Annotated in this window: 40 protein-coding genes and 1 other RNA gene (2 of these 41 only partly in view); 18 read left to right on the top strand and 23 right to left on the bottom strand. The window is 63.6% G+C overall.

The features are described from left to right. The 3 genes from ACK4FZ_RS00755 to ACK4FZ_RS00745 all read right to left on the bottom strand — a co-directional run. Positions 1–9,079: the 5' portion of a hemagglutinin repeat-containing protein gene (locus tag ACK4FZ_RS00755; RefSeq protein WP_409817853.1), read on the bottom strand. Its footprint begins 266 nt before the window's first position; only the first 9,079 of its 9,345 coding nucleotides appear in the window; its start codon is at positions 9,077–9,079; its stop codon lies off the left edge, out of view. A 14-nt stretch (positions 9,080–9,093) separates the two neighbouring features. Continuing rightward, the gene (locus ACK4FZ_RS00750; RefSeq protein ID WP_409817852.1) at positions 9,094–10,761 is read right to left on the bottom strand and encodes a ShlB/FhaC/HecB family hemolysin secretion/activation protein; all 1,668 of its coding nucleotides are present in this window, start codon (positions 10,759–10,761) and stop codon (positions 9,094–9,096) included. A gap of 332 nt (positions 10,762–11,093) precedes the next feature. Next, complete coding sequence (locus ACK4FZ_RS00745; protein ID WP_409817851.1) at positions 11,094–12,551, bottom strand: aminoacyl-histidine dipeptidase; 1,458 nt, start codon at positions 12,549–12,551, stop codon at positions 11,094–11,096. A 270-nt stretch (positions 12,552–12,821) separates the two neighbouring features. Here ACK4FZ_RS00745 and ACK4FZ_RS00740 point away from each other — a divergent pair, with 270 nt between their 5' ends. The 3 genes from ACK4FZ_RS00740 to ACK4FZ_RS00730 all read left to right on the top strand — a co-directional run bounded on the left by ACK4FZ_RS00740 (position 12,822) and on the right by ACK4FZ_RS00730 (position 15,950). Then, entirely contained in the window at positions 12,822–13,250 is a 429-nt protein-coding gene (locus ACK4FZ_RS00740) for a LexA family protein (RefSeq protein ID WP_144372131.1), read from the top strand. Further along, positions 13,247–14,512, top strand: coding sequence for a Y-family DNA polymerase (locus ACK4FZ_RS00735; RefSeq protein WP_409817850.1), 1,266 nt, complete (start codon positions 13,247–13,249; stop codon positions 14,510–14,512). The genes ACK4FZ_RS00740 and ACK4FZ_RS00735 overlap by 4 nt, the downstream gene beginning before the upstream one ends. Before the next feature lie 130 nt (positions 14,513–14,642). Further along, positions 14,643–15,950, top strand: a complete 1,308-nt coding sequence (locus ACK4FZ_RS00730) for an NAD(P)/FAD-dependent oxidoreductase (RefSeq protein WP_409817849.1) — start codon at positions 14,643–14,645, stop codon at positions 15,948–15,950. Between the two features lie 165 nt (positions 15,951–16,115). On the opposite strand, the gene ACK4FZ_RS00725 is transcribed toward ACK4FZ_RS00730, so the two are convergent. From ACK4FZ_RS00725 to ACK4FZ_RS00700, 6 genes are all read right to left on the bottom strand, one after another. Then, positions 16,116–16,577 carry a hypothetical protein gene (locus ACK4FZ_RS00725; RefSeq protein ID WP_409817848.1) on the bottom strand — a complete coding sequence of 154 codons (462 nt, stop codon included), beginning with the start codon at positions 16,575–16,577 and terminating at the stop codon, positions 16,116–16,118. After that, entirely contained in the window at positions 16,574–25,768 is a 9,195-nt protein-coding gene (locus tag ACK4FZ_RS00720; protein WP_409817847.1) for a hemagglutinin repeat-containing protein, read from the bottom strand. The genes ACK4FZ_RS00725 and ACK4FZ_RS00720 overlap by 4 nt, the downstream gene beginning before the upstream one ends. Positions 25,769–26,216: 448 nt before the next feature. Beyond that, positions 26,217–27,188 carry a lipoyl synthase gene (gene lipA, locus ACK4FZ_RS00715; protein ID WP_409817846.1) on the bottom strand — a complete coding sequence of 324 codons (972 nt, stop codon included), beginning with the start codon at positions 27,186–27,188 and terminating at the stop codon, positions 26,217–26,219. Next, positions 27,185–27,808, bottom strand: a complete 624-nt coding sequence (gene lipB / locus ACK4FZ_RS00710) for a lipoyl(octanoyl) transferase LipB (RefSeq protein WP_144374016.1) — start codon at positions 27,806–27,808, stop codon at positions 27,185–27,187. The genes lipA and lipB overlap by 4 nt, the downstream gene beginning before the upstream one ends. 3 nt (positions 27,809–27,811) lie before the next feature. Continuing rightward, the gene (locus tag ACK4FZ_RS00705; protein ID WP_144374015.1) at positions 27,812–28,090 is read right to left on the bottom strand and encodes a YbeD family protein; all 279 of its coding nucleotides are present in this window, start codon (positions 28,088–28,090) and stop codon (positions 27,812–27,814) included. 56 nt (positions 28,091–28,146) lie between these two features. Then, positions 28,147–29,289 (bottom strand): D-alanyl-D-alanine carboxypeptidase family protein, encoded by a 1,143-nt coding sequence (locus ACK4FZ_RS00700; protein ID WP_409817845.1) that lies wholly within the window; start codon positions 29,287–29,289, stop codon positions 28,147–28,149. A 194-nt stretch (positions 29,290–29,483) separates the two neighbouring features. Here ACK4FZ_RS00700 and ilvA point away from each other — a divergent pair, with 194 nt between their 5' ends. The 4 genes from ilvA to ACK4FZ_RS00680 all read left to right on the top strand — a co-directional run bounded on the left by ilvA (position 29,484) and on the right by ACK4FZ_RS00680 (position 34,969). Beyond that, entirely contained in the window at positions 29,484–31,013 is a 1,530-nt protein-coding gene (gene ilvA / locus ACK4FZ_RS00695) for a threonine ammonia-lyase, biosynthetic (protein ID WP_409817844.1), read from the top strand. 67 nt (positions 31,014–31,080) lie between these two features. Then, positions 31,081–31,728, top strand: a complete 648-nt coding sequence (locus ACK4FZ_RS00690; RefSeq protein WP_409817843.1) for an HAD family hydrolase — start codon at positions 31,081–31,083, stop codon at positions 31,726–31,728. A gap of 107 nt (positions 31,729–31,835) precedes the next feature. After that, positions 31,836–33,365: a FecR domain-containing protein gene (locus ACK4FZ_RS00685; RefSeq protein ID WP_409817842.1), complete on the top strand. Its 1,530-nt coding sequence runs from the start codon at positions 31,836–31,838 to the stop codon at positions 33,363–33,365. A 2-nt stretch (positions 33,366–33,367) separates the two neighbouring features. Then, positions 33,368–34,969, top strand: coding sequence for a diguanylate cyclase domain-containing protein (locus ACK4FZ_RS00680; protein ID WP_409817841.1), 1,602 nt, complete (start codon positions 33,368–33,370; stop codon positions 34,967–34,969). Positions 34,970–35,150: 181 nt separating this feature from the next. Here ACK4FZ_RS00680 and typA read toward each other — a convergent pair whose 3' ends face one another. Then, on the bottom strand, positions 35,151–36,965 hold the full coding sequence (gene typA, locus ACK4FZ_RS00675; RefSeq protein WP_144374009.1) for a translational GTPase TypA: 1,815 nt from the start codon (positions 36,963–36,965) through the stop codon (positions 35,151–35,153). Between the two features lie 151 nt (positions 36,966–37,116). Between typA and ACK4FZ_RS00670 the strand changes: the two genes are divergently transcribed. The 3 genes from ACK4FZ_RS00670 (at position 37,117) to ACK4FZ_RS00660 (ending at position 39,650) form a co-directional block, all read left to right on the top strand. Further along, positions 37,117–37,974, top strand: coding sequence for a hypothetical protein (locus ACK4FZ_RS00670; RefSeq protein WP_409817840.1), 858 nt, complete (start codon positions 37,117–37,119; stop codon positions 37,972–37,974). Between the two features lie 53 nt (positions 37,975–38,027). Beyond that, positions 38,028–38,389: a transfer-messenger RNA gene (ssrA, locus tag ACK4FZ_RS00665) on the top strand. 328 nt (positions 38,390–38,717) lie between these two features. Beyond that, on the top strand, positions 38,718–39,650 hold the full coding sequence (locus ACK4FZ_RS00660; RefSeq protein WP_409817839.1) for an IS5 family transposase: 933 nt from the start codon (positions 38,718–38,720) through the stop codon (positions 39,648–39,650). Positions 39,651–39,791: 141 nt separating this feature from the next. On the opposite strand, the gene ACK4FZ_RS00655 is transcribed toward ACK4FZ_RS00660, so the two are convergent. Further along, complete coding sequence (locus tag ACK4FZ_RS00655) at positions 39,792–40,934, bottom strand: glycerate kinase (RefSeq protein WP_409817838.1); 1,143 nt, start codon at positions 40,932–40,934, stop codon at positions 39,792–39,794. A 178-nt stretch (positions 40,935–41,112) separates the two neighbouring features. After that, positions 41,113–42,024 carry a LysR family transcriptional regulator gene (locus tag ACK4FZ_RS00650; RefSeq protein WP_409817837.1) on the bottom strand — a complete coding sequence of 304 codons (912 nt, stop codon included), beginning with the start codon at positions 42,022–42,024 and terminating at the stop codon, positions 41,113–41,115. Positions 42,025–42,143: 119 nt separating this feature from the next. Here ACK4FZ_RS00650 and lysA point away from each other — a divergent pair, with 119 nt between their 5' ends. Together lysA and ACK4FZ_RS00640 are read left to right on the top strand one after the other, a co-directional pair. Then, positions 42,144–43,382: a diaminopimelate decarboxylase gene (gene lysA, locus ACK4FZ_RS00645; RefSeq protein WP_409817836.1), complete on the top strand. Its 1,239-nt coding sequence runs from the start codon at positions 42,144–42,146 to the stop codon at positions 43,380–43,382. Between the two features lie 185 nt (positions 43,383–43,567). Continuing rightward, the gene (locus ACK4FZ_RS00640; RefSeq protein ID WP_409817835.1) at positions 43,568–44,329 is read left to right on the top strand and encodes a substrate-binding periplasmic protein; all 762 of its coding nucleotides are present in this window, start codon (positions 43,568–43,570) and stop codon (positions 44,327–44,329) included. Between the two features lie 59 nt (positions 44,330–44,388). Here the strand turns inward: ACK4FZ_RS00640 and ACK4FZ_RS00635 are convergent, their stop codons facing one another. After that, positions 44,389–44,703 (bottom strand): hypothetical protein, encoded by a 315-nt coding sequence (locus ACK4FZ_RS00635; protein ID WP_409817834.1) that lies wholly within the window; start codon positions 44,701–44,703, stop codon positions 44,389–44,391. A 177-nt stretch (positions 44,704–44,880) separates the two neighbouring features. Here ACK4FZ_RS00635 and ACK4FZ_RS00630 point away from each other — a divergent pair, with 177 nt between their 5' ends. After that, positions 44,881–45,462, top strand: coding sequence for an MliC family protein (locus ACK4FZ_RS00630; protein WP_409817833.1), 582 nt, complete (start codon positions 44,881–44,883; stop codon positions 45,460–45,462). Positions 45,463–45,493: 31 nt separating this feature from the next. Here the strand turns inward: ACK4FZ_RS00630 and ACK4FZ_RS00625 are convergent, their stop codons facing one another. Then, positions 45,494–46,435: a helix-turn-helix domain-containing protein gene (locus ACK4FZ_RS00625; RefSeq protein ID WP_409817832.1), complete on the bottom strand. Its 942-nt coding sequence runs from the start codon at positions 46,433–46,435 to the stop codon at positions 45,494–45,496. A gap of 120 nt (positions 46,436–46,555) precedes the next feature. Between ACK4FZ_RS00625 and ACK4FZ_RS00620 the strand changes: the two genes are divergently transcribed. The 4 genes from ACK4FZ_RS00620 (at position 46,556) to ACK4FZ_RS00605 (ending at position 49,144) form a co-directional block, all read left to right on the top strand. After that, positions 46,556–47,182, top strand: coding sequence for a cysteine hydrolase family protein (locus ACK4FZ_RS00620; protein ID WP_409817831.1), 627 nt, complete (start codon positions 46,556–46,558; stop codon positions 47,180–47,182). A gap of 239 nt (positions 47,183–47,421) precedes the next feature. Beyond that, complete coding sequence (locus ACK4FZ_RS00615; RefSeq protein ID WP_409817830.1) at positions 47,422–48,096, top strand: CsgG/HfaB family protein; 675 nt, start codon at positions 47,422–47,424, stop codon at positions 48,094–48,096. 10 nt (positions 48,097–48,106) lie between these two features. Beyond that, positions 48,107–48,463, top strand: a complete 357-nt coding sequence (locus tag ACK4FZ_RS00610) for a DUF4810 domain-containing protein (RefSeq protein WP_409817829.1) — start codon at positions 48,107–48,109, stop codon at positions 48,461–48,463. A gap of 9 nt (positions 48,464–48,472) precedes the next feature. Beyond that, positions 48,473–49,144 (top strand): DUF799 domain-containing protein, encoded by a 672-nt coding sequence (locus ACK4FZ_RS00605; RefSeq protein ID WP_409817828.1) that lies wholly within the window; start codon positions 48,473–48,475, stop codon positions 49,142–49,144. A gap of 75 nt (positions 49,145–49,219) precedes the next feature. Here ACK4FZ_RS00605 and ACK4FZ_RS00600 read toward each other — a convergent pair whose 3' ends face one another. Together ACK4FZ_RS00600 and ACK4FZ_RS00595 are read right to left on the bottom strand one after the other, a co-directional pair. Then, positions 49,220–49,915, bottom strand: coding sequence for a DsbA family protein (locus tag ACK4FZ_RS00600; protein WP_409817827.1), 696 nt, complete (start codon positions 49,913–49,915; stop codon positions 49,220–49,222). Next, positions 49,909–50,772 carry an MBL fold metallo-hydrolase gene (locus ACK4FZ_RS00595; RefSeq protein ID WP_409817826.1) on the bottom strand — a complete coding sequence of 288 codons (864 nt, stop codon included), beginning with the start codon at positions 50,770–50,772 and terminating at the stop codon, positions 49,909–49,911. The genes ACK4FZ_RS00600 and ACK4FZ_RS00595 overlap by 7 nt, the downstream gene beginning before the upstream one ends. A gap of 130 nt (positions 50,773–50,902) precedes the next feature. Here ACK4FZ_RS00595 and ACK4FZ_RS00590 point away from each other — a divergent pair, with 130 nt between their 5' ends. After that, the gene (locus ACK4FZ_RS00590) at positions 50,903–51,805 is read left to right on the top strand and encodes a LysR family transcriptional regulator (protein ID WP_409817825.1); all 903 of its coding nucleotides are present in this window, start codon (positions 50,903–50,905) and stop codon (positions 51,803–51,805) included. Here ACK4FZ_RS00590 and ACK4FZ_RS00585 read toward each other — a convergent pair. The 7 genes from ACK4FZ_RS00585 to zigA all read right to left on the bottom strand — a co-directional run. Beyond that, a complete protein-coding gene (locus ACK4FZ_RS00585) occupies positions 51,793–52,533 on the bottom strand; it encodes a substrate-binding periplasmic protein (RefSeq protein ID WP_409817824.1) in 741 nt (246 codons plus the stop codon). The two genes, ACK4FZ_RS00590 and ACK4FZ_RS00585, sit on opposite strands and share 13 nt — an antisense overlap. A gap of 539 nt (positions 52,534–53,072) precedes the next feature. Next, positions 53,073–53,240 carry a hypothetical protein gene (locus ACK4FZ_RS00580; protein WP_409817823.1) on the bottom strand — a complete coding sequence of 56 codons (168 nt, stop codon included), beginning with the start codon at positions 53,238–53,240 and terminating at the stop codon, positions 53,073–53,075. Positions 53,241–53,255: 15 nt separating this feature from the next. Then, a complete protein-coding gene (locus ACK4FZ_RS00575; protein WP_409817822.1) occupies positions 53,256–55,100 on the bottom strand; it encodes a ferrous iron transporter B in 1,845 nt (614 codons plus the stop codon). Positions 55,101–55,107: 7 nt separating this feature from the next. Continuing rightward, positions 55,108–55,377 carry a ferrous iron transport protein A gene (locus ACK4FZ_RS00570; protein WP_409817821.1) on the bottom strand — a complete coding sequence of 90 codons (270 nt, stop codon included), beginning with the start codon at positions 55,375–55,377 and terminating at the stop codon, positions 55,108–55,110. 163 nt (positions 55,378–55,540) lie between these two features. Beyond that, the gene (locus ACK4FZ_RS00565) at positions 55,541–56,176 is read right to left on the bottom strand and encodes a DUF1826 domain-containing protein (RefSeq protein WP_409817820.1); all 636 of its coding nucleotides are present in this window, start codon (positions 56,174–56,176) and stop codon (positions 55,541–55,543) included. Further along, positions 56,173–57,513, bottom strand: coding sequence for a dihydroorotase (locus ACK4FZ_RS00560; protein ID WP_409817819.1), 1,341 nt, complete (start codon positions 57,511–57,513; stop codon positions 56,173–56,175). The genes ACK4FZ_RS00565 and ACK4FZ_RS00560 overlap by 4 nt, the downstream gene beginning before the upstream one ends. Continuing rightward, positions 57,510–57,671: the 3' portion of a zinc metallochaperone GTPase ZigA gene (zigA, locus tag ACK4FZ_RS00555; RefSeq protein WP_409817818.1), read on the bottom strand. The gene runs 1,077 nt beyond the window's last position; only the last 162 of its 1,239 coding nucleotides appear in the window; its start codon lies beyond the right edge, outside the window; its stop codon occupies positions 57,510–57,512. The genes ACK4FZ_RS00560 and zigA overlap by 4 nt, the downstream gene beginning before the upstream one ends.

Genomic DNA, 57,671 nt, shown 5'->3' with positions numbered 1-57,671 from the left:
TAATGGTATCGCCGTGAATCGCCACGGCGCAGCCATCACAACCGTGGCCACTGGCGTTTTGCAAAGGCTGAAACTTCAGCGTGGTTTTTTCGTTTAGCAGCTGCAACGCCAAGGTTTCACCCAAATCCCCATCCTGCCTGCCGGCAGTGTGCGACAAGGGAATACTGGCAAAAGTCTGACCAAACAGCGCTTCTACCTTGTCCACTTTGCCAGATGTGTTTGATGCAGGCTTTGTGCCGGCAATCTGCTCCGCTGCCGGCATAACAGGTGCTGATTGCTCTGCTCTATCAGCTATCGGCTTCTGCCCCTCCGGCGCAACCACCTGCCCCTTGGCAGGCGGCACGCCCTGCGGTTTGGCATTCACCCCCTGGCTGGGTACCAGCATACCCGCTGCCATCGCCCTTTGCATGGCACTGGCTTCGCTTTCGCTGATGGCGCCACTGCGTACCGCCGCGTACTCGGCGGTAGCTAGCAGTTTGTTCAGCACCTCCAGTCTTGCGGCCAACTGCAATGCCTGACCACCAGCACTTTGCCCTGCCTGTTCTTGCGCCAACTGCTGCTTGAGCGTGGTTTGGTATTCACTTTGCAACTGCTGAACGACTTCGCGTTGCTCGGTAGGCGGGATACGCGTGAAATCGCCAGATAGCAGCCCGGCGTAGCGGGCGAATTGTGCTTGGCTCATGCTGCCATTCAGCGGCGGTAGCTGCTGATAAGCTTGGGTGAGCTGCGGCAGGTATTGCAGGTTCAGCGCGTCGTTCCGATAGGCCGCCGTGGCACGGTAGTCCATCTGCACGCCGCTTTGATTTTGCAGCGTGGTCAGGATGGCTTCGGCTTGCGGGTCGTTGCCATAACGGACATACATCTCGCTGTTCTGATACGCCAGCTGGGTAAGCAGGCGCTTTTCCCATTCGGCTGCCGTCAGGCCTTGCTGGCCGGCCAGTTTTTTGGCTTGTGCCTGAACCAGACGGACCTGATCCGGATGCAACTGCCGGTTGTTGACATCCACATTCAGCCCCATCGCCGCGCTGGCAGCACCGCCGCTGACCGCCCCCAGCGTGGCGCTGGCCACCATGCCAATGGCTTGCTTGACGGCGGCGGGCAGGTCGCTGCTGTCCAGTTGCTCGCCCAGCTTGGGCATCAGGCTGGCACTGCTGGCGGCACCGGCTGCCCCGGCCACCCCGCCAGACAGCCCACCCAGCACAGTATGGCCGGCAACGCGGTAGGCGCCGCCCTCGGCCCATTTGGCGGCTTCCTCGGCGTTGCCGCTGGCTTGCGCTGCCTGGTACTGCGCCTGGGCAAAGTCGGCCCAGGCACGCGGGGCCTGGCGGCCGAATTCTGCGGTGATGGCGACCTGGGCCCCCACGTTGGCCGCCACGCGCTGGGCGTCGAACGGGTTGGCGATGCCGGTTTCGGCGTCGCCGCTGCGCACGCTGCTGTTGCCGGCGATACCGCTGATACCGGCGCGGGTGTCGGAGGCAGCGCTGCCGCTGTCTTGCCCGATGCCGGCGCTGCCGCTGGGTTTACCGCTGCTGACGCCGACGTTGACGCTGTAACCGCTAGCCTTGTAGCTGGCCTGGTTGTGCAGGTCGCTGAGGTGGGTGGCCGTGGTGTCCAGCCGGTTGACGCCGGCTTGCACGGCGGCATTACTGCTGGCGATGACGCCGCCGCTGAGGGTGGTGTCGCCTTTTACCGTGAGCTGGAAGCCGCCGTCGCCGGCTTTCAGGCCGCTTTGTTCGGCCACGTTCAGGTAGTCGCTATCGATGCGGGTGTTGCCGGCACTGATGCTACCGCTGGCGCTCCCCGTCCCGGCGGCGACGCTAAAGCCGGCGTTCTGCTGGCGGCTGTCGTAGCGGCTACTGTCTTGCAGGCTATCGATGCGCAGTTGGCCGCCGATGTCGCCAGTGACACGTTGCCCGCTGGCGACGGCGCCTTGCAGCGTGGTATCGCCACCGCTGCTCAGCGTGAGTTGCTGGCCGGCGTTGACGTGGGTGTTGCTGTAGGTGACGTCGCTGCCATCGGCGTGGCCTCGGCCCTGGCTGGCGCTGAGGGTGGCTTGCGGGCCTGCCGCCGTGTTCCAGCTAACACCAATGCTGCCGCTGCTACTGCTATTGCGGCTGTGCTGCTCGGCGGTATTGCGGGCGGCTTGTAGCGTGATCTGGTCATCGGCTTGCAATAGCGCGTTGCCGCCAGCTTGCAGCTGGCTGCCTTGTACGGTGAGGTCGCTGGCTTGCCCTGCCCCCGTGGCGCGCAGGCTGAGGTTGCCGCCGGCGGCCAGGGTGGATGCCACCGCCTGGTCGCTGCTTTGCGTGCTTTGGCTGCTGCTACGGCTGCTGCCGATACTTGCGCTAACGGTGACGCCGCCCAGCTGCCCAGGCTGGGCGGCCACGTCTTGCGCGGCGCGGTAGGTGGCTAGCCCGGCACTGGCGGCGGCCAACGCTTGCATGCGGGCGTCGCCGGTCTGGCTGGCGGCTTGCTGCATGCTCTGCACGGTTTGCACAGCGCTGACAACCGGGTTGCTGATGGCCACGGTGAGCCCGCTTTGCTTGCTGTAGCTGCTGCTGTCCACCCGCGTTTGCTGGCGCGCCTCCTCGATGGTGATGCTTTGCGCCTGCACATCGATATCACCCTGTGGCGTCAGTACGCTGGAACCGGTCTGGCGGTAGGCCTGGCCGGCTTGTATCGACACATCGCCCTGCACGCTGCCGATAGTGCTGCCCACTGCTTGGGTGGTGGTGACGCTGTTGGCGTTACCTTGCGCAGCTTTGCCGATGGTAAAGCCCAGCCCGCCGCTGCTCATCAGGCCGGATTTTTTCTCGTCGCGGCTGTGGCTTTCGCTGCTGCTGTTCTGTGCGGCGGCGAGGGTGACGTTACTACCGGCGCTGAGGGTGGTGGCCAGGTCGCTGGCGATGCTGCTGCCGGTGACGGTTAGGTCTTTGCCGGCGCTGACGCTGACGGTTTGGCCGGATAGCTGGCTGCCGATGGCCTGGGTTTGGTCCAAGGTGTCGCGGGTGGTGGTGCTGCGACTGCTGAGCAGGCCCTTCTGGCTGTTGTGGTGGGTTTCGTCCAGCTGCATCCGGCTTTGCCCGGTGGTGATATCGACACTACCGCCGGCCTGCAGGCCCAGATGGCCTTGCGCACTGCTGAGGTTGGCCGCCGTGGCGTGCACATCGCCACCGGCTTGCAGGTACAGGCTGCCCTGGCTGCTGATCTGGCTGCCATTGTCCTGTTGTTGCGATTCCTGCAGCGCGTTACCGGGTGCCCATTGCGCCTGGTGGCTGCTTTGGGTGGTGAGGGTGGCGAGCTGGAGATCTTTGCCGGCCTGTAGCAGGGTCTGGCCGGCGGCCGCCTGGTTGACGATGGTGGCACCCTGCAGTGTGAGATTGCCGCCTGCGCTGGCCAGTAGCTGACCGTTGCTGCCACTGAGGTACAGGCTGGCGATTCGATCCAGATAGGTGCGCTGGTCGTTGACGCCGTCGGCTTGCCGGGTGGTGCTGGCCAGGGTGAGGTCGTTGCCGGCGTGAAGTTGCAGGCTGTTGCTGGCGCTGATTTGGCCGCCCAGGTTGTGAAGGTTATGGCTGGCTTGTACCTGGATATCTACCGCACTGAGCTGGCCACCCTGCTGACTGAAGTTGGCCGCCCTGATGTCTACCAGGCGCCGCCCGGCAATGCTGCCGCTATTGTTGAGGTCTCCCGCGAGGGTAAGGTTGATACGGTCGCCGGAGAGCAAGGCGCCATCGGCTTGCAGGTCACCCGGCGTGGTCCGGACGTAAAGGCGTGGCGTCAGCACGCTTTGCTGGCTGCCATCGGGCAGGGTGAGGGTTTCGCTGACCAGCCAGACGATGTCGCTGCTGAGACGTGCCATCTGTTCGGCGCTGAGCGCCACCCCAGGGCGCAGGCCGTACTGGCGGGCAAAGGTGAGGCCGCTGTCCATCAACGCGCGATATTGTGCTTCGTCGCTGGCGTAGCCATCCAGGAAGCGGCGGCCGGTAAGCTGTGCCACTTGGTCGCGGATGAGCTTTTGCTCGTAGAAGCCGTCGCCCAGGCGCTTCTGGCTGGCGGCGGGGTCGTTGGCCAGCTGGCTCAGCATGTAATCACTACTGAGCCACTGGCCATACTGGGTGAAACGCGGGTCGGTTTGTACCAACACCTTGGCTGTACTTTCGGGTTGGTGCTGATAAAGGCTGCTAGCCGGCAACGTGAGGCTGGGGCCGCTGCTACGTACCACGCTGGGCGAGGTGGTGCTACCGGGTACCGGCGGCAGGATGATTTCGATAATGACAGGCAGATTTGACTGGCTCGACTGGGCCGGACTTGCCACAGTAGCGGCGCTGATTGTGGGCAGATTCGGGTTAGGGGCCAGTTCAGCAGGCGCTGCGTTACTGCTTTGCAGAGCCTGATTGGCAAGGGTAATGCCTTGCTGCAAGTTGACGCTGCGGCGTTCGGTATTGGTAAAAGGACTGCTATCGTTGCGGCGGATGTCACCTTTGAAGCGGCGGCTTTCGACGTAGGTATAGATATCAGTGCCTTGGATGTCGGTCAGGGCATCTGCTGGCTGCGAGATATTGTCGAGCGTGGCGCCTTGTACGACAAGGGCTTGTCCAGCAAGGATGCGGCTGTGATTGCTGCCGCTGCTGCCCAAGGTAACCACAAGGTTACCACCTGCCATGATCTCGCCGGGCTGGCTAGCGGTAATGACCGGGGTTCGGGTACTGCTAGTGCTGTCCCGATAGCGCCAGTTGTCAACCCACTGTGTACCCGCACCCAGTTGGCGGACTGGACGGCCAAACGGGATGCTCAAGGGAGCAAACTGCTGAATGGCCGTGTCCAGCTTGTCGTGCGCTACTTGGTAGTCGCTGTCATGCCATTGCTTCCAAGTGTTCCATTCGTCCAGTTCCTGCTGTGTCACAGGATGATCGAAACGAATGGTTTTAGTGCCTGAACCTTTTTCCGGTGGCGGATCCAGCGTGATGGTGTAAGTCGTCTGCCCCAGGGTAATATCCGCAGACAGTCGACCGGGGTTGTCGGCAGACAGCGCAGGCTCCTGCGAGGGTGGTTTGACATTAAAGGTAGCCCAGATGGGATCACTGCTTGGATACCAGGCGCCAGCGACTTTGGTCGTGCGACAGTTTTCATCGTGACCACAACGGGTGTAGCTATAACCTTTGCTGAAATCCGGAAAGTGCTTGTAATAAGCAGCAAATTTCTCTAGCGGGTAGTTCGGCGACAGAATCAGTAGTTTGCGGTAGTCATCATCACCCAGCCAGTCGGTTTGTTCCGGCCTGACATAGACAATGCCCCCAGTTTCATGCTTGGCCAGCACAAAACTAGCCGGATCGAGCGCTACGCCGTTGAGATAATGGGTAACACTGCGGGTGCTTTCCCCTATCTGATAGCCGTATTCCAGATGGCTATCACGATTCTGCAACGTGCCCGTACCCAGCGTGAGTTGCCCCAGCGCCTCGATACGCGCGCTGGCATTGTCCAGGCTACCCGCCAGGCCATTGGCACGGTTGGCCGCATCCAGCGTGCCACCAATCACCATATCGCCGGCACTGAAAATCAGGGCTTGCTCCAGGTTGTTGATCTGGTTGGCGGCAATATCCAGCTGCTGCCTGGCGGCGATAACGGGGGCGACGTTACCATCGCCCATATTGTTGAGTGTGCCAGCCTGGATGGCCAGATGATCGCCATACAGCCTGCCCCCTGAGAGGTTGTTGAGCACGCTGGCATCAATGCGGGTAAGTTGCCCATCAATCAAGCCTCGATTATCCAGCTGGCCGGGTGTGTGTACCTGTGTGTTGCCAGCCTGAATGCTGGCAGCGGCCTGATTATCGATGCTGGCAGCGTGGACGGCCAGCTTGCCTGCCGCCCGCAGTGCGCCCTGATTGTTCAAGGCTCCCTGAATGATCAACTGGACATCATGGCCGGCTTGCAGTTGGCCGCGATGCTGGTAGTCGCCGGTAATCTGCAATTGCAGATCACGCTGTGACAGCAACTGCCCCTGCCCTTGCAAGCTGCTGGCCTGTACTTGTAACGCTTGTCCTGCAATGAGCACACCTGCTTCATTGTGAACAGCCAATACACCGCTGCTATCCGGGCGCAAATCCAGCAGCCCCCGGGCTGACAATTCGCCGTGCGCATTCGACAGCTTACCGAGCTTGAGGCTGAGATCCTCGCCGCGGATAGTGCCTTGCTCGTTAAGCAGCTGTGCTGACTGCAACTGAATGGCGGCCGCTTCAATACCCGTATCGGCTTGCTGAGTCTGCTGATTGCTGATGCGGGTAGCCTGTGCCTGCAACTGGCCGTTGCTGCGCAAAAGCCCCCCGTCGTTCTGCAAAGTGCCTGCAACAGCCAGCGTCAGATCGTTGATGACCTGCATCTGCCCACGACGGTTATCCAGATTCTCGGCGGTAATGCCCAGCTGCCCTCCTGCCCACAACTGTCCCCCGCGGTTATCCAGTTGCCCAAGCTGCAACCGGGCAGCCTGCCGAGCCATCAGCTTACCATCGCGATTGTCCAGCGTGCCGGAGTGCAGAGTCAGGCCTGCCTGGCTTTGCATCCGGCCGCCAGCCGTGTTGTCCAGCCACTGACCATGGGTATCTATTTGCAGCGCCGCCGCACTGTCTATTACCCCGCCAACGTTGTTGAGCGCGCCGGTCAACAGCTGCCCGCCCTGGCTGCCAGACAGGATCGCGCCGCCATGGTTAGTCAGTAGCGACTGGCGACTGTCCAGCATCAGGCCGTCACCAGCCAACAAACCGCTGCTGTTGTCCAGGCCGGAAGACAGTACATGCAATGCCTGTGCCGACTGCATGCGCCCGCCTTGATTACGGACGGCGCCACTGGCCTTGACACTCAGCACCAGTCCGGCAGCCAGCTGCCCGGCCTGGTTATCCAGGCTGGCCACCTCCAGGTTTAACGCTTGCTGGCTGCTCAGCGTTCCCTGCGCGTTCTGCCAGTTACCCAGGGTTTGTGCCGTAATGCTGCCACCGCCGACGTAACCTTGCCGGTTATTGACGTCGGCAGCCCGTAACTGCAGGTTGCCCGCCGCCGTCATGCTACCTTGTGCGCTGTTATCCAATAGACCGCCAGCGTTCACCGCCAGGTCGCCACTCCCTTGCAGGCGACCACTGCGATTGTCCAGGCTACCCGCTTGTACTTGCAGTTCACCCGCACTGGCAAGCAGCCCATTGCGGTTGTCCAGCCCGCCCTGCACTTGTAGCCGACCGCTTTGCTCGCCGGTCTGCAACAGACGGCCACCCTGATGCGATAGCTGCCCGGCATGGATGTCAAGCCGACCGGCCTGAGTCATCGCGTGATCCAGTGCCAATTGCCCGGCCTGCAATTGCAGCAGGCTGGGTGTCACGATGCGACCACCCGAGCCATCGAGCACGTGGGCTTGCAATGCCAATTGCCCGGTACCGGCATGCTGGAGCAGACCCTCGCGGTTATCCAGCCGGGTGCCAGCCAATGACATCACATTCGCATTGCCGGCGATGCGCCCCTGATAGTTATCAATACTGCCAGGCAATGACCACTGCATGACACCACTGCCCAGCTGCAACCATTGCCCCTGGCGGTTGGAAAGGTTATGTGCTGTCAGCTGCAGCTGCTCGCCCTGAATGTTGGCCGCATCACTGATCACATCACCACTGGCACTAACCTGCAAACCGGCCTTTGCATCTACCTGGGCTGCAAACAGGCGTACGTCGCCCGCACTGGCCGCCAGCTGCATGTCATGTGCCGCGACCGTACTACCGGACAAATCCAGCGTTTCGGAGCTTACTGCAAGCTCACCGCTGGCAAACAATTTGCCTTCCCAGCGCGCCGCACCGGATACCGTGGCTGTCAGGGCCTGTTGACCCACCAACTCACCATCCGTCTGCAGGCCAGAGGCCAGAATGGCCGTACTGCTGGCTTGCAGGCTCCCGGCCTGCAATTGCACATCCTGAGCGCTGGCCATCAAGCCCTGGTTGGCCACTTCGCCCTGGCTGTTTAGCTGTAACAGGCCTTGTGCATACACCGTCTGCTGATTACCTATCGATGTCGCATCCAGTTGCATACTGCCCTGTGACATCACGCTACCGCTGTTCAGCAGTTGCCCATCGGCCTGCAGCCGCAAACCGCCGGCACCGGCCACCAGTTTGCCGGCGTTGCGCACCCCCAGGCCGTGTTCGGTGCCGACCAGCACGATCTTGCCGGCGTACATGCCGCCCAATGCGGCTACGTCCAGCGCAAATACCGGCGCCGGCCCGCTGGCGGCGAGCGCGCCCTGCCCGCTGCCGTCTGCCGCATACGCCTGGCTGCCGGTGCCCACCTGCAGCTGCTGCGCCCAGACGCCGGCGTTGGCCGCCACGCTGCGCGCAAGAATGGCGGTGTAGTCGCTGGCGCTGGTATCCAGGCCATTGCCACCGATGCTGACCTGCCCGCCGCTGACGCGGTAGCCCTCCAGGTTGCCGCCGTTTATCACGGGCGTGCCGCTGGTCAATACCGTCCGGCTGGCATTCAAAAAGGTGGCGCCGCTCACCTGCAGGCCAGCCGGATTGGCGATGATCACCTCGGCGCGCTGGCCGGCCACTTCCAGCGTGCCGCGCAGCAGCGACGGGTGCTGGCTGTTGACCTGGTTGACAATGACGCGGGCGCTGCCGCTGGCCAGCCACGGGTTGGCCGCCACCCAGCCGGCACTTTGCGTCTGCACATTGACGCGGCTGTTGTTGAGGATGGTGCCGGCGTCGCCGGTATCGAACTGGCGGTACTGGTTGAGCGATACGCCGGCGGCGGACGGGGTCTGGATGTTGACTTGCACCGCGCCGCTGCTGGTAGTCAGCACTGTCGGGCGCTGACTACCCGGCGCCGCCGGGTCGGCCACGATCTGCGCGGCGGCAGGCAAGGCCCACACCGCCCCCTGCGCCAACAGCAGGCAGGCTACCAGCGGCCGCAGTGCCGCAGACAGGCGGCCAACTACAGGCCGGGCACGAGTGGGTGACGCATCGGCACCCTGTTGCGGGGTGATTTCGGCCACTGCCATCAGCATGCGGCGGTGGGCGTTGAAAACAAGGCGGTAGCAGTGCTGGTTCATCGCGCGGCTCCTGGCTAAAACTGCAGATTCAGGCTGACACCGCCGGTGGTGCGGGCGGCGCGCAGGTAGTCGGGGTAGCCATGCGGCTGGCTGACAAAGGCGTCGTAGGCCAGGCGGCCCAGCCGACCGCGCACGCCCAGCGTGGTGCCGGCCAGGCGTTGGCCTAGCAACAGCGTGGCGCTGGGGCCGGCCACGCGGCCGTAGTCGTAGCCGAGGTACAGTTCCTGCCCGGCCAGCTGCCAGCCCAGTTCGTTGCGCAGCAACCAGCCGCGCTCGGCGCTGAGCTGGTTTTCACCGTTGTAACCGCGCACCGTGTAGCGGCTGCCGATGGCAAAGCGGTCTTGCGGCACCAGCGGGCCGCGGTTCCACTGCGCGCGCCAAGCCAGGCCATAGCGCAGCTTTTGCCCGCCCAGCGCAAACGGCGCGTCCAGCTGGGCATCGGCCTGGTATAGCCGTGGGCGCGAGCGGCCTTCGCCAAAGGCTTCTTCCGGCGCCGGCATCGCATTACGGGCACCGGTACCGCGGCGGTATGTGAGGTTGACGTCCAGCGTGGCGCTGCCGATGAACTCGCGCCAGTTGGCGCCGGCCTCCCAGCCGGCGGTGCGGCGGCGCTGCACCTCGATTTCGGTGTCGTCGATGAAGTTGCTGCTGCTGCGCTGCCAGCCTTTGAGTGACAAACCGAGCTTGCGCACCGCGTTGCGGTACACCAGCCGGCTGAGCTTGAGCTCGCTGGTCTCGCTTTTGCCGCTGTAGCTGTAGCTCTGGCTGGCGCCGGCTACCGCCTGGTGGTAGCGATGCTTGCTGCCGTTGTAAGCCAGCAGCCAGTAACCGAACGGAATGCTGTAGTGCCAGGCGTAGCCCTCGCTGCCGCGTTCGCCGTCGGCACCGCCACCCAAGTCGTGGTTGTGGGTGAAGTAGAACAAGTCGTTCAGGGTAAACAGGTGGTCGTAAGACAGCGTGGCGCTGCCCTGGTACAGGCCGGTGCTCTTGCTGCCGCCGTCGTCCACGCTCAGAGTAATGCGGTAAGGGTTGCCCTGCTGCCACTGGATCACCAGGTCGCTGTCGCCCGGCGCGGCGTCGCTGGCGGCGGCCGGTTCGATACGAATGTCGGCCTCGGCCGTGGGTACCCGCTTGAGGTTTTCCAGCCCTTGTTCGATGTCGCGCAGGTTCAGCAAATCGCCTGCCTGCATCGGCAAGGCGTTGGCCGCGTGCAGGCGCTCGGCAGCCGGCTGCGCGTAGCGTATGTCGCGGATGCGGCCGGGGATCAGCGTCAGCGTTAGCACACCAGTCGCCAGCTGCTGCGGCCCGGCCAGCACACGGGTGGTGATGTAGCCGCGCGCCAGGATGGCGGCCTGTACCCGGTTGATGACCAGGTTGATGCCGGCCACGTCCAGACAATGACCCGCCAGCAGGTCGTCATCGCCGTTGCTGTCGCGGTCGGCTGCCGCCAGTGCCCACTGGAAAAGGTCGGCGCTGTCGCCCTGCAGGCGCAAGTCGCTGATGACAAAGCACGGTGCCGCGCCGCGCTGGTAGCGTTGCAGTGTTACCGGCGCTGCGGGCTGTAGGCGCACATCGGGCGCGTCGGGCTGGGGCAGCTGCGTGCTGCGCTGTTGCTGCAGCTGCTGTTCGCGGGCGTCGAGCTGGGCCGGAGTGGCGATCTGGCCGGTTTGCGCCTGCGCCATGAGGGCCGGCAGGTACAGCAGCCAACAATAAAGGAATGGTCTTGAGAAGTGATAAGTGGGCATGGTTTGTAGCCGACAGACAGAGTGGCAAGCCGCTTTGCCTTTCGATAGTTTTTGTTAAAACGCCTGATGTTATTTAAATCAAATCAGCACTGTAACAAAGCCCATCGCCATGCCGCAGATATCTATAAATGACGTCGCTGCCGCTTTGTCTCCTATTGGCATCACCTCGTCATGCAATAAACCAGCCGCAAAAAAAGAAACACCCTGCCCGGGTGAGGGACAGGGTGCAAACGGGCGCGATGCCCGTGTCAGGGGAAAAGTCTGGCGACTCAGGCTTTGGCCGGTACCGCCGCCAGCACTGCTTTCAGCAGCTGCCAGGCGTGGCCGACCGAGGCCACTTCCACGCGCTCGCCCGGAGCGTGTGCACCACGGATATTGGGGCCGAACGACACCATGTCCATCTGCGGGTACTTGGCGCCGATGATGCCGCACTCCAGGCCGGCGTGGATGACCTGTACGCCCGACTCGGCGTCGAACTGCTCGCGGTACACGCGCTGGAACAGCGCCAGCAGCGGCGACGCCGGGTTCGGCGCCCAGCCCGGGTAGCCGCCTTCGGTTTCGGTGTTGAAGCCGGCCAGCTGGAACAGCGCCACGATTTCGGCGGCCAGGTTACGGAAGCCGCTATCCAGCAGCGAGCGCACCATCAGGTTGGCAAACACCTTGCCGTCGCCAATCGCAATCACGCCCAGGTTGTTGGAGGTTTCCACCACGCCGGCCACGCGCTGGCTCATGCGTTTCACACCGTGCGGGGCGGCGTGCAGCGCGGCGAGGATGGCCGCCTGATCGGCCGGCGCCATCACGCTGGCGGCAGCGGCAGGGTTGGCCGTAATGGTGACGCCTTCGTCCACGCCGGCCAGCTCGAAGCGCATCAGCGCCTGGTAGGCATCGATAGCGGCCGCCACTTGCTCGGCCTGCGCGGCCGGGTAGGCCACCACGGCAAAGGCTTCACGCGCCAGCGCGTTGCGGGCGGTACCGCCGTTGAACGACACCAGACGCAGCGGCAGCGTCGCGGCCAGCTCGTTCAGCAGGCGGATCAGCACCTTGTTGGCGTTACCGCGACCCAGATGGATGTCGGCGCCGGAGTGGCCGCCCACCAGGCCGGACACCACCAACTGCTGCACGGCGTAACCGGACGGCAGCGCTTCCTGGGCGTAACTGCGGCGTACGTTGACGTCTATACCGCCGGCGCAGCCCATGTAGAACTCGCCCCACTCTTCGGTATCGATGTTGATCATCATCTGGCCTTGCAGCAGCGACGGCGACAAGCCCAGCGCGCCGCCCATGCCGGCTTCTTCATCCAGCGTCATCAGCACTTCCACCGGTCCGTGGGCGATGTCGTCGGTCGACAGCACGGCCAGGCCCAGCGCCACGCCGATGCCGTTATCGGCGCCCAGCGTGGTGTTTTCCGCGATCAGCCAGCCGTCTTTCAGCACCGGGCGGATCGGGTCGTTGAAGAAGTCGTGCTCGGTGCCGGTATTGGCCTGGCACACCATGTCCAGATGGCCTTGCAGCACTACGCCAACGCGGTCTTCCATGCCCGGCGTGGCCGGCTTGCGTACGACCAGGTTGCCCACCTCGTCCACGGCGGTTTCCAGCCCGCGCAGCTCGGCCCAGCCCTTCAGGTAATCGCACAGCGCCTGCTCGTGCTTGGACGGGCGCGGGATGTCACACAGGGTCTGGAAGTGTTCCCAGACGGCACGGGGTTCGAGTTCGGCAATGTTTACCACGACAACAAGCTCCTTTGCGGTATTCAGGGGGCAGCTCACGGCCTTGTGCGCCATGAACAAGGGGCGGCCGCTGTGCCGCCCCGTCAACAGGTTGATCGTAATGTAACACGCTGGCCGCAGAGCGTCATTTGCACTAATCGGCCAGTTTTCAGCAGCAAACCGCAACAAAGCCGCAGTTTCGTCTATCGATCACGCAGCGTAGTGCCGGTCTGATCGCGGCAGCTTGGCAAGGCATTTGAATTTGTACATAATCAAAAAAAGGAGATTGCCATGCCTGCCACCATCCTGCCCCACCCTGCGCCATCCGCCTGCCGGCTACCGCTGTACGGCAGCCGCGTCGCCGCCGGTTTCCCCTCGCCGGCAGACGACTATCTGGAAGGCCACCTCGACCTGAACCGCTACCTGATCGACGACACCGCCGCCTGCTTCATGGTGCGCGTCAGCGGCGACAGCATGCAGGATGCCGGCATTCACGACGGCGACCTGCTGGTAGTAAACCGCAGCCTGCCGGCGCGCCACGGCCACATCGTGCTGGCGGTGCTCAGCGGCGAGTTCACCGTCAAGCGCCTGCACCAGCGCGACGGCCGCACCGCCCTGCTGCCGGAAAACCCGGCCTACCCGCCCATCGACATCGGCCCCGGCCAGGAGCTGCATATCTGGGGCGTGGTCAGCGCTTGCGTGCGGCGGCTGCTGCCATGAGCCAGTTTGCGCTGGTGGACGGCAACAGCTTCTATACCAGCTGCGAGCGCGTATTCCGCCCCGACCTAGCTGGCAAACCCATCGTCGTGCTCAGCAATAACGATGGCTGCGTGGTGGCACGCAGCGCCGAAGCCAAGGCCTTGGGCATCCCCGGCTTTGCGCCTTATCACCAGGTGGCCGAGCAGTGCCGCCGCCACGACGTGGCGGTGTTCAGCTCCAACTACGCGCTATACGGTGACATGAGCCGACGCATGATGCAGGTAATCGCGCGCTGGGGCGTGCAGCAAGAGGTGTACAGCATCGACGAATGCTTTCTGTACCTGGACGGCATTCCCGAACAGCGCCAGCACGCCGCCAGGCTGCGCGCCGACGTGCTGCAAAGCGTCGGCATCCCCTGCTGTGTCGGCATTGGCCGCAGCAAGACGCTGGCCAAGCTGGCCAACCACGTGGCCAAGACGCGGCCGCAATGCCAAGGCGTCTTCGGCTGGGACTGGCTGGCACCGCACTATCAGCAGCTGCTGATGAGCCGGTTGGCCGTGGGCGAAGTGTGGGGCATTGGCCGGCAGTTGGCCGCACGGCTGGCGGCGTGCGGCATCCGCAGCGCGCTGGACCTGCAGCAAGCCAACGTGGCCGACATCCAGCGCCGTTTCAACATTGTGGTGGCGCGCACTGTGGCCGAGCTCAACGGCGAAGCCTGCGTCGGCGCCGACGACATCCACGCCGACAAACAACAATTGATCTCCAGCCGCAGCTTTGCCCGGCAAGTCACCGATTTCGATACCCTGGCCAGCGCCATCAGCCACCACGCCGCCCGCTGCGCCGAAAAACTGCGCCGCCAGCACGGGCTGGCCAACCTGGTGGGCGTCAGCATCCGCACCAACCGCTTTCGCGAACAAGACCGCCAATACCGCGGCTGGATCGCCGTGGCACTGCCCGGCGCCAGCAGCGACAGCGCCGACCTCACCCGCGCCGCGCTGGCCGGCCTGCGCCAGATTTATCGCGACGACTGCAGCTACAAAAAAGCCGGCGTGGTGCTGATGGCGCTGGAAAGCCACCACCACAGCCAGCAAAGCTTGTTCGGCAGTGCGGCCAACCCGCGCCGGCAACAGCTGATGCAAACGCTGGACCGCATCAACCGCCAGTTTGGCCGCGGCACGCTGAGGTTGGCCGCAGAAAGCCTGCACGACGGCTGGGCCATGCGCCAGGAGCTGCGCTCGCCACGCTGGACCACGCAATGGGACGAGCTGCCCTGCGTTCGCTAGCACGGCTTCCGGTTGAGAAAATCCGGATGTTTACATAAGAAAGTGATGATTTAACTCACGCATACTCCTGACGCAAGCTAGCAGCTGGCCGGTATTCACCCCGCCACTACGCCCGCAACAAGGAGAACCCATGAACGCACGCACCCACCACGGCAGCCAGCCGCGCAGCCCTTCGTACTACAGCGCCACCATCGTGCAGGAAAGCGATTACCCGATGCTGCAAGGCAGCGTGGACGCCGACGTCGCCATCATCGGCGGCGGTTTCACCGGCGTTGCCAGCGCCGTGGAGTTGGCCGAACGCGGCCTGAGCGTGGTGCTGCTGGAGCAGAACAAGATCGGCTGGGGTGCCAGCGGCCGCAACGGTGGCCAGGTCACCGGCAGCCTGTCCGGCGACGAAGCGATGCGCAAGCAGATGCGGCAAACGCTGGGCGACGATGTAGACGACTTCATCTGGCAACTGCGCTGGCGCGGCCACGACATCATCCAGCAGCGCGTGGCGCGCTACGGCATTGCCTGCGACCTCAAGCACGGCCACCTGCACGCGGCGATGAAACCGTCGCACATGGCCGAGCTGCAAGCCAGCTACGACGAGGCGCAGCGCCGCGGCATGGGCGACGACGTCACCCTGCTGGACGCCACCGGCGTGCGCGAGCACCTGGCTACCGATATCTACTGCGGCGCCCTGAAAAACCGCCGCAACCTGCACCTGCACCCGCTCAACCTGTGCCTGGGCGAAGCCCGCGCCGCCGCCAGCCTGGGTGCCCGGCTATACGAACACACCGAGGTGCTGGACATCGTGCACGGCCCGCGCCCGGCCATCGTCACCGCCCACGGCCGCGTTAACGCCCGCCACATCCTGCTGGCCGGCGACGTGTACCACAAGCTGGCGCAAGACCAACTGGGCGGCAAGATCTTCCCGGCCATGGGCGGCATCGTCACCACCCGCCCGCTGGGCGAGTTGGCCCAAACGCTGAACCCGCACGACCTGGCAGTCTATGACTGTCGCTTCGTGCTGGATTACTACCGCATGACCGCCGACGGCCGTCTGCTGTTCGGTGGCGGCGCCAACTACAGTGGCCGCGACTCGCGCGACATTGCCGCCGAACTGCTGCCGTGCATCGAGCGCACGTTCCCGCAACTGAAGGGCGTGCAAATCGACTACCAGTGGAGCTGCGCCATGGGCATTGTGGTGAACCGCATCCCGCAGCTGGGCAAGCTGTCGGACAATGTGTGGTACTGCCAGGGCTACTCCGGCCATGGCGTGGCCAGCAGCCACATCATGGGCGAGATCATGGCCGAAGCCATTACCGGCACCCTGGCCCAGTTCGATACCTTTGCCGCCTGCAAACACATCCGCGTACCGCTGGGCAGCAAGCTGGGCAACCCGCTGCTGGCTGCCGGCATGTGGTACTACCAGTTGCTGGAAAAGCTGCGTTGAGCTTGCCGGCCAGCGAACAATCGCGGCATCCGGAAACTGAAATCTTGTAGGGTGGCAAGGATGAGGCTGGCAAGCCTTGCCTTTTTGATCATTTGGCGACCAAGGCTGCCAGCCGGCAATGCTGATACTGGTACCCGGCAACAGCAGCACTGGCAATGCCGCCTCTCACAACCACCAAAAGTATTTATCCAGCCACGCCGGCATCCAGCTTGACAAGGCGGAGCTTTCACCAGCCGCAGCCAACTCCCGGCGGCGCTGCCATTCTTTGCGAACATTTAGCCAATAAGAGTATGTGGAAGAAAGTGCACCCAACACCAGAATCGGCGTGCCATAGGTTTTACGCCACATAATCTCTGCTGGCGTCGAGTCACGATAACGACCGCAGCTATCCCAGCCCCAGTAACAGTAAATAGAATCCATCCAGCCATCTCCGTAATCAATGAACAGATAAAAGAACCACATGAACGCCCACCAGATCAACATGCGATGCAGGCGGGTTGGCTGGGTGCAATGTGAAAATATTAATCCAAGGGGGTATAAAATCACACCAAACACTAGCCACAGAGAAAAAAACCATACTTTACCAAGTACTGTTTTTTCATTTCTAATAACCTCAAATGCTTTCATTTCTGCACTTTCGCATTTTCCGGAATGTCAATAAACGACGGCATGTTCGAAATAACAGACTCTGTGGTTGGTGGCAACCAGGCCGGGGCTTGCGGCAACATCGATTGAACCAGCTTGCCACCCGCAAGACCACCAGCACTAAATCCAGCCCCCAAGACAGCCGCAACCCCAGCATTCTTGTTATCTCCCAAGAATACATTGTTGAAACTGGTATTGATGTAGGCAGTACCTGCTCCTAAAGCGGCTGCAGAAAAATAAGGGCTTGCTGGCACACCGATCTTTTGAAGTTGCATACCCAACGGCCCTACCAGTGGCGTGGCTACCATCCCCGTATTGGCCGCAAACAGCGATTGCGACCATTTGATGCCTGCCGGGTCGCAATTGCCTTGTGCCGCACAATTAAGGGTGTACTGGCCGGCGGCATCAAAGCCGCCAGCGACAGCCCCACCCGCCACCATGGTAGTAACCAGTTTGGCGCCCCCGAAGTACACCCCCCCCAAGGGCGCGGTCGCCAAGCCCACTGCGTTGAGGTAGTTGGCTTCGTTTTGCCGCTCGTAGTCGGCGTACGGCTTGCCCGGCGCAACACCCTGCACCGTCAAGGCGCTGCCCAGCCCGGTATTCCAGCCCGGCTGCCTGCCCGTGGCCAGTTCGGCCAGACGGTTGACCGAGACCAAGTAGTCTTGCTGCGCCATCGTCGCCTCATGACGGTACAGCGTGGCCCGTTGCGGATCGCTGCCGGCAAAAGCGTCGGCCATGTTCGCCAGCCATTGCTGGTTGTTTTTCAGTTGTGCAGCGAGCTGGCTGCAACTGGCCGCACTCTGGCAATGGGCGGCGGCCTGCTTCAGCACATCCGACTCGGCCCGGTATTTTGCCAATGATTGCTCCAGCTGTGCCGGTGTCCAGTTGGCCGCCTGGCGACGGAACTGCTCTACCCAGTTGGCCGCCTGTTCCTTGCTCAGCGAGTTGTTCTCCACCTCATTCTTCGCCCCCTGCCCGCCGGCCAGTGCCGAGGCGGCGTTGCCGCCGGCGATGCCACCCGCCAGGCTGCCGGCGAGTGTGGTGAGGGCGGCGACGGTGTCTTTCTGGCTTTCGGTAAGGTTGGCCGCATCGCTGCCGTACAGGTTTTGCGCCAGCGTGGCGGCGATCAGCGGGGCGCTGCCGGCGCCGGCGGCACCGGCGACGGCGTTGTCGCCCTTGGCGGCGGCCAGGGTAGCACCCAGCAGCGCGTGGGCCATGGCGTTGGCGGCGGTGTTGACCTGGCCGGTGGCGGGGTCGGTGGTGAGCTGCTTGATCTGGGTGGCCAGGTAGGGTGCGGCGGCGCCGGCAATGGCAGCGCTGGCATCGCCCCCGGCCAGGCCTTGCAGCGCGGCGGTGACGGCGGTGACGGCTTGCTGCACGCTGCCTCCTTTGCCCCAGGTGGCTTGCAGCTGCTGGTAGTCGGCGCTGTTGGCGTAGAGCGGGTCGGCTTTGGCGCGCTCGGTGGCGGCGTTCAGCTCGGCGCGTTTGTGGGTGTTGGCGATCTGCAGGGTTTGCTGGCCGATGTCGCCGATGAGCTGGATGGCTTGCAGGCGGTCGAGCTCGGCTTGTTTGTTAAAGATGGGGCTGAGGCCGTTGGCGGTGCCGCTGGCGTCGCGGCGCAGGGTAGCGGTGTCTTGCTGCTGCGCGGCGCTGTCGCGCACCGTGAGGCTGCCGGCACTGATGGCGGCCAGCGTGGTGCTGCTGGCGCTGCCCTGGGTGTGGCCGCCGTTGAGGATGGTGCCGGCGTTACCCAGCGCGTTGGCGGCGAGGTTGCCGCTGGCACTGGCGCTGCTGCTGGCGCCGATGCTCTGGCTTTCTACGCGGTATGCGGCGCGGTTTTGCAGGTCTTGCCAGCCGAGGGTGGCGGTGCTGAGCTGGTTGTTATCGGGATTAGCGGTGCTGGCGATGACGGCGCCGTTCAGCTGGGTGTGGCCGCCCACTTGCACGTTGAAGCCGCCCTGCCCGGCGTACAGCCCGCTTTGCTCGGCCACGCTCTGGTACTGGCTGTCGATGCGCTGGCGGCTGAGGCTGGCGTTGACGCCGCCGCCGCTGCCCACTACGGCCACACTACCGCCCACGCTGGCGCTGCGCTGCTGGCTGGCGTAGTGGTCCTGGTCTTGCTGGCTGCTAAGGGTGAGGTTGCGGCCAACGTGGGCCGCAATGGTGTCGCCGCTGGCCAGCGCGCCGGTGAGGGTGGTGTCGCGCCCGCTGTTCAGGGTGAGGGTTTGCCCGGCGGCGATGTTGGTTTCGGTGTAGCTGTCGGTGTCACCGTTTTCTTTGCCGCTGGCGCGGTTGGCGTTGGCAAACACGCTGATACCGGCTTTGCCGCTGCCCACGCCGACGCTAACGCCGATGGCGCCGCCGCTGCTGCTATTGCTGCCGGTGGTGTCGCTGCGGTTGTGCGCGGACTGCAGGGTGATGTCGCGGGCGGCGTCCAGGGTGACATTCTGCGCCTTGATGCTGCTGCCGGTCACTGATATGTCGCCATTCTGGGCGACGCCGTCGGCGCCTTCGCTACCGTCACCGGTGGCGATGATGTGCACGTTGCGGCCAGCGTTAAGCTCGCTGCTGCTGGCGTTGCTGCTACTGGTCTGGCTTTGGCTCTGGCTGCGCTGGCTGCCCAGCGATACCGACACACCCGCAAACGACGGGTCGGCCACCTCGCCGCTACCGCCGCCCTGCTGCGCGGTTTGCAGCGCCTGGTAGCCCGCCAGCCCGGCCTTGACGCTTTGCAGTGCGGCCAACCTGCTGTTGTTGCTGTTACCTGCGGCCTGGGCGGCGCTGACGGCGGTTTGTGCGGCGTCTACCACGCCACCGCTGAGCGCCAAGGTGACGCCGCTTTGCTTGCTGTAGCTGGATGTCTGCTGGGTTTGCGTGTGCTCGGCGTGCTCGATACGCACGTTTTGTGCGGCCAGCGTGATGTCCTGCCCGGCAATGGCGTCGCTGCCTTTGAGCTGCAAGTCTTTACCGGCTTGAATCACCACGTCCCCCTGCACGCTGCCGAGGGTGCTGCCCACTGCTTGGGTGGTGGTGACAGTGTTGGCGTTGCCTTGCGCGGCTTTGCCGATGGTAAAGCCCAAGCCGCCGCTGCTCATCAGGCCGGATTTTTTCTCGTCGCGCTGGTAGCTGTAGCTATCGCTGGCGGTGGCGCTGGTGATGGCGATATTGCCGCCAGCTTGCAGGCGGGTAGCCTGATCGCTCACCACCTGGCTGGCCTGGATGGCCATATTGCCGCCAGCCTGCAAGCTGACGCGGTTGCCGGAAACGCTGCTGCTGACGATGTCGGTTTGCTGACGCTGGTAGCTTTCGTTGGTGGTTTTACTGCTGAAAGTGCCTTTTTTGCTGCTCTGCGTTTGCCAGTCTTCATTGCGGGTGTTTTCGCCATTCACCAGGCTAAGGTCGCGCCCGGCTTGCAGTGCAACAGCGCCGTTGTCGCTGGCCAGGTTGGCCGCACGGGCGCTCAGGTCTTGCCCGGCCACAATGGCAAGGTCACCAGCGGTATGGATGCGGGTGCCGGTTTCCTGCTGCTGACTCTGATGTCGGTAATCGCTACCGTTCCAGCGCACATCACGACTTTCGCTACTGCTGACGGTGGCCAGATTGACATCGCGCCCGGCCTGCAACACGGTAGCACCGTTGCCAGCGTTGGCCAGTTGGGCGCCGGCCAGGGTAAGGTCGCGCCCGGCGCTGGCCAGTAATACGCCAGCACCGCCGTCTACGTACAGGCCCGCCACGCGCTCGATGCTGGTTTGCTGCAGGCGGTTACTGCCACTGCCGTACTGCTGGCTATGGGTGGTACTGCTGACGGTGATATCGCGCCCGGCGGCCAACTGCAGGCTGCTGCCGGCACGCACCTCGCCGCCCAGGTTGTGGATGTCGGTGCGCGCTTGTAGCGCTATGTATTGCCCTTGCAGCTTGCCGCCCAGGTTGTGCAGGTTGTCGGCGCTGATAGTGAGTAATTGGCGACCGGCAATCTGGCCCTGATTGGTCAGGTTGCCAGCCAGCTTCAGCTGCAGTTGGTCTGCGGCCAACAGCGCGCCATCGGCGCTGATGTCGCCCGGCTTGAGTTTGACGTACACCTGCGGTACCAGCGCGGTACGTTGGCTGCCGTCTGGCAGGGTGACGGTTTGCGCCACCAGCCACACGATGTCGCTGCTCAAGCGCGCCATTTGCTCGGGGCTGAGCGCCACGCCAGGGCGTAGGCCGTACTGGCGGGCAAAGGTGAGGCCGTTGTCCATCAGCGCGCGGTATTGTGCTTCGTCGCTGCTGTAGCCTTGCAGGAAGCGTCGGCCGGTAAGCTGGGCCACCTGGTCGCGGATGAGCTTTTGTTCGTAGTAGCCATCCCCCAGGCGTTGCTGGGCGGTAGCGGGGTCGATGGCCATGGCCTGCAGCATGTAGTCGCTGCCCAGCCATTGCCGGTACTGGGTAAAGGCCGGGTCGGTCTGGATAAGGTAGGGGCTGCTGGCTGCGGTAGTGTGGTACAGGCTGCTGCGCGGCAGCGTGACGTTTACACTATTGGTACTCACCTGCCCCGGCATGGCGCCGGCGGGCGGGGTCACGCGGATGATGCCGTCGCTACCGCCACGCACGTTGGCCGCCTCGGCACCGGGGGCGGCCGGGGTTTGTACATGCGGGGCGTTACGGCCTTGGTCCAGGTTGCTGACCTCGCCCCCGTTAATGACTAAAGACTGGTTGGCGGTGATGCTGGCCGCCACGCTGCCCAGGGTTTCGCGGATGTCGGGCTCAGCAGTTTGGTACCGACCACCGTTGTACATGACGTGAGTATTGTTGAACTGATGCAGCCGGTACAGCGTGGCGGCGGTGTTGACGACCTTGCTGCTACCCTGCCCTTCGCTGCTGCCATCCACCAGCAGGCTGCCACCGGCAGCGATCTGGCTGTAGCGGTTGTCCAGCAGTTGCCCGGGGTTAAGCTGCATATTGCCACCGGACCGGATAACGGCGGCGGCGCCGGCATCGACGGCCAGCACGTCGTCGATGGCGGTGTGGTGGGCGATACGGGCGGCTTCGTTGCCGCCTTCACCCACACCCTCCTGTTTGCGCCAAATGATGGTATGGCGCGGATCATCCAGTTGATAGGGCGTAACTAGCTGAACGCAGTTATTGGAACACGTGCCGTATTGGCTACTGTATTGCACACCATCGTACTGATAGGCAAACGGCGGTGCCCCACCGCCACCTCTGGGAGTGAGTTCGGCAAAGGGGTCGTCGCCCCCGGCGAGCTGATCCGGACTAGCTTGGCCATCTTGCCGCCACAGGTAGTAAATAGTGCGGGTGGTTTCAGCGGGGACACTGGTACGCCGACGCTCACCTGTTGCGCCCCATAAACGACCGTGCGCAAAGAAAAAACTGCTGGTTTGCGGCGTAAGCCTCACCACGGCACGCCCCAGCTGCTTGCCATCCGGGGTGATGAAGGTGTCGTTGCTGAGGATATCGGCTGGGTTCAGGTACAGGATCTCAAAAGCACGATAGTTAGCCGAATTCCTCAAGTCACCATGATTGGGACCATTACCCTGCCAGCTAGCCACCTGCATGTAGACGGTTTCGTCGATGCTGTTTTGCTGGGTGATGCTGGTGCGTAGCCGCTCGTTACGCAGGGTGTCGGCGCTAATGGCCACATCGCCCTGCGACTCGATGGTGGCCGACTGGTTGTGTACCAGTTGCGCGCTGCCGGCTGCCTGGTGCTGGCTATCCAGTTGGCCGCCAATGGCCAGATTGCCGTCACTGTAGATCAGGCTGTTTTCTGCGTTAATCAGTTGCCCCACGCCCAGCTGCAGGTCTTGCCGCGCCGCAATGGTGGCGGCACGGCTGGCGTCGGACTGGTTATGCAGGCTGGCCGTTGCCAGCGCAATGCGGTCGCCATACAGGCGGCCGCCTGGCTGGTTGACGATGGCTTCGGGCGCGCTGACGGTGAGCTGGCCGGCATCGATCAGGCCGGCGTTGTCCACCCGGCTGGCCACGCTGATAGCCAAGGCCTGGGCGCTGATTTCAGCCCCTGCCTGGTTCTGCAAGGCGGCAGCCTGAAGGCTGGCCTGGCCACCGGCCCGCAAGGTGCCACGATGGTCAAGGCTACCGGCAGTGGTGAGCTGCAGATCGCGCCCTGCCTGGGTAGTACCGGCCAGCACCAGGTCGCTTTGCAGCTGCAGGGCCAGGTCGCGCCCGGCGCCCAGCGTGCCGCTGCCGCTCAGACTAGCGGCCACCAGCGTCAGGTCTTGCCCGGCTTGCAGTTGGCCGCGGGTATTGTCTACACCCGCGGCGGCCAGCTGCAGGCTGCCGCCGCTGGCCACCGTGCCATCATGGTTATCCAGCTGTGCAGCAAGCTGGATAACGCTATCACCGGCGCTGCGTAGCTGGCCTTGGCTATTATCGATACCAGCTGCGGCCAACCTTAGCTGGCCGCCCTGTATACCCTGGTCTGCGTTGCCGGTCTGGCGGTTGTCGAGGCTGCCGGCCTGCAGCGTCAGCGCCTGGCTGCCCAGCAACAGGCCCTGGCGGTTGTCCAAGGCCCCCTGTGCCAGCTGAACGTCCAGTGTGGTGGCCTGCAGCTGGCCGCTACGGTTATCCAGCCCGTCTGCCTGCAATTGCAATGTACGCCCACTGGCCAGCAGGCCGGCATTGCGCACGCTGTCTGCCTGTAGCTGTAGGCTTTGCTGGCTGGCGATGGTGCTGCCGGTGCCATTCACCAGCGTGGCAGCATCCAGGCTGAGCGGGCCGGTACTGATAATGCTGGCGCCGTTGTCGTTAGTCAGCGCCTGGCCGTGGGTATCGAGGCTTAAGGCGCCGCTGGCCTGAATCTGCGCGCCCTGGTTATGCAAGGTGTGGGTTTGCAGCACCACGTCGCCACCGCTGATGACTGCCCGCTGGTTGCGTACGCCGCTACTTTCCAGCTGTAGTTTGCCCGCCGCCTGGATGCGCCCGCCCGCCAGATTGGCCAGCTCGCCCACTTGCAGCTGTAGCTGGCCGCCAGACAGGATGCCGCGCTGGCTGCCACTGTCACCATTACTTAGCGTCTGGCCCTGGGTATCGATGGCAAGTTGCTGGCTGGCCTGGATCAGCCCACCGCCGTTATCCAGCGCACCGCTGCGGCTGGACAAGGTGTCGGCGGCCAACGTACCGCCACGGTTGTCTACGCTGGCAGCCTGCAGCTGCAGCGCGCTGGCCTGGATGCTGCCCTGACGGTTGTCCAGAGCAGCGGCCGCTGTCAGCTGCAACGAGGTGGCCGCCAATAGTTGGCCGCGCTGGTTATCAACGGTGGCCAACTGCAAGCTGGCGCCGGCCTGGCGGCTGGCCAGCGTGCCGGCGTGGTTGTCCAGCGCTTCGCCCTGCACGGTCAGCGTTTGCCCGGCCACCACGCTGCCGCGCTGGTTATCCAGCTGGCCGCTGCGTAATTGCAGGCTGCCGCCGGCGCCGATCTGGCCGTCACGGTTATCGAAGACCTGGCTATGCAGTACGGCGTCGCCCTGGACTTGCAACTTGCCCTGCTGGTTACCGATGCTGAGGGTGTCAATGCTGGCCGTTTGCGCACTGAGGCTGCCCTGACTGTTGTCGAAGCGCTCGCCACCCACCTGCAGCTGCCCTAGCACCAGCGTACCGTGGTTGACCAAGCCACCCTGACTGGCCAGATCGATGCCGCCATTGGCCAAGATACGGCCACGGTTATCCAGCAACCCGCTGACCTGAATGCTGCCTGCCGGCAGCACCTCGGGCGCGGCGGCTTGCACGCTGCTGCCCGCAGCGGGGGCGACCTCGGGTAACGGCAACGGCTGCACCACCGTCGCTTCGCCGTTGCTGCTCCCCGCGCCGGCAGACGCGCCGCTGCCTGGTGCCGTCTCGGCCGGCAAGGCGCCAATGCTGCCGCTGTTCTGCAGCTGGCCGGCTTGCAGGGCCAGCGCCTGGCTGCCGCTTTGCCGTAGTTGGCCGCTGTTGTTTAGGGTGGCGGTGGTGATGGCCAGCCGTTGCGCGTCGATGGCGCCGTTGCTGGCGTTATCGATCTGCGAGGCGTTCAGCGTCAGCTGCCGTGCCGCGCTGAGGGTGCCCTGATTGCTGAGCTGCCCGCTGCTGTCCAGTTGCAGGTTGCGCCCCGACGACAGCGTGCCGTCGTTGGACACGGCGCTGGTTTGCAGCTGCACGTCGGCGGTGGCATCGGTGGCGCCCAGCGTGCCGCTGTTCAGCAGTTGCCCGTCGGCCTGCAGCCGCAAACCGCCGCCACCGGCCACCAGCTTACCGGCGTTGCGCACCCCCAGCCCGTGTTCGGTGCCGACCAGCACGATCTTGCCGGCGTACATGCCGCCCAGCGCGGCTACGTCCAGCGCAAATACCGGCGCCGGCCCGCTGGCGGCGAGCGCGCCCTGCCCGCTGCCGTCCGCCGCATATGCCTGACTGCCGGTGCCCACCTGCAGCTGTTGCGCCCAGATGCCAGCGTTGGCCGCCACGCTGCGTGCCAGGATGGTGGTGTAATCGCTGGCGCTGGTATCCAGGCCATTGCCACCGATGCTGACCTGCCCGCCGCTGACGCGGTAGCCATCCAGACTTCCGCCGTTTATCACGGGCGTGCCGCTGGTCAATACCGTCCGGCTGGCATTCAAAAAGGTGGCGCCGCTCACCTGCAGGCCCGCCGGATTGGCGATGATCACCTCGGCGCGCTGGCCGGCCACTTCCAGCGTGCCGCGCAGCAGCGACGGGTGCTGGCTGTTGACCTGGTTGACGATGACGCGGGCACTGCCGGTGGCCAGCCACGGGTTGGCCGCCACCCAGCCGGCGCTTTGCGTCTGCACATTGACGCGGCTGTTGTTGAGGATAGTGCCGGCGTCGCCGGTATCGAACTGGCGGTACTGGTTCAGCGATACGCCGGCGGCAGACGGGGTCTGGATGTTGACCTGCACCGCGCCGCTGCTGGTAGTCAGCACCGTCGGGCGCTGACTACCCGGCGCCGCCGGGTCGGCCACGATCTGCGCCGCCGCCGGCAGCGTCCACACCGCGCCGTGGGCCAGTAGCAGGCAGGCTACCAGCGGCCGCAGTGCCGCAGACAGGCGACCAACTACAGGCCGGGCACGGGTGGGTGACGCATCGGCACCCTGTTGCGGGGTGATTTCGGCCACTGCCATCAGCATGCGGCGGTGGGCGTTGAAAACAAGGCGGTAGCAGTGCTGGTTCATGGGTAGCGTTCCTGCATGTCGGGCCGCTGTGACGCACATTCCGTGACGACAGGCGGCGGTTTTTTGTCACCAAATAACGAAATCAATGCCTATTTGATAGAATTAAATAAATCTGTTATTGATTTTCAAATCAAATGACAACGTAGCAGAACGCAATACGCCATGACAACAGCGACATTACGCAGGCATTGGTACTGCTATCAGATCAAGTGACGTGCAACGACACTTGCCGACACGATGGCTACGAACAAGCAGGATATGGCTTTTGAAATGACAACACCCCCGGCTGCTATCAGCAGCGGGGGGTGTGATATGGCTAACGCTGTTCATGAGAAAACCGACGCGAGCCAGATAAGAAGTGAAGTAGTGAATCAGCCAAGCACAGGCTGCCACACAAGGTGTCCTGCCTGGCGCCAAACTGCCCGGCAAAGCAAGGACTTGGCTGGCGTCAACCTACCAGCGCGTCTGCATCTACTACGCCGGCTTCGTGTGCCTGAACGTCGGCGTGGTAGCTGGAACGTACCATGGCGCCTACTGCAGCGTGCTTGAAGCCGATGTCGTAAGCCTTGTTCTCGAACGCCTTGAACAGGTCCGGGTGCACGTAGCGCAGCACCGGCAAATGGCCATCGGTAGGCTGCAGGTACTGGCCGATGGTGATCATGTCGATATTGTAACGGCGCATGTCGGCCATCACTTCGTACACTTCTTCATCGGTTTCGCCCAGGCCCACCATGATGCCGGACTTGGTCGGTACGTCCGGGCAGCGCTCCTTGAACTGCTTCAGCAGCTCCAGCGAGTGGATGTAGTCGGCGCCCGGGCGCGCTTGCTTGTACAGGCGCGGCGCGGTTTCCAGGTTGTGGTTCATCACGTCCGGTGGAGTCTGGCTGAGGATGTCCAGCGCCACGTCCAGGCGGCCACGGAAGTCCGGCACCAGCACTTCGATCTGGGTGTTCGGCGACAGCTTGCGAATCTCGCTGATGCAGTCGGCAAAGTGCTGGGCACCGCCGTCGCGCAGGTCGTCGCGGTCGACCGAGGTAATCACCACGTACTTCAGCTTCAGCGCGGCCACGGTTTCGGCCAGGTGCTTGGGCTCGTTGACGTCCAGCGGGTTCGGGCGGCCATGGCCCACGTCGCAGAACGGGCAGCGACGGGTGCAGATATCACCCATGATCATGAAGGTGGCCGTGCCCTTGCTGAAGCATTCGCCGATGTTCGGGCAGGTGGCCTCTTCACAGACGGTGTGCAGCTTCTGCTCGCGCAGGATCTGCTTGATTTCCTGGAAGCGCTGGCCGTTGGGCAGCTTGGCGCGAATCCATTCCGGCTTTTTCAGCTTTTCGTCCAGCGGCACGATCTTGATCGGAATGCGTGCGGTCTTGTCGGCGCCTTTGTGCTTTACGCCTGCCTGGTTGTCCAGTTTCATGCTGTCTCCTTCATCACCGTCAGGTTGCGCTCCAGATGGGGCAACAGCCGCTCGGCGGTTTCCGCCACGGTGAGGGTGGCACCGTGATCTTTGAGTTGTGTCACCTTGAGGCCGGCATAGCCGCAAGGGTTAATCCAGCTGAACGGCGTCAGGTCCATGTCCACATTCAGGCTCAAGCCGTGGTAGACCGCACCGTTTTTGATTCTTAGCCCCAGCGAGGCGATTTTTTCGCCCGCCACATACACCCCCGGCGCGTTGACGTCGCCGTAGGCGGTAATGCCCAGTTCGGCCAGCAGGTCGATCACCGATTGTTCGATGCGACGCACCAGCTCGCGCACGCCAATGCCCATGCGCTTGAAGTCGATCATCAAGTACACCACCAGCTGGCCGGGGCCGTGGTAGGTGACCTGGCCGCCGCGATCGCACTTCACTACCTCGATGCTGCTGGGCATGATCAGGTGCTCGGGCTTGCCGGCCAGGCCCAGCGTGTACACCGGCGGGTGCTCCAGGCACCACAGTTCGTCCGGCGTGTGCTCGGTGCGGGTATCGGTAAAGGCCTGCATGGCCTGCCAGGTGGGCGTGTAGTCAACCTGCCCCAGGTGCTTGACGATGCGGCTCATGCTTTACAGGGCCCACTTCACCAGCGGATGGCCGGACAGCGCACGGTAAATGTTGTCCAGCTGTTCCTTGGAGGTGGCGGTGACGGTCACGGTCAGCGACACGTACTTGCCGCTGGAGCTGTCACGCGCGGTAATGTGGGCCATCTCCAGGTCAGGGGCGTGCAGGCGCACGACCTCGAAGATGGTGGCCTGGAAGCTGTCGCTGCGCTCGCCCATCACCTTGATGGGGAAGCGTACCGGAAACTCCAGCAGGTCCTTGGTATCGGTTGTCGGGTTGCTCATCTGTCCATCCTGAAAAACAAAAGGGTTGGCCGCACAGATGCGGCCAACCTTTCAAATTACCAGCCCAGCCACAGCTTGATGCTGTCCCACAGGCGGCTGAAGAAGCCACCCTCTTCTACCGCTTGCAGCGCCACCACCGGTCGCTCCAGCACCACCTTGCCTGCCAGGCTGACCGTGAGTTTACCCACGGTCTGGCCGGCGGCGACCGGCGCAATCATCGGCTGGGTGGTAGTGAGGTCTGCCTTCAGCTGGCTGCTCTGGCCTTTGGGCACGGTAATGTAGATGTCGCTATTGAAGCCTACTGGCAAGGTATTGCTGGCACCCTTGTAGACGGCCACTTCCGATACCGGCTTGCGGGCATCGTACAGCTTGGGCGTTTCAAAGAACTGCAGCGCGTAGTTCAGCAGCTTGGAGCTTTCTACCGCGCGCGCTTCGGGGCTGGCGGTACCCACCACCACCGACACAACGCGACGACCATCGCGTTTGCTGGACGCAATCAGGTTATAGCCGGCGCTATTGGTGTGGCCGGTTTTCATGCCGTCCACGTTCGGGTCGCGGTACAGCAGCAGGTTGCGGTTGGGCTGCGTGATGTTGTTGTAGCTGAACGACTTCATCGAGTAGATCGGGTAGAACTCGGGGAAGTCGTGAATGATGGCGGTGGACAGCGTCGCCAAATCGCGCGTGGTGGTGTAGTGCTCCGGGTGCGGCAGGCCGGTGGAATTCTTGAAGTTGCTGGCGCTCATACCCAGGCGCTTGGCCTCGGTAGTCATCAGCTGCGCGAACACTTCTTCGCTGCCGGCAATGGCTTCGGCCAGCGTCACGCAGGCGTCGTTGCCGGACTGCACGATCATGCCCTTGATCAGGTTATCCACCGACACCGGCACTTTCGGGTCGAGGAACATGCGCGAGCCTTCCTGCTTCCAGCCCACTTGCGACACGGTCAGCATCTGGTCCAGGGTGAGGCGTTTTTCCTTCAGTGCCTTGAAGGTGAGATAGGCCGTCATCAGCTTGGTCAGCGACGCAGGCTCGATGCGGGTATCCGGATCACGGGCAGCCACAACCTGGCCGCTGTAGAAATCGGTAACAAAATAGGCTTTGCCGGCAATTTCAGGTACCGGCGGCACAAACGGTGCGGCGGCTTGCGCCAGGGTAGACAACGACAAGGCTGCCGTCAGCAAGAGAGTGGTGGTTTTTTTCATTGAAACAATCGACGGTGGGTTTGTCGCAAAACAGGCCGGCATTATACACGCCGTGCCGCCGGGATACGCGCCACAGGATACAAAATATTGCCCGCACTGGGCCTGCAACGCAGGCTTTTATACCCTTCGCAGCCAGCTTAGTTCCTGTTACTCTGCTTTTTCAGGGACAAAAAAATTACTCGGAATATATCGTTATGCCACACCGCAAGGACTACCTGGAGCGCATCCTCACGTCCAACGTCTACGACGTTGCCATCGAAAGCCCGCTGGAGCTTGCTACTAATCTTAGCCGCCGTACCGGCAACACCATTTTGCTCAAGCGCGAAGACTTGCAGCCGGTGTTCTCGTTCAAACTGCGCGGCGCATATAACAAGATGTCCAAGCTCAGCGCCGAGCAGCGTGCCCGCGGCGTGATTACCGCCAGTGCCGGCAACCACGCGCAAGGCGTAGCGCTGTCGGCCAGCAAGCTGGGGCTGGAAGCCACCATCGTGATGCCCGCCACCACCCCGGCCATCAAGATCGACGGCGTCACCCGCCGTGGCGGCAAGGTGGTACTGGCCGGCGAATCGTTCAGCGACGCTTACCAGCACGCGATGACGCTGGTACAGGAAACCGGCAAGACCTACATTCCGCCTTTCGACGACCCGGACGTGATTGCCGGCCAGGGCACCATCGGCATGGAAATCCTGCGCCAGCACCCGGGCGACATCGAAGCCGTGTTCGTCGCCATCGGCGGCGGCGGCCTGGCGGCTGGCGTGGCCAGCTACATCAAGCGCCTGAAACCGCAGATCAAGATCATCGGCGTGCAGCCGGTGGATTCCAGCGCCATGAAGCAGTCGATCGACGCCGGCCACCGCGTGGAGCTGAAAGACGTGGGCCTGTTTGCCGATGGCGTGGCAGTAAAGCTGGTGGGCGAGGAAACCTTCCGCATCTGCCGCGAACTGCTGGACGAGATCATGCTGGTGGATACCGACGCCATCTGCGCCGCCATCAAGGACATCTTTGAAGATACCCGCTCCATTACCGAGCCGGCCGGCGCGCTGGCCGTGGCCGCCGCCAAGGCCTACGTAGAGCGCGAAGGCTGTAGCGGCAAAACGCTGGTGGCCATCAACTGCGGCGCCAACATGAACTTCGACCGCCTGCGCCATGTATCGGAGCGTTCCGAGCTGGGCGAGCGCCGCGAGGCGGTGATTGCGGTCACCATTCCGGAAAAGCCGGGCAGCTTCAAGAAGTTCTGCAGCGTCATCGGCAACCGCAACATCACCGAGTTCAACTACCGCTTTGCCGACCCCAGCATTGCGCACGTGTTTGTGGGCGTGCAGATCACCGGCCGCGAAGACGTTGGCCGCATTGTGGCCGACCTGCAGGCCAACGAGCTGGACGGCCTGGACCTCACCGACAACGAGCTGGCCAAGCTGCACATCCGCCACTTGGTGGGCGGCCACGCCCCGCAACTGAAAGACGAGCGCGTGCTGCGCTTCGAATTCCCCGAGCGCCCGGGCGCGCTGATGCGCTTTCTGGAAGCCATGCAGACCGGCTGGAACATCAGTCTGTTCCACTACCGCAACCACGGTGCCGACTACGGCCGCGTGCTGATCGGCATCCAGGTGCCGCGCGAGGACGACGCCGCGTTCCAGACCTTCCTGGCACAGCTGGGCTACCCGTGGGTGGAAGAAACCGATAACCCGGCGTACAAGCTGTTCCTCGGCAAGACAGTGCGCTGAGCCTGACGTACACTTGCGGCCAACCTTTTATTGAAGGTTGGCCGCATCTTTTTGGAGACCGTTTGCAATGATCAAGGCAGTCCTGTTTGACCTGGACGGCACCCTGGCCGACACCGCCCGCGACCTGGGCGCCGCCCTCAACCGCCTGCTGGCCGAAGAAAACCTGCCGCCGCAGCCGTACGAAGCGGTACGCCCGATCGCCAGCCACGGCGCCCGCGGCCTGGTAAGCCTGGGCTTCGGCATCGACAAGAGCCACCCGCGCTTCGAGGAGTACCGGCTGCGCTTTCTGGAGCAGTACGACCATGATTTTTCCAGCCACACCACGCTGTTTGACGGCATCAACGAACTGATCCTGGCGCTGCAGGCGCGCGGACTGACCTGGGGCATCATCACCAATAAGCCGATGCGCTTTACCGACCGGCTGGTGCCGACACTACCGTTTGCCGTGCCGCCCGCCGTGGTGGTGAGCGGCGACACCGTGGGCGTGGCCAAGCCGGACCCGGCGCCGATGCTGCACGCCTGCCGCCTGATCGACACCGACCCGCGCCACTGCCTGTACGTGGGCGACGCCGAGCGCGACATCCAGGCCGGCCGTGCCGTCGGCATGAAAACCGTGCTGGTGAACTGGGGTTACATCGCCGATAGCGACGACACCGCTAGCTGGCAGGCGGATATTTCCATAAATGAACCAAGTGAATTGCTGGCATATTTATAAGCACGATAATGAAGCGGGGCCGGCATGCGCTAAATGCTGGGCCAGGCCCTGCAAAAGCTCTATCATCTTGATTTTATAATTGTCACATCAAGCAGCCTCCCCGCACCATGACTGCCGTACGTCTCTTCCTGCTCAGTACCTGCTGCATTAGCCTCGGCCATGCCAATACGCCGGAATGGCAATACACCATCCAACCCGGCGACACCCTGTGGAGCATTGCCCGCACCCATCTGAGTTCGCTGGCGCATGCGCCACTGGTGCAGCGACTTAACGGCATCCGCAACCCCTACGCGCTGAAACCGGCCAGCACGCTGCGTATTCCGTTGCCCTTGATGCGCCAGCACCGCAGCAGCGCGACGGTCAGCGACCTGATCGGGGAAGCCAAGGTGGATGGGTTGCCCATCCAGCCAGGGCAGCAGCTGAGCCTGAGCGCCGGCCAGACCATCCGCACCGGTGCCAACAGCAGCGTCAAGCTGCTACTGGAAGAAGGCAGCCTGGTCAGCATCGGCCCCAATGCCCGCTTTGTGGTCAAGGAGGCCACCCACTTCCCCACCACCGGCGCCAGCACCACCTGGCTGAGCGTGGAAAGCGGCAGCATTGATAACAGCGTGATCAAGAACCCGCTGATGCCCAACCGGCACACCATCCAGACCCCCAGCGCCATTACCGCCGTGCGCGGTACCGGCTTTCGCGTCAATGTGGCAGATGCAGACCGTTCTGCCACCGAAGTAGTAGAAGGCGAAGTGGCCGTCAGCGCCGAACAGGGCCAGCAAGCCATCAAGGCCGGCTTTGGCAGCGTAACGCAACGCGGCCAGGCACCGGGCGGCAGCGTGCCGCTCCCCCCCGCGCCAGACCTTAGCCCGCTGCCTGCGCTGCAAGCATTCTCGCCCGCTATCCTGCAATGGACAGCTGCCGACGGCGTCAATGGCTACCAGGTCAACCTGATGCGCAGCCAGCCCCAACGCCGCATGGTGGACGACAGGCTGCAAAACAATGCCCGCTGGTACCCCAGCCTGGAAAACGGCCATTATGAGCTAACCGTACGCAGCCAGCTGCCCAGCGGCTTACAGGGCTACCCGGCACGACACAGGTTTATTGTTCACGCTCACCCCGCCCCGCCGCTGGTGCTTGCACCGCGAGATGGCACCCGCCTGCGCGCTCGCCAGCTCAACTTCCATTTCAGCGGCGACGAGAACAGCCGCTACCGGGTACAGCTGTTCCGCGACGCCAACAGCACAGAGCCCACGCTGAGTTGGGACCTGAGCCTGGCCGACGCCACCCGCACCCTGCCCGAAGGCGGCAACTGGGTATGGCGGGTGGCACGGCTAGACCCACAAGGTCAGCCCGGCCCCTATAGCCAGCCGTACACGGTACAGAGCGACGCCGGACTGTGGCGTGCCAGCCACCATAAAGGCACCCAGTTCAGCGCCCGCCCCTACCCGCTACCGGGCGCGCATTACCAGCTGACACTCACATTGCTTGGCCGTGACAGTCCGACCGCGGTCTACGATAGCGCCCACCCCCGCTGGCAAGAAGACACACGCCTATACAGCGGGCGCTACAAGGTCAGCGTGAAGGTCAGCACGCCCGATGGCTACCAGGCCACCGAACTGGAAGACGTGCTGCAGATAGACTAAGCATGAACACCCCCGCTGCCCGCCGCCTGCCCGGCATCCTGCTCCCCTTGCTGGCCCTGTGGCTGGGTTTCAACCCCTCACCACTGGACCACTGGGTGCAAGATCGTATCGGCCAGCTGCTGGCACCGCCAGCAAGCAGCGATATCGTCATCGTCGCCATTGACGACGCCAGCCTGGCACAACTAGGCCGCTGGCCCTGGCCGCGGGAACTGATGGCTGAGGCCATAGACAAGCTCGCCCCCGCCCGCGCACTGGGGATTAATCTGCTGCTGGCGGACAAATCGGACTTTCCGCAGTCAGACCAAGCGCTGGCAGCTGCCATCGCCCGCCATGGCAAAGTGTATTTACCGGCCTTTCCGCAGCAAAGCGGCACCAGCATCAACATTACCGGCCCCCTGCCCGCTTTTGCCGCTGCCGCGCGCGGCGTGGGCATTAGCGACTTCCCGCTTGAGGCCGATGGCTCGCTGCGCCGCACTTACCTGGCTAGCGGTAACGGTGCCGCCAGTCTGCCAGCCTTTGCCAGCCTGGTTGCTGGCACCCCCGTCACCATCGAAACCACCGCGGCCAACCATTTGGACTGGGTACGCAGCCAGCCGCGCCTGCTGCCTTATCTCGCCGGCGGCAGCCAGTACCCAACCTTGCCCATCGCTAGCCTGTTGGCCGGCGACATACCCGCCGCACAAATAAAAGACAAAACCGTGCTCTTGGGCGTTACCGCCGCCGGTAGCAGCGACGAACACTACACACCCATCCTGGCCAACCAGCCCAAAACCAACGGCGTGCTGATTAACGCTGCGCTGATCCAGGCCATGCAGCAACAAACGCTGGTACAGCCACTGCCGACCGCCTGGCGCGTTGGCCTGCTGCTGGCCATGGCCGTGAGCTGGCAATGGCTGGCCAGCCGTCGCCGCAGTACACACCCGATACGGCAGGCGGTGCTGGCAGCGAGCGGCCTGCTGCTACTGGACACCTTGCTATACCAGCTGCTGCACTGGCAGCTGGGCGTGGCCACCTTGGGCGCCGGCTTGCTAACACTGACTGCGGCCAACTTCTTCTTGCAGCAAAGCCACTTCAAGCGCTTGGCGTTTACCGACAAGCTGACCGGCCTGGCCAATCGCCACCAGTTTGACGAGCGCATCGTACTGGCGCTGCAGCACAGCCAGCTGGAACAACAGCCACTAACGCTGCTGATTCTGGATGTCGACCACTTCAAGTGCTACAACGACCACTACGGCCACGCCGCCGGCGACGACATTCTGCGCCAGATTGCCCAGGTTATCGCCAGCATGGTGCGCAACCCGCAGGACACCGTGGCACGCATTGGCGGTGAAGAGTTCGCCCTGCTGCTACCCAACACCGCGCAAAAGCAAGCAGAAGCCATCGCCAACGAGCTGCGCTACCGCCTGCTCTCGCGCCAGATTCCCCACCACAGCAGCCCGCTGGGGCGTGTCAGCTGCAGCATCGGCATCTATGCCGATACCCCGGGGCAAGACGCCACCGTGCGCAGCATATTCGAGCAAGCTGACCAAGCGCTATACCAAGCCAAACGCAACGGCCGAGACCAGGCTTGCGTGGCAGACGGTGTGCTGGCCACGCGCATCTAAGCCGCCTGCACCAGCCGCAAGCCAAGACCAAGCCACACCACCCCGCCACCAACACGGCACCTGACAAACCCACCCCCTAACAAATACCCACGCATTGCGGCCAACCTTTCAGGCAAATTGGGCATGAAAAATGCCGCCGCGGCTTGCGCCGGGGCGGCATGGTCAGCAGGCGAAACGCTGCTTAGCTTTCTTGCTTGGACATGCGACGACGCTCGTGCTCTTGCAGGAAGCGTTTGCGGATACGGATGGATTTCGGGGTGATTTCCACCAGTTCGTCATCGTCGATGAACTCCACGGCCGATTCCAGCGTCAGCTTGATCGGGGTGGTCAGGCGTACGGCTTCGTCGGTACCGGAGGCGCGAACGTTGGTCAGCTTCTTGCCCTTCAGCGGGTTCACTACCAGATCGTTATCGCGGCTGTGAATGCCGATGATCATGCCTTCGTACAGCTTGTCGCCCGGGGACACGAACATGCGGCCGCGGTCTTCCAGGTTCCACAGTGCGTAGGCTACGGCTTCACCGTTGTCTTGCGAGATCAGCACGCCATTGTGACGGCCCGGCAGGTCGGCTTTCACCGGACCGTAGTCGTCGAATACGTGGCTCATCAGGCCGGTACCGCGGGTCATGGTCATGAAGTCGGACTGGAAGCCGATCAGGCCACGCGCCGGAATGTGGTATTCCAGACGGGTACGGCCTTGGCCGTCCGATTCCATATTGGTCAGCTCGCCACGACGACGGCCGATTTCTTCCATCACGCCACCCTGGTGGGCATCTTCCAGGTCGATGGTCAGGTTTTCGTACGGCTCGCACTTCTCGCCGTTGATTTCCTTGAACACCACGCGCGGCTTGGCCACAGCCATCTCGAAGCCTTCGCGACGCATGTTTTCCAGCAGGATGGTCAGGTGCAGTTCGCCACGGCCGGACACACGGAACACGTCGGAGTCGTCGGTGTCTTCTACGCGCAGGGCCACGTTGGTCAGCAGCTCTTTGGTCAGACGGTCGCGGATCTGACGGCTGGTGACGAACTTGCCTTCGGTACCGGCCAGCGGGCTGGTGTTCACCATGAAGTCCATGGTCAGGGTCGGTTCGTCTACCGACAGCATCGGCAGGCCAACCGGCTGCTCTTTGTCACAGATGGTGACGCCGATACCGATGTCTTCGATACCGGAGATGATGATGATGTCGCCAGCTTCGGCTTCTTCAACCGGTACGCGGTCCAGGCCTTTGTAACCCAGTACCTGGTTGATACGGCCGGACGCTACCTGATCGTCGTGGTTCATTACCACTACAGCCTGACCCGGCTTGATACGGCCGTTCAGTACGCGGCCAACGCCCAGGCGGCCGGTGTAGGTGGAGTAGTCCAGCGCGGAGATTTGCAGCTGCAGCGGCGCATCGGCGCTACCCGGCGGGGTCGGCACGTGCTTCAGCACGGTGTCGAACAGCGGGCGCATGTTGTCGGAGGTTTCGTCCAGATCCAGCTTGGCAAAGCCGTTCAGGCCGGAAGCGTAGATGATCGGGAAGTCCAGCTGCTCGTCGGTAGCGCCCAGTTTGTCGAACAGGTCGAAGGTCTGGTCTACCACCCAGTCCGGACGTGCGCCCGGACGGTCAACCTTGTTGATCACTACGATCGGGCGCAGGCCCAGGGCCAGGGCTTTCTTGGTCACGAAGCGGGTTTGCGGCATCGGGCCTTCAACGGCATCCACCAGCAGCAGCACGCCATCCACCATGCCCAGAACGCGCTCTACTTCGCCGCCGAAGTCGGCGTGGCCGGGGGTGTCAACGATGTTGATGTGCACGCCTTCGTACTCGATGGCGGTGTTCTTGGCCAGAATGGTAATGCCGCGTTCTTTTTCCAGATCGTTGGAGTCCATCACGCGCTCGTCAACTTGCTGGTTATCGCGGAAGGTACCGGATTGGCGCAGCAGTTGGTCAACCAGGGTGGTTTTGCCGTGGTCAACGTGGGCAATGATGGCGATGTTACGAATTTGTCGGGTCATGGGTGACTCAAAATGGTTGAGCGAAACCCAAGGATTTTATCACATTGATAACAAAGGTGGAGAACGGAAATGTAGCCGCGCGCACTGCCATGGCAGCACAATTTCGGTAAACTGCCAGCGTTTTGCGATTCAACTGCTTTGGAGACACCCCATGTACGACTGGAATGCGCTGTGGCACCTGCATCAGGACTACCGCACTGCCTACGGCCTTGCCGACCGCGACATCAACCAGCTGGCCGACGCGCTGGGCGGCAAGCTGCTGAAAAGCGCGCGCGACAGCCATGACCTGGCCGTATACGACACCGGCAGCAGCTACACGCTGCTGCGCCACGACGACGGTCTGCAGCTGGTAACCCTGGAAAAACAGCAGCTGTTCGACATCGCCATCCGCCTGGTAACCGCCGATGAAGGCCAGGCACTGGCGCTGCCCTATCTGGAAGTGCTGGTCGACAACCTGGCCACCGAAGAGGAAGCCATCTGGCGCGCCGAAGTGCAATGCAGCGAAGACGGCGAGCTGGTGGCCAACGGTGAGCTGCTCAGCCCCGACACGCCGCCTGCCATGCAACTGGCGGTGAGCTTTGCGGCCAACCCGCAGTTTGCCCGCGCCCTGCACGACTGCTGGCAGGAGTCGGCCGAGGCCATCACGCTGGACGCGGCGGCCTGGTTCAACGCCGAGGCACTGGAAGACCAGCCGGCCGAACCGCCACTGGACGCCCGCATCCAGGAAATGTGCGACCGTTACGCCGAGATCATCCGTCGCGAGCAGGCGCTGCTGTCGCGCCGTTTCAGCGACAACGAACTGCGCCTGGTGGCCGACGTGCTGCGCAGCACCCGCTTCGAGACCGCCGAATCGTGCCGCGGCCTGTGGCTGGCGGTGGAAAGCCGCGTGCTGCACGACGAGCTGGACCGCCAGTACGAGGTAGATGGCGAGGCGCTGCTGGAACGCCTGAAGACCCTGGGCTACACCCAGGAAGTGGCGCTGATCGAGGCGCTGTCACCGGTACGATGAGCCGGCGCTGGCAGCCGGCCGGAAATAGCGCTATACTCTGCATTCTTATCTGGGGGGGCGACCTGGTTTCGACGGGGGTTGCGAAGCGGATGAGGGCATACCGGGATCTCAGTCACCCCGTAAAACACTGAATTTATATAGTCGCAAACGACGAAACTTACGCTCTGGCCGCTTAATCGCGGTTAGACTCTACAGCAGCTTGCTGATGGGCTGTGAGGGCAACCTCGGTAGAGTCATTTCACATCAGACCGCTCTTTCCCGGGTTACTTGGGCAAGGGTTAAACGCAAGGTAACTCGCCAATACTCAGCCTGTCCGTCGGCGTAGTAGCGGTTAAATCCAAATGACACGACTAAGTATGTAGATCTCTTCGTAGAGGATTTCCGGACGCGGGTTCGATTCCCGCCGCCTCCACCAAATTCTCATGTCACCGGAAGACATGTAACGACAAAACCCCGATAGCTAAAGGCTTTCGGGGTTTTTTCTTATGTCACGGAGCGACATGCAGCGCCTTGACATGCCGTCACCAGTGACGGTACTTATGGCGGTACTTGTAGCGACGCGCGCAATTTGGCACATTTTGACGCCGCTTTTGTCACCCGCCGCGTGAGTCCCTTCGCCAGGGTATTGGCACAGCCTGGCCGCGCCAATGTCCTAGAACAATTCTCCCATCGCCTCCGACCACCCAATTCAGTAAGCTTTGTTGCACCAATCAGGGCTTTCGTCCGTCCGGTAGAATGACCGCATGAGCAAGCCCCTCCCTCCCAAGTACCAAACTATCAACTGGCAGACCTACAACCACGCCTTCAAGCAGCGAGGGCAGTTCCTTCTCTGGCTGAACAAGCATATGAACTGGCAGGCTCTGGCCACCGGTAGACGCGGACGGCAGCCCACTTTCTCCGATGCCGCCATCCTGTTCTGCCTCACCATCAAATGCCTCTTTCGCCTGGCGCTACGCCAAGCCACAGGCATGGTCGAAAGCATGTTGCGCCTGGCTGGACTTGACTGGGCCGTTCCTGACTTCAGCACGTTTTCCCGCCGCCAGAAAGACCTGCAGGTGCGCATTCCGGTGCAGAGGAAACAGGGTTGTCTGCATCTGCTGGTGGATAGCACTGGTATCAAGATGATGGGTGAAGGCGAGTGGAAGGTGAAGAAGCATGGTGCCGACTACCGCCGCCAATGGCGCAAACTGCATCTGGGCATAGATGCGCCAACGCTGGCAATCCGGGCAATAGAAGTGACCGACAATCGTACGGGCGATGCCACGATGCTGCCGGAGCTGCTGTCGCAAAAACCACCGACCGTGAAGTTGGTGATGGCAACCACGGATGGCGTATATGGTACGCGCTTGTGTCATGCCGCGATTGCGGATCGTGGTGCTGCGGCCATCATTCCTCCACGTCGAAACGGCCAGTTCTGGAAAGGGAATGCACCGGGGAATCAGGCTCGCAACGAGTCGCTACGTTCGGTGAAGTATCCGGGACGCACGCTCTGGAAAAAGTGGCGTGGCTACCATCGGCGTAGCCTGGTCGAAACGCAGATGGACTGCTTCAAGTTACTGGCGGACCAAGTCAAGTCACGAGACTTTGACCGACAGGTGGCGGAGCTTCAAATCTGTGCCGCGATTTTGAATCGCTTCACAGCACTGGGCACGCCGCAAACGGTCCGCATGGGATAAGTCCGTCTGGGGATTGGGGTAGTTCGACCTGCGGCTGATTTGTGCAACAAAGCCCATCCGTAGTGTTTCGATACATTACTATGACAATTGCCAGCGCCCGCCGCCATGCCATCAGCAACACCCTGCCCGCCCGGCCAGTGGCTAGGGCTTGCCCCGCAGCGCCAGCAGCGCGCCCACATTGCCGGCCACCCGCGCCAGGTTGGCCGCAGCGTTGCCCAGCGCCGCCTCCAGCGTGGTAATGCGGTCCACGCAGGCAAACACGGCGCGGATGTGGTGCTGCTGTAGCGTTTCTACGCCGTCCCCCAGACTGCCACCAATGGCAATGGTGGGCACACCGTAGCGCGCCGCCAGCGTGGCCACGCCCACCGGGGTCTTGCCAAAGGCACTCTGCCCGTCCAGCCGGCCTTCGCCGGTAATCACCAGGTCGGCGCCCTGCACGGCGGCGGCCAACCCTGCCGCGTCCAGCACCAGTTCGATGCCGGCCTGCATGCGCCCGCCCAGCACCGCCAGCGCGGCCGCGCCCATGCCGCCGGCGGCGCCGCTGCCCGGCAAGTTGGCCGCATCGCAGCCAGTAGCGGCGTGCAGCACGGCAGCGTAATGCGCCAGCGCGGCGTCCAGCTGCGCCACCATGGCCGGCGTGGCGCCCTTTTGCGGGCCGAATACCGCGCTGGCGCCGTGCTCGCCCAGCAAGGGGTTGCGCACGTCGCAGGCGATGTCGATGCGGCATTGCGCCAGCCGCGCGTCCAGCCCGGCCAGATCCAGCGTGGCCAGGTTCGCCAGCGCCGCACCGCCTGGCGGCAGCGGCTGGCCGGCGGCATCCAGCAGCCGCGCCCCCAATGCGGCCAACATGCCGGCGCCGCCGTCGTTGGTGGCGGAGCCGCCGATGGCCAGAATCAGCCGCCGTGCGCCGTGGTCCAGCGCGGCGCGGACAAGCTGGCCGGTGCCGTAGCTGCAGGCGCGCAGCGGGTCACGCTGTTCACGCGGCACCAGCGCAATGCCGCTGGCGGCGGCCATCTCCACCACTGCCGTTTCGCCGTCGCCCAGCATGCCCCACGCCGCCCGCACCGGCGCGCCCAGCGGGCCGCGTACGTCCAGATAGTGATAGCGGCCGGCGGTGGCGGCCAACAGCGCGTCCAGCGTGCCTTCGCCGCCGTCGGCTACCGGCACGGTGTGCAGCTCGGTATGCGGCAGATGCGGTGCCAGCGCGGCAGCGATGATGTCGGCCACCTGGCGGGCGCTGAGGGTTTCCTTGAACGAATCGGGGGCAATGACGATCTTGCGCATGGGGTCTCCCGCTGGCGGCAAAGCGCCGCCGTATGATAAGGGTTGGCCGCACCATGCGGCCAAGCTGACGGCAATAACAAAGCTGGTTTAGCGCGCCAACCAGGCTGGTCTGCTTAAGCGCCAGGCGGCGGGCTCACGCGCTGCTTTAGGTACGGCTCGGCCCGCCCGACTGCAGCGACTACAGCGCGGCCAAGCTTTGCTGCAGGCTGACGGCTTCCTGCTGCAGCATATCGATAAAAGTGGCGCTCAGCGGCGACGCCGGGCGGTACAGCGGCTGCACCAGGCTGACGCGGTACGGCACCGACACCGCAAAACGGCGCAGCTGCAAGCCGTGGCCGGCCATCGCCAGCGCGGTAAGCGGGTTGACGATGGCCACGCCCAGCCCTTCGCGCACCAGCGCACACACCGACACCGCGCTGTGCGTTTCCCACAGCAGCTGGCGGCTGACACCGGCCTGCTCGAACACCGCGTCCAGCAGACGGCGGTAGCGGTCGTCCGGCGACAGGCTGACAAAGGGCTGGCCGGCAAAATGCTGCGGCGTCAGCACCGCATGCGCCAATAAGGGATGACCCTCGGGCAGCACGCACAGCTCGTCGGCCTCCAGCACCGCTTGCAGGCGGGTGCCGGGTGGTGCCTCGCTGTGCTCGGTCAGGCCCAGGTCGAAGCGCTGCGCGCTGAGCCACTCTTCCAGCAGCGGCGATTCCTGCGGCGTAATCGCCACCCGTGCTTGCCCTGCCACCGCGTGCAAACGGCGGCACACCGCCGGCAGCAAGGCATGGGCAAACGCCGGCAGGCACACCAGCGCCAGCTGCGCCTGATCCAGCCGCGCCAGGTTGGCCGCGGTTTCGCTTACCCGCTGCAGGCCGACGTAGGCGCGCTGCACTTCGTCGTACAGCGCCAGCGCCCGCGCCGTGGCTTGCAAGCGCCCCTTGTCACGCAGGAACAGCGCGTAGCCCAGCAACTGCTCCAGCCGCGCCAGCTCACGGCTGACGGTGGGCTGCGAGGTGCGCAACAGCGTGGCGGCGCCGGTAACGCTGCCGCTGAGCATGATGGCGCGAAACACTTCGATGTGGCGGTGACTGATCTCCACGCCTGCCTCATATCAAAAATGAATGGATTGCAAAAATAATAGCATTTTACCGAATAGACGGCAGCGGGCATGATGCAGGGCAACACGCCGCACAACGGCTCATATAACAGGACAAAGCGATGCAAACACCCGACACTTCCCGCCTGGCCGGCCTGGCCGCCCGCTACGGCACCCCGCTGTGGACGTACGACGCCGCCACCATCCGCCAGCGCATTGCCGAGCTGGCCGCCTTCGATACTATCCGCTTTGCGCAGAAGGCCTGCAGCAACACCCACATCCTGCGCCTGATGCGCGAACAGGGCGTGAAGGTGGACGCGGTGTCGCGTGGCGAAATCCTGCGCGCGCTGGCCGCCGGCTACGACGCCCAGGGCGAGCCGTCCGGCATTGTGTTTACTGCCGACCTGATCGACCGCGACACGCTGGCGCTGGTGGTGGAACACAACATCCCGGTGAACGCCGGCTCCATCGACATGCTGCACCAGCTGGGTGCCGCCCACCCCGGCCACCGCGTGTGGCTGCGCATCAACCCCGGCTTTGGCCACGGCCACAGCAACAAGACCAATACCGGCGGCGAGCACAGCAAGCACGGCATCTGGCACAGCGACCTGCCGACGGCGCTGGCCGTCATCCGCCAGCACGGCCTGCAGCTGGTGGGCCTGCACATGCACATCGGTTCCGGCGTCGATTACGGCCACTTGCAAGAAGTGTGCGGCGCCATGGTGAACCTGGTGCGCCTGGTGAAAGACGCCGGCCACGACCTGCACGCCATTTCTGCTGGCGGCGGCCTGTCCATCCCCTACCGCGACGGCGACGCCAGCGTCGATACCGCGCATTACTTTGGCCTGTGGGACACCGCCCGTCACCAGGCCGCCGCGCTGCTGGGCCACCCGCTGGCGCTGGAAATCGAGCCGGGTCGCTACCTGGTGGCCGAATCGGGCAACCTGCTGGCCGAAGTGCGCGCCACCAAAGACGTTGGCCGCAACCACTTCGTGCTGGTGGACGCCGGCTTCAATGAGCTGATGCGCCCGTCGATGTATGGCAGCTACCACCACATCACCGTGGTACCGCAAGATGGCGTACTGCGTGACGAGAAACCCAGTGTGGTCGCCGGCCCGCTGTGCGAATCGGGCGACGTCTTCACCCAGGGCGACGGCGGCGTTGTGCTGCCGCGCAGCCTGCCGGCGGCCAACGTGGGCGACCTGCTGGTCTTCCACGATACCGGCGCCTACGGCGCGTCGATGTCCAGCAACTACAACAGCCGCCCGCTGATCGCCGAAGTGCTGGTAGACGGCGACAGCGACCGCCTGATCCGCCGCCGCCAGACGGTGGAAGAGCTGCTGGCACTGGAAGCGCTGTAAGCGCTGCCAACCCGTCCCCGCCACGCCCTGCCGGCAGCTGCCCGCAGGGCGTTGTTGCGCCTGGCGCCGCAAGCTGATTGCGCACTGGCATGTCGACACCGATAAAAAGCGCTTATTGCTAGCGTGACGGCCACATGACTGTCACAGTACTGTCTTAAAGTGACGTGCTTTAGCGGAGCCGATCTGTGAGAGCCATCCTGACTGTTGCCTGCCTGTGCAGCCTGGCCTGCCACGCGGCCACCCCTTTGCTGCTGGGCCTGGGCGACCAGGCAACGCCCCCGTACAAGCTGGGCGAGGCCACCCTGCCGGCCACCCTGCCCGGGGTAGCCGTGGAACTGTTGCAACTGGCGGCGGCCAACTGCGACGTGGCATTGCGCATCAAGCTGCTGCCGGGTACGCGCATGCTGAAGGAGCTGGAAAACGGCGATCTGGATGGCGCCGGCCTGCTGTCTTACACCGCCGAGCGGGCCGCCTACGCGGCCTACCCGCTGCAAAACGGCAAACCGGCCGAGGCACAGCGGCTGGCCACCCTCAGCTATGTGCTGTACGCCCGCGCCGGACACCGCCTGCAGTGGGACGGCACCACGCTGCAGGGCTTGAACCGCAAGGTGGGCACCAATCTGGGCTGGTCCATCAACCTCGACCTGGCGCGGCTGGGCATACCGGCCGAGCCGGCCAGCAGCGTGGAGCAAAACTTTCTGAAACTGCAGGCTGGCCGCATCGATGCCTACGCTACCCACGAACCGCTGGGCGACAGCTACCTGGCCCGCCACGACAACCTGAACCTGGTGAAGCTGCAGCCGCCGGTGGTATCCAAATCTTATTACCTGATTTTTTCGCGCAGCTACGCCGCCCGCAACCCGGCGGTGGCGGCCTGCCTGTGGCGCCAGGTAGGCGCGCAGCGCGAGCGGCTATACCAGCAGCGCATGCACGACTATCTGGATTAGGGCCTGTCAACGCTATAGCCTGCGCCGCAGCAAGAAATAGTGTTAACAGGCCCTAGCCCCTACACTACCGGCTGACTGGCCTTGACCGCAGCACCCCGCACGGCACGCCGTACTACCGGTGGCCGCATCAGCGCCGGGTTTTCTGCCAGCAGGCGTTCGATCAGGCGGCCGCGGGCGTCGATATGCTGCTCGCCGTGCCAGTCGGCCAGCAGGTGCTGCGCCAGCTGGAAATGCGCGCCGTCCAGCTGCGCCAGCGCGGTCAGGTCGAATGGCAGTTTCAGTTCCAGCGCCAGGGCCAACTCTTTCAACACTGCCAGTTGCTTGCACTGGCTGTTTTCATCCAACATTTTCTTGATACGCTTGGCTGCGTTCATGCCTGTTTCCTTCACCGGCATGTCTGGCCTGCCCGCAACGGACGGCAACATGACACGCCATAAAATCATCAATTTCTATAAGAACACAGGCATGAAGAAAAGTTAAATATCTTTTTGGAAATAAAACGCCAACTTTCGGCATAAACAGACCATAAATCACCCATCCGGCAAATCATCATGAACAAACTGCTCACGACTGCGCTGCTTTGCCTGCCGCCACTAGCTGCGGCGCAAGGCCCGTCCTTTTCCTGCCAGCAGGCCGCCAGCAGCGCCGAACGCCTGGTATGCCGCACGCCGGCGCTGGCCAGCCTGGACCGCCAGCTGGCAGCGGTCTACAGCGCGGCCCTGGCCAAGGCCGGCCAGCCGCAACAGGCCACGCTGAGAGCCGAACAGCGCGGCTGGGTGAAGGGCCGCAACGACTGTTGGAAAGCGGGTGATCTGGCCACCTGTGTACGCGACAGCTACACGCTACGCATGGCCGAGCTGCAGGCACGCTACCAGCTGCTCGCCCCGCTGGCGCAGGTTCGCTACCAGTGCGGCGCCAATGCGGCCAACGACATGCAGGTGCGCTTCTACGCCACCGAACCGGCCACGCTGATTGCCGAGCGCGGCGACCGCAGCGAGCTGATGTACCAACAGCCGGCGGCCAGCGGCGCCCGCTACGCCGGCCGCAACAGCTGGCTGTGGGAGCACCACGGCGAAGCCACCGTGGTGTGGGAATGGCAAGGCAAGGAAGAAGTGTGCCGGGCCCAGCCGTGAGCGGCTACCGTAGCCAAGCTTGACGCCGCAGCTAGCCGGCAAAGCTGCGCCGCCAGTCGCCAGGCGCAACGCCGAAGCGACGGCGAAAGTGCAGCCGCAACGACGCTGCACTGCCAAAACCGGCCTGCTGCGCAATGGCCTCTACCGGCAGCGCTGTGGTTTCCAGCAACTGCTGCGCCCGCGCCAGCCGCTCGGCCAGCAGCCATTGCTGCACCGTACTGCCGGTTAGCTGGCGAAAATGGCGGGTAAAGGTGCGCCGGCTCATCAGCACGCGCGCCGCCAGGCTATCCAGCGTATGCGGCGCAACCAGGCTGGCGCGCACCTCGTCCAGCAGGCCACTCAGGCGATCGTCGCGGGTGTTGGCCGGCAACGGTTGCGCAATGTACTGCGCCTGGCCACCCTGGCGATGCGGCGGCGTCACCAGATAGCGCGCCACCTGCCCTGCCGCCGCCGCGCCGCACTGCCGCCGCAACAAGTGCAGGCAGCAGTCGATGGCCGCTGCAGTACCGGCCGAGGTCAGCACCTGGCCGTCGTCCAGGTACAAGCTATCCGGCGCCACCGTCAGCGCCGGGAAACGCGCCGCAAAATCGTCGGCAAACGCCCAGTGCGTGGTGGCCGTCATGCCATCCAGCAAGCCGGCCTGCGCCAGCACGTAGGCGCCCAGACACAAGCCCATCACCACCGCGCCACGGGCGTGGGCGTCGCGCAGCGCCTGCAGCAGCGCTGGCGCGGCCAACTCGTCCACGTTACGCCAGCTGGGCACGATCACCACGTCGGCCCGCGTCAACTCGGCCAGGCCGGCCAGGCCGTGCAACTGGAAGCCGGCGCTGCTGGCCAGCGGTCCGTCTTCCCAGCTGCACACCTGCAAACGGTAACCCAGCGCCGCGCCGTGGCGTTCGCCAAACACCGCGCACGGCACCGCCAGATGAAACGGGCTGATGCCGTCAAATGCCACCACCGCTACCTGTCGCATAACGCCCCCGCCTGAGTCTTGATTGGCCTGATCTTAACGGATATTGGCATTCGGGCCACTCACGGCGGCGACGCCGGCACGGCACACTGTGTGACACACCAACCCGACAAGGAAACCGCCATGAGCACCCCGAACCGCGCCCTGATCGTGATCGACGTACAGAACGAATACTTCGACGGCCAGCTGCCCATCAGCTACCCGCCGCGCGAACAAACGCTGCCGCGCATCCTGCAGGCCATGGATGCGGCCAACCTGGCCGGCGTGCCGGTGGTCGTGGTACGCCACATTGCGCCGGCCGGCAGCCCGATCTTTGCCACCGGCAGCCACGGCGCGGCGCGGCACCCCGAGGTGGCCGCCCGCCCGCACCAGCTGCTGCTGGACAAACAGTACGCCAGCTGCTTTACCGGCACCGGGCTGGACGCCTGGCTGCGCGAACGCGGCATCGACACACTGACCATCTGCGGCTACATGACCCACAACTGCGATGCCAGCACCATCCTCCACGCCAGCCACGACGGCTACCGGGTGGAGCTGCTGCACGACGCCAGCGGCTCGCTGCCGTACCGCAACGCCGCCGGCAGCGCCAGCGCCGAGGAAATCCACCGCGTCTACTGCACGGTGATGCACACCGGCTTCGCCGCCGTAGCCAGCACCGACGACTGGCTGGCCGCACTGGCCAGCGGCAGCGCGCTGACGGCAGACAATGTCTATGCCTCGCATCTGCGGGCAACCGGCAAGCTGGATTGAGCGTGACAAGCGGCTGGCGGCATACCGATGGGTTTGGTCTGCCAGAACAAATCCAACCCTCAAATAAAGCAACGATTGCTGGAAGATGTTGCCTTGCAAAGCGGTGATGTGGTCATAAAGAGTGAGAGATTCTGCCCATCTCAATAATGCACGCTAATGGAATTTCAAATATCATAAGTGAGCATTTTATTGAGACCAGTTCTCAGGACGAAGTCACTCCAACTCATAAGAGACTCATCATGAAAAAAGCATTGCTCTCTACCGCATTGGCATCGTTGGTAATTCTTTCGGCCGGCTGCACTACCACCGAACAAGCTCGTGTGCTGGATGTGCCTAAGGTAGCCAGTGCCGGTACGGCATATACCGGTGCCCGCAGTCCGATTTCGGTAGGCAAGTTTGACAATCGCTCAAGCTATATGCGCGGAATCTTTTCTGACGGCGTTGATCGCTTGGGCGGTCAAGCCAAAACCATTCTGATCACACACCTGCAACAGACTGGCCGCTTCAACGTGCTGGACCGCGACAATATGACCGAGATTGGCCAGGAAGCCAAACTCAAAAACCAGGCACAAAAAATCCGTGGCGCTGATTACGTGATTACTGGCGACGTCACAGAATTTGGCCGCAAAGAAGTGGGTGATCAACAGCTATTCGGTCTGCTTGGCCGTGGCAAACAGCAGGTTGCTTACAGCAAGGTAAATCTGAATATTGTGAATGTTCAGACTTCGGAAGTCGTTTTCTCTGCTCAGGGAGCCGGTGAGTACGCACTTTCCAGTCGTGAAGTCATAGGTTTTGGTAGCACTGCCAGCTATGACTCCACATTGAATGGGAAAGTACTGGATCTTGCGGTACGCGAAGCGGTGAATAATCTGGTCAAAGGCATTGAGTCCGGCTCCTGGCAGCCAGGTCAGTAAGGGGTAACTGATGAAACATGCTTTGAAAAACTTGGCAACCGTACTGCTCACGGGTCTGGTGATGACTGGATGCGCTAGCCAAAGCAAACCGCTATATCACTGGGGTAGCTATCAGCCACAGGTATACGAGTACTTCAAAGGTGACGGCAGCAGTACCGAAGCACAGATCATTGCGCTGGAGGCTGAAATGGAAAAGGCACGCGCCAGCGGCGCTAAGCTACCCCCAGGATATCACGGCCACCTAGCCATGCTGTACAGCAAAGTCGGCCGAATGGACCAAGCAAAGCAAGAGTTCGAGTTAGAGAAAACACTCTATCCCGAGTCTGCTTCGTTCATCGATTATCTGATGCGCAACTTCAAGAAATAAGGAAAAGACATGCGCAAACAAATCAAGACCAGCTTATTGTCGGTTGTTGCAGCGAGCCTGTTACTGGCTGGCTGCGCTACCCCGCAGGCGTATGACTACACTGCTTATAGAGAAAGCAAACCGGCCTCGGTACTGATTCTGCCACCGCTCAACAGCTCTCCGGATGTGAAAGCAACCTACAGTATGCTGTCGCAAATGAGTCTGCCTTTGGGTGAAGCCGGTTACTATGTTTACCCGGTTGCCGTTGTAGACGAGATGTTCCGCAATAACGGTCTAAACAATCCTGGCGATATTCATGCGGTATCACCGTCCAAGTTACGCGAGATCTTCGGTGCTGACGCCGCTCTATACGTTGATGTCAAACGATATGGCAGCACCTACACGGTCATCAGCAGTGACGTTACTGTCTCTGCTGATGCACGTCTTGTAGACCTAAAAACCGGAAAATTACTGTGGAACGGTAGCGCCTCCGCGTCCAGCGCGGAACAAAGCAATAATAACAGCGGTGGTCTTGTAGGTTTGTTGGTCACTGCCGTCATCAAGCAAATTGCCAACAACCTCACAGAACAGTCCCATAGCTATGCCGCACTGACTAGCCAGCGCTTATTGTCACCGCGACCCAATGGTTTACTGTACGGCCCGCGGTCCCCGCTTTACGGCAAAGATGGTTTGCCTCAGTAAAAGCAATCAAACTTCAACAGCGGGCTGGCAATGCAACCCGCTGTTTTTTTTGACCTCCCAAAGCAAGACCAAGACTCAGTGGCAGCCTTGCGGCGTACAGAACGTGCCGTCGGCAACCTCACCGGCGGTAGCGCCTGCCAGCAAGGCCTGCACGTGGCCGGCAAAGGCGGTGGGCTGGCCCAGCCACGGCGAGATGTCCAGCTTTTGCAGCTTGCCGTTCAGTTCCAGCAGCAAGGACGGGAAGCCGCGCAAACCGTTGGCCGCCATGTCACGATGGCTGCGGCCAACGTGGGCGTCGAACTCGCCAGCCTGGCGCTGGTATTCGGCAGCAAACGCCACCACGTCCAGCCCCAGTTCGGCGGCCAGGGCCTGCAGCACGTCGCTATCGGCAATGCGGCGGCCTTCGGCGTAATGCGCGTGCTGAATGCGGTGCAGCATGGCCAGGCCACGGCCGGCCAGTGCTTCGGCGGCCAGAATCGCCAGCGTCGGCGGCGTGCTGTCGAACACGGCGCTGGTATCCAGCAACAGGCCGTTGAAGTAGGCGTCCGCGAACGGCTGCCCCGTCAGCGCATGGATGCGCTGGTCGTGCGGCAGCACGTAATTGCGCAGCTGCGGGCTGACCGGCTGGCGATTGGCCCCGCTCATCATGGCACCGGCGTGCAGTGCCACGCGCAGGCCGGGGATGGCGGCCGCCGCGGCGGTGAGCGGTGCGGCACCGTAGCACCAGCCGCACAGCGGGTCGTAGTAGTAATGCAGGGTGGCGCTTACCATTTCATTTCACCTTTGTTCACTTTGGCGCCGATATCCAGCGCAATGCCCAGGCCCGCTTCCGGGTAGGCACGTTTCATCGCGTCGATCAGCTCGGCGCCGGTCTTGGCCTTGGCCGCTTCGTTATCGAAGCGCAGCAGGTACTGGCGAGTGTAATCGATGGCCGACGCATCCAACGCGGTGCCCGGCAGCATGTGGCCCGGTACCACCAGCGCCGGTTTCAGCGCTTTCATTTCGTCCAGCTGGGCAATCCAGGCCTGGCGTTCGCCCGCTTGCTGGGTGTCGGCGGTCCACACGTGCAGTTTGCCGAATACGGCTACGTTGCCGGCAATGGCGCGGATGGACGGAATCCACACGTAAGGGCGATGCGCCAGTACGCCGCTGGTACCGCGGATGTCGATGCTTTCGCCGTCTACGGTCAGCTTGTTAGTGGTCAGTGCTGCCGGCAGGATGGGGTTCACCGGTGCGTTGGCGCCCATTTTCGGGCCCCAGAACGCAACCTTGCCGGCCAGTTTGGCGCTGATCTTTTCGCGCACGGCGGCGGTAGTCACCACCTCGGCCTGCGGGAAGATCTGCTTCAGTACTTCGGCGCCAAAGTAGTAGTCCGGGTCGGCGTTGCTGATGAAGATGGTTTTCAGCGTTTTGCCGCTGTCCAGCACGTTGGCCGCAATGCGGTAGGCGTCGGCGCGGGTGAAGCCGGTGTCGATCACCACCGCCTCGCTCTTGCCGCTCACCACTACGGCGTTGGCGTGGAAGCTGTTGCCGTCGGCGTTGTACACCTTCAGGTTCAGCGGCTCGGCAGCGTGAGCGGCGCCGAAGGCCAGGGCAAAAGAGGCAGCGAGCAGGGTTTGGCGAATCATGGTCAGTCCTTTCAGTGGGGCGGCAAACGCTGCCGCGTGGTGCATCTGGTATGGACGACACTATAATTTCACCAAGCGCGCAGATAAACGCGATAATCTGCGCATATTTGTTGCACAAATCGAGCAGAAAATGGACAGACTGACCGCCATGCAGGTGTTTGCCGACGTCGCCGCCAGCGGCAGTTTTACCGCCAGCGCCGAGCGGCTGGGCATGTCGCGTGCGATGGTAACGCGCTACGTGGCCGAGATGGAGCAATGGCTGGGCGCCCGCCTGCTGCAGCGTACCACCCGCCGCGTCACGCTGACCGACGCCGGCGAGCAGGCGCTGCGCCGCTGCCTGCAGATGCTGGCACTGGCCGAAGAAACCGAAGACGAGGTGGCGCCGCCGGACGGCACGCTGCGCGGCCAACTGCGGCTGACCAGCAGCATGTCGTTCGGCCACGCGCACCTGGCGGCGGCCATCAGCGACTTTCTGGCCCTGCACCCGCAGCTGAAGATCGACCTGAACGTGGGCGACGCGGCGCTGAACCTGGTGGAGGCGCGCATCGACCTGGCCATCCGCATCAGCAGCGAGCCGGACCCGGCGCTGATTGCCCGCCCGCTGGCCAGCTGCGAATCGGTCCTGGTGGCCAGCCCGGCCTACCTGGCGGCGCAAGGTTGGCCGCAACAGCCAGCCGACCTCGCCCGCCACCGCTGCCTGGGCTACGCCAACTTTGGCCGCAGTACCTGGCGCTTTGGCCGTGATGGCGAATGGCAAAGCGTCAGCGTGCCCACCCGCTTTACCGCCAACGAAGCCACCGTGCTGCTGCACGCGGCGCTGGCCGGTGGCGGCATTGCGCTGCAACCCACTTATCTGGCGGCACCGCTGCTGGCCAGCGGCCAACTGCAACAGGTGCTGCCGGCATGGGCGGTACCGCAAATGACCATCTATGCGCTGTATGCGTCGCGCCGGCACCTGTCGCCGGCGGTACGGGCGCTGCTGGATTTCTTGCTGGCGCGCTTTGCCGGCGCGCCGTGGGATCAGGCGCCGTAACGCTTGCGCAAGGCTGCCAGCCGGCCGTCGGCACGCAGCCGGTCTAGCGCCTGCTGCAGACTGCGCAACAGGGCGGGGTCGGTATCTTTATTGAAGGCAAACCAGTACTGGTAGCGCTGATCCAGCGTCCATACCGGGCGGATGCGGGTAGCGTCCACCTGCTGCAGTTTTTGCTGCCAGCGCATGGCCCAGTCCAGCATCACCACGCCATCTGCGCGCCCGAGCAGCAACTTCTTCAGGTTGACCTCGTCACTCTGCCCGTACTCCAGCTGCGTGGCCGGCAAGCCCAGTTGCAGCAGTTGGCTGGCGGCGCTGGACTCGGCCAACACCCCTAGCCGATAGCGCAGCAGGTCTTGCTGCTGACGGATGACCACGTCGGGCCGGCTGGCCTGCGCGTACACCATTATCCGGCGCGGCGCGATCGGCCCTACCCACTTGAACAGCGCCTCACGCTCCGGGTTGCGCACGATGCTGTACAGCGCGCTGCCTGGCTGCTGCTTGACGGTGCGATAGGCGCGTATCCACGGCATCACCTCCAGCTGCACACTGTGGCCAGCCTCGGCGGCCATCTCGCGCAGCAAGTCACTGGCAAAGCCGGTAACGCGGCCATCCTGCGCAAAATTCAGCGGCGGCAGCGCCTCGGTGTACGCGCGGATATTGGCTGCCGTGGCCGGCATCAGCGGCCATAGGCAGGCAGCAACGCAGCCCGCCAGCAAGGTTATTTTCATTATTGTCAGCCATAGGTATCGATATGTTTGAGCCTATATCAGGCACGACCGCGGCTCAAGAATGGCGTGCTGCAAATGAACAACCCTGCCATCGGGCTAATGCCTGTCAGTTAAGCGAATGTGATTGGTTTTCACGTAGCAGGACGTGAGTGAAGCGCCCCATCCCGTTGGCGCGAGCCGGTCAAAATGGTTCGCCCCAGGTTTTAAGACGCCGATTTGTTTGAGCCCCGAGCCGTTAGCGAGGGGCAAGTTCGGCGGCGCCTGGGGCGTGCCGTTTTGACCGGGGTTTCGAGCAGCCCCGGGTTGCGGGGGAATGAAAAGGGGGCGGCAACCCGCCCCCTTTCCCGTCTTATTCCCTCGCGACGCTGCGCTTGCCTCGCTCGGTCACGGGCGGAACCGGCATCTAATCATCGTCCGCAGAGCGGACACACTAGCGTACTTCAACGCAGCAAACCCCTAAACAAAAAACGCCAGTCAGCGTTAACTGACTGGCATTATGCCATCGGGCAGGGTTGTGGTTGGCAAGATGCAGGCACCGCTTAGTGGCAGCCGCCACCCTTGCAGCCGCCGCAACTGCCGCAGCTACCGGCCTGGCCGGCACTGCCCGGCGCGGCCTTGCGCCGGCGCGGCAGATACTTGCGCAACAGGTAAAGCGCAGCGCCCGCCACCATCAGGCCCACGATGGCGCCCTGGATGCCTTCATTCATGTTCGTCTCCTTGCCTCAGGCCCACAGGGCCGCGATATGGCGTACCAGCAGCGCGCCCAAATAGGCCAGCGCAAACAGGTAAGCGGTGAAGATGACGGTAGCGCGCAGCGAGTTGGTTTCGCGGCGTACCACCGCAATGGTGGCCAGGCACTGCGGGGCGTACACAAACCAGGCCAGGTAGGCCAAGGACACCGGCAATGCCCAGTCGTGTGCCAGCGCGCTACCCAGTGCATCTTCCCCGCCCACCGCGTACACGGTTGCCAGCGCGCTCACCGCCACCTCGCGCGCGGCCATGGCCGGAATCAGCGCAATGCACATCTGCCAGTTGAAACCCAGCGGCTCGAACAGCGGCTGCATGGTCTTGCCCAACATGCCGGCAAAGCTGTATTCGATGGCCGGCAGCGTGGCGTTAGCCGGGGCATGCGGAAAGGTGGCCAGAAACCACAGCACGATGGACAAGGCCAGGATGACGGTGCCTACGCGGCGCAGGAAAATCCACGCCCGCTCTTTCAGCCCCAGCACAAAATGGTAAGCATTGGGCCAGCGGTAGTTGGGCAGCTCCAGCAGCAGCGGAAAGCTCTGGCTGGCCGCCTCGCGACGGCGCATCACCCAGGCCACCAGCGCCGCACTGGCGATACCGGCGATGTACAAGGCAAACAGCGTCAGGCCCTGCAGGTTGAACACGCCCCACACGCTTTGCTGCGGCACAAACGCCCCGATCACCACCGCGTACACCGGCAGCCGCGCCGAGCACGTCATCAGCGGTGCAGTGAGGATGGTGACCAGCCGTTCTTTCGGGTCGGCAATGCTGCGCGTGGACATGATGCCGGGTACCGCGCAGGCAAAGCTGGACAGCATGGGGATGAACGAACGGCCGGACAGGCCCACGCCGCGCATCAGACGGTCCAGCAAGAAGGCCGCACGCGGCAGATAGCCGGAGTCTTCCAGCGCCAGGATGAAAGCAAACAGGATGATGATCTGCGGCAGGAACACCAGCACGCCGCCGACGCCGGCGATCAGGCCATCCACCACGAAATCGTGCAGGATGCCGGCCGGCAGCAGCGCGCCGGCGGTTTCGCCCAGCCAGGCCATGGCGGCATCGATGCCGTCCATCACCGGCGCTGCCCAGGCAAATACCGCCTGGAACATCAGCAGCAGGATGGTCGCCAGCAGCAGCAGGCCCAGCACCGGGTGCATCACCAGTGCGTCCAGTTTGTCTTGCCAGGCCGGCGCTTGCGACGGCGCCGACACGCTGGCGGCCAGCAGTTGGTCGATACGAGCGTACAGGTCTTCCACCGCCTCGGCGCGTTCCGGCAAGGCCAGGCGGCCGCTGCGGCTGCCGGCGTTGGCCGCACACTCGGCCAGCACGGCTTGCAGGTCGGCGACACCGTTCTTGCGCACGGCGACGGTTTCCACCACCGGCATGCCCAGCTGTTGCGACAGCATGGCGGTGTCGATGGTAATGCCACGGCTGCGCGCCGCATCGGCCAGGTTCAGCGCCAGGATCATCGGCAAGCCCAGCGCCTGCAGCTCCAGCACCAGACGCAGGCCCAGCTTGATATTGGTGGCGTCCACTACCGCTAGCAGCGCGTCGGGGGCGGCTTCACCGGCCATTTCGCCCAGGATGACGCGACGCGCCACCTGCTCGTCAGGGGAAGCCACATACAGGCTGTAGGTACCGGGCAAGTCGATCAGCTCGGCCGGACGGCCCAGGCCGGCCAGTGGGCCCAGCCGTTTTTCGACGGTGACGCCGGCGTAGTTGGCCACTTTGGCGCGGGCGCCGGTCAGGCTATTGAATAGCGCGGTCTTGCCGCAGTTGGGGTTACCCACCAGGGCAAAACGCAAAAGGGATTGGGACATGACGGAATCAGGCAGGATGGACGGAGGTAATGATCTTGGCGGCTTCGCTGCGGCGCAGGCCGAACTTGGTACCGTTGATGCGTACGGCAACCGGGTCGGCGCCAAACAGGCCAAAGCCGATCACCTGCAGCACGGCGCCGGGCAGGAAGCCCAGCTCTTTCAGGCGCAACGTCACCTGCGCGTCCAGCTGGCCAAAGTGGCTGTGGCTGGCGATGTCAACGATGGTGGCACGGGTGCCCTTGGGCAACAGGTGCAGCGGGGTAGCAGAGTGGGACAAAGCGTGCTCCTTGCGATCGATGCGAAGAACGTCAAATGAGATTAATTCTTTTTATCGTAGCAATAAGCCCGAGCCATGTACATCCGCCAAACCTGATCCAGATCAAGCAAATCGTAACCGTCTGTAACCGGCATGCCATAGGCAAATGCAATCACGGGGGTGATTACCCGCCCTGCTCCCACAGCGCATCCAGCGCCAACATCACCCGCGGTACATCGCCGTCTACCGCTGGCGAGCGGTGGATGGCACCGCGCCCGGCATTGCCCTGCCACAAGCTGCCCTTCAACAGCAGCACCTCACCGGCCACGCTGCGGCCAACTTGCTCGCTGCGCATCAGCCCGCTTGCCACATCCGGCAACCCGCCGCTGGCGGCGCCCAGATAGCGGCGATCGGCGTCGGCTTCGGCCAGCCATTCGGTGCCGGCCCCCTGCCAGGTGCACACCAGGCGGATGCCGGTGCGATCCACATGAAAGCGCGGGCACATCGCCTGCTGCAGCACCTCGATACGCCAGCCCACTTGCGGGCAGCCCAGCAGCGTGCCGAACAGGTCGGCCAGTAGCGCCAGATCGGCGGCGGCAGCGTCCCGCCCCGGCGCGGCAGGCCAGGCACTCAGGTCTGGCTGCTCACCGGGCTGCAGTTGGCCGCGCAGCCCTAGCCGCAGCCGGCCGTCGGCGGCCAGGCCGGCCAGATAGGGCGCGATGGCCGGCGGCAACGGGCGCTGCCAGTGCAGCAGCTGCACCGATGGCTGCAGGATGGCTGGCAAGCCGGCCAGATCATTGCACACCACCACGTCGTTCATCGCCCGCCTCCGCTGCGCTGGTATTGCAAGGCCCTGCCCTGCACGCCCGGCAACACCTGCCCCTGGTACCAGCCCAGTTGGCCGGACACCACAGTGGCGCGCACGTGATGACGCAACGGGCGCTGCTCGAACGGCGACCAGCCGCAGCGCGACATCACCGGCAGTACCGGGCCGGCACCGCGTGCCAGCAAGGCCAGGTCGGCCCAGTAACCTTCGCGCAGGTAACCGCGCTCACGGATGGCGAACAGCTCGGCCACGTTGTGGCTGGTTTTCTGTACCAGCTGCGGCAGCGTCAACACGCCGTCGTCCACCAGCCCCATCAGGGCCGGCAAGGCGTGCTGCACCAGCGGCAAACCACTAGGCGCCTGCCAGTACGGGCGCGCCTTTTCTTCGGTGGTGTGCGGCGCGTGGTCGGTGCCGATGACGTCGAGGCGGCCATCCTGCAAGGCTTGTCGCAAGGCGGCGCGGTCGGCGGCGCTTTTCACCGACGGGTTGCACTTCAGGCGGTTGCCCAGCGTGGCGTAATCGGCCTCGTCAAACAACAGGTGGTGGACGCAGGCTTCGGCGGTAATGCGTTTGCCGGCCAACGGCCCGGCGTCGAACAGCGCCAGCTCGCGGGCGGTGGTGAGGTGCAATACGTGCAGGCGGGTGCCAAACTGCCGCGCCAGCCCCACGGCCAGGCTGCTGCTGCGCCAGCAGGCCTCGGCGCTACGGGCCTGCGGGTGCAGCGCCGCGGTGGCCGCGTCGCCGTATTGCGCCTGCAGCCGGGCGCTGTCGGCTTCCACCGTGGGGGTGTGTTCGCAGTGCGCCAGCAGCACGGTGGGCACGCTGGCAAACAGGCGCTCCAGCAACACCGGCTCGTCCAGCAACATATTGCCGGTACTGGCACCCATGAATACCTTGACGCCGGCTACCCGCTCCGGCGGCAGCGCGGCCACCAGGTCCAGGTTGTCGCTGGCGGCGCCGAAGTGGAAGCCGTAGTTGGCCGCGCTGTGCTGTGCGGCCAACCATTCCTTGTGCGCCAGCGCGTCCAGCGTGGTGGTGGTGGGCGTGGTATTGGGCATGTCCATGAAGCTGGTAATGCCGCCGGCCAGCGCCGCGCGCGATTCGGTGGCAATGCAGCCTTTGTGGGTGAGCCCCGGCTCGCGAAAGTGCACCTGGTCGTCGATCATGCCCGGCAGCAGCCAGTCGCCGCCGGCGTCGATGTGGCGGGTGGCGTCGGCGTCGATGGCGCCGGCAATGCGCTCGATACGGCCGTGGCGCACCAGCACGTCGCCTTCGCTGACTCCGCCCTCGTTCACCAGCCGGGCGTTGCGGATCAGGATGTCGCCCTTCATGCCGGCTGTACCTCGACGTGTTCTTCTTCGGCTTCGCCCCAGTGCGGGAACGGGTCCGGCAACGCCGCCCACGCGGCCGGGCCGGCGGCCAGCTCGGCGTCGGTGAGCAGGCAGGCGTCAAATGCCGCTGTGAGGGCAGCCTGGTCCATGCCCATGCC

Source organism: Vogesella sp., assembly GCF_046297735.1.
In the GTDB taxonomy this organism is placed as follows: Bacteria; Pseudomonadota; Gammaproteobacteria; order Burkholderiales; family Chromobacteriaceae; genus Vogesella; species Vogesella urethralis.
The sequence above is the reverse complement of the archived record's forward strand: the minus strand, read 5'-3'. Positions and strand labels throughout refer to the sequence as shown.

Coding starts and splice junctions, on each gene's coding strand:
- ACK4FZ_RS00750 (WP_409817852.1), bottom strand. CDS start 10,761: ATGGCGCAGGCGCAAACCGGCCAGATCGCCACTCCGGCCCAGCTCGAC.
- ACK4FZ_RS00740 (WP_144372131.1), top strand. CDS start 12,822: ATGCCTGCCACCATCCTGCCCCACCCTGCGCCATCCGCCTGCCGGCTA.
- ACK4FZ_RS00735 (WP_409817850.1), top strand. CDS start 13,247: ATGAGCCAGTTTGCGCTGGTGGACGGCAACAGCTTCTATACCAGCTGC.
- ACK4FZ_RS00730 (WP_409817849.1), top strand. CDS start 14,643: ATGAACGCACGCACCCACCACGGCAGCCAGCCGCGCAGCCCTTCGTAC.
- ACK4FZ_RS00725 (WP_409817848.1), bottom strand. CDS start 16,577: ATGAAAGCATTTGAGGTTATTAGAAATGAAAAAACAGTACTTGGTAAA.
- ACK4FZ_RS00720 (WP_409817847.1), bottom strand. CDS start 25,768: ATGAACCAGCACTGCTACCGCCTTGTTTTCAACGCCCACCGCCGCATG.
- lipA (WP_409817846.1), bottom strand. CDS start 27,188: ATGAAACTGGACAACCAGGCAGGCGTAAAGCACAAAGGCGCCGACAAG.
- lipB (WP_144374016.1), bottom strand. CDS start 27,808: ATGAGCCGCATCGTCAAGCACCTGGGGCAGGTTGACTACACGCCCACC.
- ACK4FZ_RS00705 (WP_144374015.1), bottom strand. CDS start 28,090: ATGAGCAACCCGACAACCGATACCAAGGACCTGCTGGAGTTTCCGGTA.
- ACK4FZ_RS00700 (WP_409817845.1), bottom strand. CDS start 29,289: ATGAAAAAAACCACCACTCTCTTGCTGACGGCAGCCTTGTCGTTGTCT.
- ilvA (WP_409817844.1), top strand. CDS start 29,484: ATGCCACACCGCAAGGACTACCTGGAGCGCATCCTCACGTCCAACGTC.
- ACK4FZ_RS00690 (WP_409817843.1), top strand. CDS start 31,081: ATGATCAAGGCAGTCCTGTTTGACCTGGACGGCACCCTGGCCGACACC.
- ACK4FZ_RS00685 (WP_409817842.1), top strand. CDS start 31,836: ATGACTGCCGTACGTCTCTTCCTGCTCAGTACCTGCTGCATTAGCCTC.
- ACK4FZ_RS00680 (WP_409817841.1), top strand. CDS start 33,368: ATGAACACCCCCGCTGCCCGCCGCCTGCCCGGCATCCTGCTCCCCTTG.
- typA (WP_144374009.1), bottom strand. CDS start 36,965: ATGACCCGACAAATTCGTAACATCGCCATCATTGCCCACGTTGACCAC.
- ACK4FZ_RS00670 (WP_409817840.1), top strand. CDS start 37,117: ATGTACGACTGGAATGCGCTGTGGCACCTGCATCAGGACTACCGCACT.
- ACK4FZ_RS00660 (WP_409817839.1), top strand. CDS start 38,718: ATGAGCAAGCCCCTCCCTCCCAAGTACCAAACTATCAACTGGCAGACC.
- ACK4FZ_RS00655 (WP_409817838.1), bottom strand. CDS start 40,934: ATGCGCAAGATCGTCATTGCCCCCGATTCGTTCAAGGAAACCCTCAGC.
- lysA (WP_409817836.1), top strand. CDS start 42,144: ATGCAAACACCCGACACTTCCCGCCTGGCCGGCCTGGCCGCCCGCTAC.
- ACK4FZ_RS00635 (WP_409817834.1), bottom strand. CDS start 44,703: ATGAACGCAGCCAAGCGTATCAAGAAAATGTTGGATGAAAACAGCCAG.
- ACK4FZ_RS00630 (WP_409817833.1), top strand. CDS start 44,881: ATGAACAAACTGCTCACGACTGCGCTGCTTTGCCTGCCGCCACTAGCT.
- ACK4FZ_RS00625 (WP_409817832.1), bottom strand. CDS start 46,435: ATGCGACAGGTAGCGGTGGTGGCATTTGACGGCATCAGCCCGTTTCAT.
- ACK4FZ_RS00620 (WP_409817831.1), top strand. CDS start 46,556: ATGAGCACCCCGAACCGCGCCCTGATCGTGATCGACGTACAGAACGAA.
- ACK4FZ_RS00615 (WP_409817830.1), top strand. CDS start 47,422: ATGAAAAAAGCATTGCTCTCTACCGCATTGGCATCGTTGGTAATTCTT.
- ACK4FZ_RS00610 (WP_409817829.1), top strand. CDS start 48,107: ATGAAACATGCTTTGAAAAACTTGGCAACCGTACTGCTCACGGGTCTG.
- ACK4FZ_RS00605 (WP_409817828.1), top strand. CDS start 48,473: ATGCGCAAACAAATCAAGACCAGCTTATTGTCGGTTGTTGCAGCGAGC.
- ACK4FZ_RS00600 (WP_409817827.1), bottom strand. CDS start 49,915: ATGGTAAGCGCCACCCTGCATTACTACTACGACCCGCTGTGCGGCTGG.
- ACK4FZ_RS00595 (WP_409817826.1), bottom strand. CDS start 50,772: ATGATTCGCCAAACCCTGCTCGCTGCCTCTTTTGCCCTGGCCTTCGGC.
- ACK4FZ_RS00590 (WP_409817825.1), top strand. CDS start 50,903: ATGGACAGACTGACCGCCATGCAGGTGTTTGCCGACGTCGCCGCCAGC.
- ACK4FZ_RS00585 (WP_409817824.1), bottom strand. CDS start 52,533: ATGAAAATAACCTTGCTGGCGGGCTGCGTTGCTGCCTGCCTATGGCCG.
- ACK4FZ_RS00580 (WP_409817823.1), bottom strand. CDS start 53,240: ATGAATGAAGGCATCCAGGGCGCCATCGTGGGCCTGATGGTGGCGGGC.
- ACK4FZ_RS00575 (WP_409817822.1), bottom strand. CDS start 55,100: ATGTCCCAATCCCTTTTGCGTTTTGCCCTGGTGGGTAACCCCAACTGC.
- ACK4FZ_RS00565 (WP_409817820.1), bottom strand. CDS start 56,176: ATGAACGACGTGGTGGTGTGCAATGATCTGGCCGGCTTGCCAGCCATC.
- ACK4FZ_RS00560 (WP_409817819.1), bottom strand. CDS start 57,513: ATGAAGGGCGACATCCTGATCCGCAACGCCCGGCTGGTGAACGAGGGC.